Origin of the sequence: Halopseudomonas sp. (genome assembly GCF_041579695.1) — a bacterium.
Classification (GTDB): Bacteria; Pseudomonadota; Gammaproteobacteria; order Pseudomonadales; family Pseudomonadaceae; genus Halopseudomonas.
In genome coordinates this window covers 1-57,671 of the sequence record NZ_JBFGFI010000009.1, presented here as the reverse complement: position 1 = coordinate 57,671, position 57,671 = coordinate 1, and the positions used below count along the sequence as shown (strand labels likewise).

At 58.6% G+C, this 57,671-nt stretch carries 52 protein-coding genes and 2 pseudogenes (1 of these 54 running past the window's edge); 30 read left to right on the top strand and 24 right to left on the bottom strand.

Annotation, left to right across the window (positions count from 1 at the left end; all coding sequences use genetic code 11):
- Positions 1-818: the 5' portion of a patatin-like phospholipase family protein gene (locus ABYA88_RS03940; RefSeq protein WP_373185580.1), read on the bottom strand. Its footprint begins 205 nt before the window's first position; the window shows 818 of its 1,023 coding nt (coding positions 1-818); it begins with the start codon at positions 816-818; its stop codon lies off the left edge, out of view.
- 89 nt (positions 819-907) lie between these two features.
- Between ABYA88_RS03940 and ABYA88_RS03935 the strand changes: the two genes are divergently transcribed.
- Positions 908-3,367 carry a penicillin acylase family protein gene (locus ABYA88_RS03935; protein ID WP_373185579.1) on the top strand — a complete coding sequence of 820 codons (2,460 nt, stop codon included), beginning with the start codon at positions 908-910 and terminating at the stop codon, positions 3,365-3,367.
- Positions 3,368-3,374: 7 nt separating this feature from the next.
- Here ABYA88_RS03935 and ABYA88_RS03930 read toward each other — a convergent pair whose 3' ends face one another.
- The 7 genes from ABYA88_RS03930 to ABYA88_RS03900 form a co-directional block, all read right to left on the bottom strand.
- Positions 3,375-4,223 carry a DUF4892 domain-containing protein gene (locus tag ABYA88_RS03930; protein WP_373185578.1) on the bottom strand — a complete coding sequence of 283 codons (849 nt, stop codon included), beginning with the start codon at positions 4,221-4,223 and terminating at the stop codon, positions 3,375-3,377.
- Between the two features lie 63 nt (positions 4,224-4,286).
- Positions 4,287-5,150 carry an alpha/beta fold hydrolase gene (locus tag ABYA88_RS03925; protein ID WP_373185577.1) on the bottom strand — a complete coding sequence of 288 codons (864 nt, stop codon included), beginning with the start codon at positions 5,148-5,150 and terminating at the stop codon, positions 4,287-4,289.
- A 183-nt stretch (positions 5,151-5,333) separates the two neighbouring features.
- Positions 5,334-5,762, bottom strand: a complete 429-nt coding sequence (locus ABYA88_RS03920) for a hotdog fold thioesterase (RefSeq protein WP_373185576.1) — start codon at positions 5,760-5,762, stop codon at positions 5,334-5,336.
- A gap of 68 nt (positions 5,763-5,830) precedes the next feature.
- On the bottom strand, positions 5,831-7,516 hold the full coding sequence (locus tag ABYA88_RS03915; protein ID WP_373185575.1) for an AMP-binding protein: 1,686 nt from the start codon (positions 7,514-7,516) through the stop codon (positions 5,831-5,833).
- Positions 7,517-7,673: 157 nt separating this feature from the next.
- On the bottom strand, positions 7,674-8,144 hold the full coding sequence (gene sixA, locus ABYA88_RS03910) for a phosphohistidine phosphatase SixA (protein ID WP_373185574.1): 471 nt from the start codon (positions 8,142-8,144) through the stop codon (positions 7,674-7,676).
- Complete coding sequence (locus tag ABYA88_RS03905) at positions 8,141-8,479, bottom strand: DUF4389 domain-containing protein (RefSeq protein ID WP_373185573.1); 339 nt, start codon at positions 8,477-8,479, stop codon at positions 8,141-8,143. Before ABYA88_RS03905 ends, sixA begins: the two co-directional genes overlap by 4 nt.
- Before the next feature lie 3 nt (positions 8,480-8,482).
- A complete protein-coding gene (locus ABYA88_RS03900) occupies positions 8,483-9,526 on the bottom strand; it encodes an NAD(P)H-dependent glycerol-3-phosphate dehydrogenase (protein ID WP_373185572.1) in 1,044 nt (347 codons plus the stop codon).
- Positions 9,527-9,672: 146 nt separating this feature from the next.
- Here ABYA88_RS03900 and ABYA88_RS03895 point away from each other — a divergent pair, with 146 nt between their 5' ends.
- The 11 genes from ABYA88_RS03895 to selB all read left to right on the top strand — a co-directional run bounded on the left by ABYA88_RS03895 (position 9,673) and on the right by selB (position 25,578).
- Positions 9,673-11,862 carry a TonB-dependent receptor plug domain-containing protein gene (locus ABYA88_RS03895; protein WP_373185571.1) on the top strand — a complete coding sequence of 730 codons (2,190 nt, stop codon included), beginning with the start codon at positions 9,673-9,675 and terminating at the stop codon, positions 11,860-11,862.
- Between the two features lie 97 nt (positions 11,863-11,959).
- Positions 11,960-12,853, top strand: coding sequence for an ABC transporter substrate-binding protein (locus ABYA88_RS03890; RefSeq protein WP_373185570.1), 894 nt, complete (start codon positions 11,960-11,962; stop codon positions 12,851-12,853).
- On the top strand, positions 12,850-14,781 hold the full coding sequence (locus tag ABYA88_RS03885; RefSeq protein ID WP_373185569.1) for an ATP-binding protein: 1,932 nt from the start codon (positions 12,850-12,852) through the stop codon (positions 14,779-14,781). The genes ABYA88_RS03890 and ABYA88_RS03885 overlap by 4 nt, the downstream gene beginning before the upstream one ends.
- A gap of 124 nt (positions 14,782-14,905) precedes the next feature.
- Complete coding sequence (locus ABYA88_RS03880) at positions 14,906-16,474, top strand: class I adenylate-forming enzyme family protein (protein WP_373185568.1); 1,569 nt, start codon at positions 14,906-14,908, stop codon at positions 16,472-16,474.
- Between the two features lie 254 nt (positions 16,475-16,728).
- Complete coding sequence (fabA, locus tag ABYA88_RS03875) at positions 16,729-17,244, top strand: 3-hydroxyacyl-[acyl-carrier-protein] dehydratase FabA (protein ID WP_373185567.1); 516 nt, start codon at positions 16,729-16,731, stop codon at positions 17,242-17,244.
- 11 nt (positions 17,245-17,255) lie between these two features.
- Positions 17,256-18,473, top strand: coding sequence for a beta-ketoacyl-ACP synthase I (gene fabB / locus ABYA88_RS03870; RefSeq protein ID WP_373185566.1), 1,218 nt, complete (start codon positions 17,256-17,258; stop codon positions 18,471-18,473).
- A gap of 256 nt (positions 18,474-18,729) precedes the next feature.
- The gene (locus ABYA88_RS03865) at positions 18,730-20,166 is read left to right on the top strand and encodes a methyl-accepting chemotaxis protein (RefSeq protein WP_373185565.1); all 1,437 of its coding nucleotides are present in this window, start codon (positions 18,730-18,732) and stop codon (positions 20,164-20,166) included.
- Between the two features lie 104 nt (positions 20,167-20,270).
- The gene (locus ABYA88_RS03860) at positions 20,271-21,707 is read left to right on the top strand and encodes a hypothetical protein (RefSeq protein WP_373185564.1); all 1,437 of its coding nucleotides are present in this window, start codon (positions 20,271-20,273) and stop codon (positions 21,705-21,707) included.
- Entirely contained in the window at positions 21,704-22,234 is a 531-nt protein-coding gene (locus tag ABYA88_RS03855; protein ID WP_373185563.1) for a UGSC family (seleno)protein, read from the top strand. The genes ABYA88_RS03860 and ABYA88_RS03855 overlap by 4 nt, the downstream gene beginning before the upstream one ends.
- A 99-nt stretch (positions 22,235-22,333) precedes the next feature.
- Positions 22,334-23,731, top strand: a complete 1,398-nt coding sequence (selA, locus tag ABYA88_RS03850; RefSeq protein ID WP_373185562.1) for an L-seryl-tRNA(Sec) selenium transferase — start codon at positions 22,334-22,336, stop codon at positions 23,729-23,731.
- Positions 23,728-25,578: a selenocysteine-specific translation elongation factor gene (gene selB / locus ABYA88_RS03845; protein WP_373185561.1), complete on the top strand. Its 1,851-nt coding sequence runs from the start codon at positions 23,728-23,730 to the stop codon at positions 25,576-25,578. Before selA ends, selB begins: the two co-directional genes overlap by 4 nt.
- Here the strand turns inward: selB and ABYA88_RS03840 are convergent.
- Positions 25,575-26,753 (bottom strand): multidrug effflux MFS transporter, encoded by a 1,179-nt coding sequence (locus ABYA88_RS03840; RefSeq protein WP_373185560.1) that lies wholly within the window; start codon positions 26,751-26,753, stop codon positions 25,575-25,577. The genes selB and ABYA88_RS03840 overlap by 4 nt on opposite strands.
- 157 nt (positions 26,754-26,910) lie before the next feature.
- A complete protein-coding gene (locus tag ABYA88_RS03835; protein ID WP_373185559.1) occupies positions 26,911-28,344 on the bottom strand; it encodes a sodium-dependent transporter in 1,434 nt (477 codons plus the stop codon).
- A gap of 86 nt (positions 28,345-28,430) precedes the next feature.
- Here ABYA88_RS03835 and ABYA88_RS03830 point away from each other — a divergent pair, with 86 nt between their 5' ends.
- On the top strand, positions 28,431-30,200 hold the full coding sequence (locus tag ABYA88_RS03830; RefSeq protein ID WP_373185558.1) for an ABC transporter transmembrane domain-containing protein: 1,770 nt from the start codon (positions 28,431-28,433) through the stop codon (positions 30,198-30,200).
- Positions 30,201-30,215: 15 nt separating this feature from the next.
- On the opposite strand, the gene ABYA88_RS03825 is transcribed toward ABYA88_RS03830, so the two are convergent.
- From ABYA88_RS03825 to ABYA88_RS03815, 3 genes are all read right to left on the bottom strand, one after another.
- Positions 30,216-31,394 carry a MalY/PatB family protein gene (locus ABYA88_RS03825; protein ID WP_373185557.1) on the bottom strand — a complete coding sequence of 393 codons (1,179 nt, stop codon included), beginning with the start codon at positions 31,392-31,394 and terminating at the stop codon, positions 30,216-30,218.
- A gap of 53 nt (positions 31,395-31,447) precedes the next feature.
- On the bottom strand, positions 31,448-33,583 hold the full coding sequence (gene ovoA / locus ABYA88_RS03820; protein WP_373185556.1) for a 5-histidylcysteine sulfoxide synthase: 2,136 nt from the start codon (positions 33,581-33,583) through the stop codon (positions 31,448-31,450).
- A gap of 159 nt (positions 33,584-33,742) precedes the next feature.
- A complete protein-coding gene (locus ABYA88_RS03815; protein WP_373185555.1) occupies positions 33,743-33,988 on the bottom strand; it encodes a DUF2789 domain-containing protein in 246 nt (81 codons plus the stop codon).
- A 214-nt stretch (positions 33,989-34,202) separates the two neighbouring features.
- Between ABYA88_RS03815 and ABYA88_RS03810 the strand changes: the two genes are divergently transcribed.
- The 4 genes from ABYA88_RS03810 to bfr all read left to right on the top strand — a co-directional run bounded on the left by ABYA88_RS03810 (position 34,203) and on the right by bfr (position 39,359).
- Positions 34,203-35,327: an efflux RND transporter periplasmic adaptor subunit gene (locus tag ABYA88_RS03810; RefSeq protein ID WP_373185554.1), complete on the top strand. Its 1,125-nt coding sequence runs from the start codon at positions 34,203-34,205 to the stop codon at positions 35,325-35,327.
- 4 nt (positions 35,328-35,331) lie between these two features.
- Positions 35,332-38,478, top strand: a complete 3,147-nt coding sequence (locus tag ABYA88_RS03805; protein WP_373185553.1) for an efflux RND transporter permease subunit — start codon at positions 35,332-35,334, stop codon at positions 38,476-38,478.
- 34 nt (positions 38,479-38,512) lie between these two features.
- Positions 38,513-38,758, top strand: a complete 246-nt coding sequence (locus tag ABYA88_RS03800) for a bacterioferritin-associated ferredoxin (protein ID WP_373185552.1) — start codon at positions 38,513-38,515, stop codon at positions 38,756-38,758.
- 136 nt (positions 38,759-38,894) lie between these two features.
- On the top strand, positions 38,895-39,359 hold the full coding sequence (gene bfr, locus ABYA88_RS03795) for a bacterioferritin (protein ID WP_373185551.1): 465 nt from the start codon (positions 38,895-38,897) through the stop codon (positions 39,357-39,359).
- A gap of 437 nt (positions 39,360-39,796) precedes the next feature.
- Here the strand turns inward: bfr and ABYA88_RS03790 are convergent, their stop codons facing one another.
- Positions 39,797-40,429: a LysE family transporter gene (locus ABYA88_RS03790; RefSeq protein WP_373185550.1), complete on the bottom strand. Its 633-nt coding sequence runs from the start codon at positions 40,427-40,429 to the stop codon at positions 39,797-39,799.
- Positions 40,430-40,665: 236 nt separating this feature from the next.
- Between ABYA88_RS03790 and pyp the strand changes: the two genes are divergently transcribed.
- The 4 genes from pyp to ABYA88_RS03770 all read left to right on the top strand — a co-directional run bounded on the left by pyp (position 40,666) and on the right by ABYA88_RS03770 (position 43,653).
- The gene (pyp, locus tag ABYA88_RS03785) at positions 40,666-41,043 is read left to right on the top strand and encodes a photoactive yellow protein (protein WP_373185549.1); all 378 of its coding nucleotides are present in this window, start codon (positions 40,666-40,668) and stop codon (positions 41,041-41,043) included.
- A 37-nt stretch (positions 41,044-41,080) separates the two neighbouring features.
- On the top strand, positions 41,081-42,388 hold the full coding sequence (locus ABYA88_RS03780; protein ID WP_373185548.1) for an AMP-binding protein: 1,308 nt from the start codon (positions 41,081-41,083) through the stop codon (positions 42,386-42,388).
- A gap of 165 nt (positions 42,389-42,553) precedes the next feature.
- Entirely contained in the window at positions 42,554-43,210 is a 657-nt protein-coding gene (locus ABYA88_RS03775; RefSeq protein WP_373185547.1) for a hypothetical protein, read from the top strand.
- 116 nt (positions 43,211-43,326) lie between these two features.
- Entirely contained in the window at positions 43,327-43,653 is a 327-nt protein-coding gene (locus ABYA88_RS03770) for a hypothetical protein (protein ID WP_373185546.1), read from the top strand.
- 65 nt (positions 43,654-43,718) lie between these two features.
- Here ABYA88_RS03770 and ABYA88_RS03765 read toward each other — a convergent pair whose 3' ends face one another.
- Positions 43,719-44,939: a permease gene (locus tag ABYA88_RS03765; protein WP_373185545.1), complete on the bottom strand. Its 1,221-nt coding sequence runs from the start codon at positions 44,937-44,939 to the stop codon at positions 43,719-43,721.
- Positions 44,940-45,134: 195 nt separating this feature from the next.
- Between ABYA88_RS03765 and ABYA88_RS03760 the strand changes: the two genes are divergently transcribed.
- From ABYA88_RS03760 to ABYA88_RS03740, 5 genes are all read left to right on the top strand, one after another.
- A complete protein-coding gene (locus tag ABYA88_RS03760; protein WP_373185589.1) occupies positions 45,135-45,884 on the top strand; it encodes an NAD-dependent deacetylase in 750 nt (249 codons plus the stop codon).
- Between the two features lie 152 nt (positions 45,885-46,036).
- Positions 46,037-46,807, top strand: a complete 771-nt coding sequence (locus tag ABYA88_RS03755; RefSeq protein ID WP_373185544.1) for an SDR family NAD(P)-dependent oxidoreductase — start codon at positions 46,037-46,039, stop codon at positions 46,805-46,807.
- A gap of 140 nt (positions 46,808-46,947) precedes the next feature.
- Positions 46,948-47,367: an HPF/RaiA family ribosome-associated protein gene (locus tag ABYA88_RS03750; RefSeq protein WP_373185588.1), complete on the top strand. Its 420-nt coding sequence runs from the start codon at positions 46,948-46,950 to the stop codon at positions 47,365-47,367.
- A gap of 253 nt (positions 47,368-47,620) precedes the next feature.
- Complete coding sequence (locus ABYA88_RS03745; RefSeq protein ID WP_373185543.1) at positions 47,621-48,796, top strand: trans-acting enoyl reductase family protein; 1,176 nt, start codon at positions 47,621-47,623, stop codon at positions 48,794-48,796.
- Between the two features lie 46 nt (positions 48,797-48,842).
- Positions 48,843-49,172, top strand: coding sequence for a hypothetical protein (locus tag ABYA88_RS03740; protein WP_373185542.1), 330 nt, complete (start codon positions 48,843-48,845; stop codon positions 49,170-49,172).
- On the opposite strand, the gene ABYA88_RS03735 is transcribed toward ABYA88_RS03740, so the two are convergent.
- From ABYA88_RS03735 to ABYA88_RS03700, 8 genes are all read right to left on the bottom strand, one after another.
- A complete protein-coding gene (locus ABYA88_RS03735; protein WP_373185541.1) occupies positions 49,169-49,918 on the bottom strand; it encodes a DnaJ domain-containing protein in 750 nt (249 codons plus the stop codon). The two genes, ABYA88_RS03740 and ABYA88_RS03735, sit on opposite strands and share 4 nt — an antisense overlap.
- A gap of 220 nt (positions 49,919-50,138) precedes the next feature.
- Positions 50,139-50,426: a hypothetical protein gene (locus tag ABYA88_RS03730; protein ID WP_373185540.1), complete on the bottom strand. Its 288-nt coding sequence runs from the start codon at positions 50,424-50,426 to the stop codon at positions 50,139-50,141.
- Between the two features lie 132 nt (positions 50,427-50,558).
- The gene (locus tag ABYA88_RS03725) at positions 50,559-51,254 is read right to left on the bottom strand and encodes a VWA domain-containing protein (protein ID WP_373185539.1); all 696 of its coding nucleotides are present in this window, start codon (positions 51,252-51,254) and stop codon (positions 50,559-50,561) included.
- 65 nt (positions 51,255-51,319) lie between these two features.
- The gene (locus ABYA88_RS03720; protein WP_373185538.1) at positions 51,320-52,051 is read right to left on the bottom strand and encodes a DsbA family protein; all 732 of its coding nucleotides are present in this window, start codon (positions 52,049-52,051) and stop codon (positions 51,320-51,322) included.
- Between the two features lie 44 nt (positions 52,052-52,095).
- On the bottom strand, positions 52,096-52,797 hold the full coding sequence (locus ABYA88_RS03715) for a competence/damage-inducible protein A (RefSeq protein WP_373185587.1): 702 nt from the start codon (positions 52,795-52,797) through the stop codon (positions 52,096-52,098).
- A gap of 26 nt (positions 52,798-52,823) precedes the next feature.
- Complete coding sequence (locus tag ABYA88_RS03710) at positions 52,824-53,441, bottom strand: TPM domain-containing protein (protein WP_373185537.1); 618 nt, start codon at positions 53,439-53,441, stop codon at positions 52,824-52,826.
- A 19-nt stretch (positions 53,442-53,460) separates the two neighbouring features.
- Positions 53,461-54,225, bottom strand: a complete 765-nt coding sequence (locus ABYA88_RS03705; protein ID WP_373185536.1) for a YgcG family protein — start codon at positions 54,223-54,225, stop codon at positions 53,461-53,463.
- 2 nt (positions 54,226-54,227) lie between these two features.
- Positions 54,228-54,836 carry a LemA family protein gene (locus ABYA88_RS03700; protein ID WP_373185535.1) on the bottom strand — a complete coding sequence of 203 codons (609 nt, stop codon included), beginning with the start codon at positions 54,834-54,836 and terminating at the stop codon, positions 54,228-54,230.
- Positions 54,837-55,180: 344 nt separating this feature from the next.
- On the opposite strand from ABYA88_RS03700, the gene ABYA88_RS03695 reads away from it, so the two are divergent.
- The 4 genes and pseudogenes from ABYA88_RS03695 to ABYA88_RS03680 all read left to right on the top strand — a co-directional run bounded on the left by ABYA88_RS03695 (position 55,181) and on the right by ABYA88_RS03680 (position 57,394).
- The gene (locus ABYA88_RS03695; protein WP_373185534.1) at positions 55,181-56,443 is read left to right on the top strand and encodes a DEAD/DEAH box helicase; all 1,263 of its coding nucleotides are present in this window, start codon (positions 55,181-55,183) and stop codon (positions 56,441-56,443) included.
- Entirely contained in the window at positions 56,440-56,802 is a 363-nt protein-coding gene (locus ABYA88_RS03690; RefSeq protein WP_373185586.1) for a 1-acyl-sn-glycerol-3-phosphate acyltransferase, read from the top strand. Before ABYA88_RS03695 ends, ABYA88_RS03690 begins: the two co-directional genes overlap by 4 nt.
- A gap of 44 nt (positions 56,803-56,846) precedes the next feature.
- A pseudogene (locus ABYA88_RS03685) lies at positions 56,847-57,119 on the top strand (DUF305 domain-containing protein); the annotation flags it as partial.
- Positions 57,120-57,157: 38 nt separating this feature from the next.
- Entirely contained in the window at positions 57,158-57,394 is a 237-nt protein-coding gene (locus tag ABYA88_RS03680) for a hypothetical protein (RefSeq protein WP_373185533.1), read from the top strand.
- 21 nt (positions 57,395-57,415) lie between these two features.
- On the opposite strand, the pseudogene ABYA88_RS03675 reads toward ABYA88_RS03680, so the two are convergent.
- Positions 57,416-57,671, bottom strand: a pseudogene (locus ABYA88_RS03675) (glutathione S-transferase); the annotation flags it as partial.

The window sequence follows — 57,671 nt, the reverse complement described above, 5'->3', positions numbered from 1 at the left end:
AGGCTGGCAGGGCCCGCCGGGGCTACCGGTGTGAGTGTCGCTGGCTGGGCCTTGTCCTGTGCCGGCTCTGGCCCACCCTGCTCCGGCTCGTCAACCACCACTTCATGCTCTAGCTGTTCGGCAAAATCGAGGTCCTCGATCATGCCCTTGTCGCTCAGCGCGTCGCGACGCATCCGCCAGTTGCGCATACTCAGAGTCTCCATCCAAAGATCCCACTGCTGGCGCATGGGTGCCGGTCGCTCGATAACCGGCAGCGTATAGCCGTTATTGCGGGTGCTGTTGAGGTTAACCGCAATGATCAGATCGCAATGCGAAGACACCACCGGCACGATCGGCAGAGGGTTGAGCAGTCCACCGTCAACCAGCACGCGCCCGCCTTGGCGAACCGGGGAAAACAGGCTGGGAATAGCCGCGGAAGCGCGCATTGCCTGGTGCAGGCAGCCCTGCTGAAACCAGACTTCCTGCTGGTTGGTCAGATCGGTTGCCACCGCGGTGAAGTCGATAGCCAGATCCTCGATGCGCTGTTCTCCGACGATCTCGCGAATGCGGCCAAATACCCGCTCACCGCGAATTGCGCCCATGTTGCCAAAGCCAATGTCGAGCAGCCGCAGTACATCGAGATAATCCAGCCCGGACACCCATTCGCGATATTCACCCAGCTTGCCAGCTGCGTACATCCCACCCACCACCGCGCCCATCGAGCACCCGGCGATACAATCGATCACGTATCCGCGGCGTTCGATTTCTTCGATAACACCAATGTGGGCATAACCCCGCGCTCCACCACTGCCCAGTACCAGCGCTACTCTTTGCGTCATGGGGTCTCCTGTTGTATTCCGATGCCGATTGACGGCGAAAGCCGGTCTGAGCATGATGCCCGGATGTCTTCCGGCGCATAAGGCCCTCCGTGCTATATCCCAGTGTATTGCGTTACCTCAAAATCACCCTGTTTCTACTGCTGCTCCTGGCGGCTGTCGGCACACTCGTGGGCTGGGCGCTGCATAGCGCAGAGCCCAAACGCAACGGGCAACTGGACCTGCCGGGGCTGCACGAACCGGTCTCAGTATTCTACGATGCGTGGGGCGTGCCGCACATCGACGCGCAAAACGATGCGGACGCTTATCGTGCTTTGGGCTACATCCATGCCCAGGAACGGCTGTTCCAGATGGATATGTTACGCCGTATCGGCGCAGGAAGGCTTTCGGAAATCTTCGGGATCGAGTCCCTGGATACCGACCGGTTCTTCCGTTCGCTGGGGATCAACCGTTTCGCCCGGGGCTACGCCGCCTATCTGGAAACCCAGGCCGATGAGCCCCATGTACAACTGATCCATGCCTACCAGGACGGCATAAATCAGTACATCGATCATGGCGGCCAGCCGCTGGAGTACAGCATGCTGCTGACTCGCCCGGATTACTTCTCCACCGAAGACATCGCCCATGTGATGGGTTACATGGCCTACTCCTTTGCCGAAGCCTTCAAGACCGACGCCTTGCTCGACCAGGTACGCGGCAAACTGGGGCAGCGACATGTCCAGGATCTGGTTCCCGGCTGGCCGGACAGCATGCCTCCGCGCAGCGCTCCGGCCGAGCCTGTTAGCGGGACCAAAAATACTGTCTGGGCTGCAGAGTTGCTGCGTCAGATTGCCAGCGTGGAGCATCAGTTGCCCGCCGGCCAGTTTCTCGGCAGCAACGCCTGGGCGGTCAACAGCAGTCGCAGCGACAGCGGAGCACCCATGCTGGCGAATGACCCGCATATCGGTTTTTCGGCCCCGGCGGTCTGGTTCGAGGCGCATATTCGCACCCCTGAACATGAAGTGTATGGTCATTTTCTCGGCGGCATTCCTTTCCCGCTGCTTGGCCAGACACGACACCACGCCTGGGGTTTGACGATGCTGATGAATGATGAAATCGACTTCTATCGCGAGCGCACAAACCCCAAGGATGCCGGTCAGATCTGGGAGGCAGACAAGGGCTGGCAGGATATGAGGATTCATGAGGAAGTGATCAAGATACGCGGCCACGAGGACCGTCTCATCCGTTTGCGCAGCTCTCATCACGGCCCGATCATCAATGATCTGCCAGCCCAGTCGGCCAGTGGTCTCGAGAGCGACCGTCCTCCTGTGAGCCTGTTCTGGACATTCCTCGATCCCGCAAACGATTCGGCCAAGACGTTTTACGGTCTGTCCCGCGCAACCAGTATGGAAGAATTCGAACAGGCCGCCTCGCTACATAGCTCACCGGGTCTCAACCTGATCTATGCCGACACTGACGATAACATCGCGATGTGGGCAATCGGTCTGATCAAACGCTGGCCGAAGAGCAACAATGGCTTCAGCTTGCTCAACGGCAGCACCAGCGATGATGCGTTTCGCGGTTACCAGCCGTTTGCGTCAAACCCGCGTACAATCAATCCCCGGCGAGGCCACGTCTACAGCGCCAACCACCCCTATGCCGAGAGCAACCCGAGGCGCCGCTTACCCGGTTATTACGCCCCCACGGAACGGTCGGAACGGCTCGGGGAACTGCTCGACAACGACAACACCTTTGATCTCTCTCAGTTCAAGGCGATGCAGCTGGATACGCGGCGCCCCCAGGCCCTGGCGATGTTGAAGGATGCACTGCCCCTGCTCCAGGACAGCTTGCTGAGTGCCGATCTGCGTGCGCCGGCCGCGCGGGCTGCTACGATTCTTGCCGAGTGGGACGGCAGTTTTAACCGTGATCAGGTTGGCGCTGCGCTATTTCAGCGCTGGCAAGACCACCTGCTCGAGGCGCTCTTTGCGGATGAACTACAGGACAATTTCGCGGTATTCCGCAATACCCTCATGGCAGAAAAAAGCCTGTTCAGCCTGTACTGGAAACCCGCCTCACCCTGGTGGGACAACCGACAGCAACCGATCATGGACGGGCGGCAAGCAGCGATCGAACAGGCCTGGATACGCGCCATCGAGAGCCTCTCCGCGGACCTGGGTATAGAACCGGAGAAGTGGAACTGGGGCCGATTGGCCCTGCTGCAGCACAAGCATGCGCTGAGCGACCGACTACCCTTTGCCGGATTTCTCGATAGTCAGACCACCGCTGTGGACGGCGGACGAGAAAGTCTCAACAGTATGTCGTTCGACAGCGGCGGGCCGACCTATCAGATCAAGGCGGGCCCCTCCACACGACGATTGATTGATCTGGCAGACCTCAATGGTACGCTGGGCATCAGCCCTCTGGGGCAATCAGGTAACCCCCTGGATTCTCATTACACCGATCAGGCAGAGCTATATAACGAGGGCCGTTACCGCAGTCAGCTGTTTGATTGGCTGGCGATAAAGGCCCTGCCGGATCATCTGCTTATCGAGCCGGCCAAACGACAACGCTGACAGGACATCAGAGTTTCTCAAGAACCACACCGGTTTCCGGATAGGGCTCGCCAATTTCCAGGCGCGAGGCCCGGATATCCAGATCGATCAATCGCTGCATCACCGCAGGGGCCTTTTCACCGCTAATGGCAACCCTTACCCGCGTGTCCGAACGCAACATGCGGTTGACCAGATTCAACCACACCTCTGGCTCCTCGGCTCTGGGGTTATCTGAGCCGCTCCCCGGCTCCAGGGCGGGCAATGCCAGACGTCCGTTAGCATGCAGAAGCTTCAGAAGGGTTGCCGGTGTAGGGTACAACGGCTCGCTTATCGCCTCATCGGGCGTGAACTGATCAACGTGTAGATAGACACGACGGTTACCCCGGGTAATGGCATAGAGACTGATCAGCTTCTGCGGATCTTCGTCGAGACTCAGCGCAAGATAGGCCTGATTCTCCTCCGGCCCGTAAAGCCTGGAATTATCAAGCACCTCGTTGGCCCATAAACTGCTCGCTCCGCATTCCCTGCCCTCGCAGTAGTACAACATGCTGTGCGGCCGCGCCAGCAGCTGTTCCTTGGCGTGGTCGAACGCTTCTACACTCGAGTGAGCACGGGGTATTTCGAATGTCACCCTGATCAATTCCCCGATGGCTCGAACCTCCCGCTCCGCGCGCAGCCGGTTGTTGACCTTGCGCACCAGGCCAATCACCACACCATGATCGGTATCGAGTCGCACCTCCGACTGTGTTACCTCAGCACCGGGAAATGGCTCGATTACCAGGCCCTCCGGAACGGACTCTTCTGCCATGGCGACCTGAGCGAGAAGCAAAAATCCCAGACCAAGTGGGGCATGCCGGGAAAAAGCTGTGAATGACATCGATACTCCTGAGGCTGTTATTCGCTCCAGCGTACCGTGACACCACTTGAGTGGCATCGACAATCACGCCAGATCGGCAAAAAAACTGTCAAATATCGTTGCTACCGCCTCGGCCTGCTCCTCAAGGTGCAGGTGATGACCGCCATCCATATCGTGGCGCGTAATGTGCGCAAACCGTTCGATACGCTCAACGACCTGAGGATGCTGGTGCATAACTCCTTGATTAGCCAATATCAAGCAAACAGGCGACTTTATGGCTTCGATAAAGGCAGCGGCGTGCTCGCTGGTCAGTCGCATCGGCGAGGGTAGCATCAATTGTGGATCGGTTCGCCATGTCCAGCCGCCGTGCTCGGGCATCAGACCACGCTCCACCAGCAGCGCGGCCGCGTCATGGCTGAGCGCCGTATTGCCGCCCCTTGCACGCGCTTGAACTGCTTTTGCCACGCTGTCGTAGACTGGCTTGCGTTTGTCGGCCAGCGCCAGACTGGCATCAAAGAAGCGTGCCATCTGCTTGGGCGCCTCTTCGGCTTCGGAGGTAAAAGGCAGCAGACCATCGACCAGGCAGGCGCCCATGATGCGGTCCGGCAGGCTACCGGCAAGGATGCCGCTGATAATCGCCCCCATGGAGTGGCCAAGCAGGGCGAAACGCTTCCAGCCCAGGCTCTCTGCCACCTGCAGCACGGTGGCTGCCTGCTGCCACAGACTATAGCCGGCTGCGGGCATATGGCCGGAAAGTCCATGACCGGGCAGATCCAGTGCGACCAGATGGATGCCGGGCAGGTGGGGTGCCAACCGGTCAAAGGTAGCAGCGTTGTCTAGCCAGCCATGCAAACCGATGACCGGCAAACCGTCAGAATCACCCCAGACCTTGGCCGCCACCTCCAGTGATGGCAGAGAAAAACGCACTTCGTGACTGCTTGCTTGCATAAGAGACTATCCTGTTCGGCGAACCGGTGACGCATCAGAACTGGCAGGGACGAGACTGAGCGAACCGAATTTGAAGAGCGCCAATCTATGTCGCCTGCCACACGGGAGCAAGCAACGGTGACCGCCATGAATAGCCGAACATAATCAGGAACCTGTGTAAGTCGTGAGGCCCCGGCGCTGCTCTCAGTCGGCACTCTTTACCGGCACAACAGCGATCGTGAGCCGGGAAATGCAGGTCGGTTCGCCGGCGTCGTTGTGTAGGCGGATGTCCCACACATGGGTGGTCCGGCCTAGATGAACCGGGCGCGCTGTTGCGGTCACCCTGCCACTGCGCACCGCCCGCAGGTGGTTGGCATTGACTTCGAGGCCCACGCAATAGAATTTGTCTTTATCTATACACAGATAGGACGCCGTGCTTCCGAGCGTTTCGGCCAGCACTACCGACGCCCCGCCATGCAGTATTCCGTAGGGTTGATGGGTGCGGTGGTCCACCGGGATGCTCGCACTGATCCAGTCGTCGCCGTAATCCTCGAAACGGATATCCAGCAAAGTGTTGATGTTCTGTCCGCCGTGTAACTGATCGAAATCCACCTTCTGTTTCCAGATCGCCACCGCACTCTCCTCCTGCTATCCGAATAGGACGCGCCAGTGACGCCCCCCGTGACTGCTTGGCCGGGGGATCAATCCTCGCCCTGCCAGACCACATGTTTGCCACTCACCGACCAGCTTTCGAACTGGTCCTGATACGTGGCTTCCACCACGTTGCGCTTGATCTTCAGGGTCGGCGTCATGAACCCGTTCTCGACGGCCCAGGCATCCTTGACCACGACCAGACAACTCAACTGCTCATGCTTTGCCAGACCAGCATTGACCTCTTCAAGCAAATGCGCGAGGCCCTGGGTAACCTGTTGGCGATTTTCCTGCGCCTCGCGACTGCCTGCCTCGGATAGCTGAACCAGAGCCAGCGGCTGGGGCAGATTATTGCCGACTACGCACACCTGCTCTACCTGACCATGCGAGGACAAGAGATTTTCAATCGGAGCCGGCGCCACATACTTTCCCTTGGAGGTCTTGAAAATGTCCTTGATCCTGCCCGTCAATCGCAGAAAGCCTTCGTTATCGATTTCGCCGATGTCTCCGGTGCGCAGAAAGCCTTCCGACGTTATCGTTTCGGCGGTTTTCTCGGGCTCCTTGTAATAACCCTGCATCGTTCCGTTGCTGCGTACCAGCAGCTCACCCTCATCCGACAGCCGACACTCCACGCCGGGGTTGGGTAAACCGATCCAGCCCTTCTTGTACCGCTTGGGGCGGCCTAGATGCGAGTACCCACAGTTCTCGGTCATCCCGTAGACTTCAGCTATGTTCAGCCCCAGACTCTGGTACCAGGCCATGGTGCTGTCTGCCACTGGCGCCGCCCCACACACCGCATAGCGAATCTGGTCCAGTCCCAGGCCGTTTAATACCTTGCGGCTCATGACAGAACCGACAAAAGGCACCTTGAGCAGGATGTCGAGCATGCGGGGATTTATCTTGCTGATTACACCCAGATGGAACTTGACCCAGATCCGCGGCACGCCGAAAAACACCGTGGGTCGCGCACGCTGCATGTCTCGCTGGAAGGTTTCCAGCGTGTCGGCAAAATAGATTGTCTCGCCTGCCAGCAAGGATGCGATCTCGACAAACTGGCGCTCGGCCACATGGCACAGTGGCAGATACGACAACAGACGGTCTTCATCGGTGATATTGAACAGGCGCAGACAGTTGTTGGCCGAAAAGTACATATTCTGGAAGCTGAGCATGACACCTTTGGGCATGCCGGTTGTTCCGGAGGTATAGATGATGGTTGCCAGTTGCTCGGGCTCCGGCAAAGGGGTGCCCTGCATGGGCTCATTGCTCTCAAGCACACTTTGCCAGGAAAGCAGATCCGGATCTTCCGGCGCCAGCGGCAGTGCGACACGTGGCAGCTCCGGCGGCACTCCCGGGCGCATGCTGTCCCACTCATCGAGCTTGCCGATGAAGACGGCTCGGGCTTCGGAATGTTCGAGTATCTGCCGGACTGAATCAGCGGTCAGGTTGGGGTATAGGGGCACCGAGACATGACCCGCCATCCAGATCGCCAGATCAGCCATGATCCATTGCGCGCAGTTCTTGGAAATCAGGGCGATATGGCTTTGTGCTGGCAAGTTCAGGCTGTGCAGATAGCTTGCCACACGGCGTGCCTGCTCACCGACCTCGCGCCAGGTAAACTCCTGCACCTGGCCATCAGCCAGTGGCTGAACCAGGTAAGTCTTTTCCGGGTGCAACTGCTCTCGTCGGTAGAAAGCTGCCAACGCGGTCGCATCGGTCGATTTGGCCTGCTCTTCCATTCCAACACCTCGGTATGTCTTGTTTTTGTTATGAATATGCCTGTGGCTACCAGATCATCACCTGTCCGGGGGATCACTATCCCATGCTGTTCCGGTCCTGCCAAGACGATCGGCCTTGGAGGAAGATGGCATAGACGCCAGTCTCGAGACAGCGCTGTCAGGAGGAAAGTTCGCCCGGGCTGGTCAACAGCTGCAAGTGGCCGATGCCTGCAGCCGGAAAATCAACTTCTACGCAGGCCAGTCCTGCAGTGGGCATCGGATAGTGGCCACCTTCGTGGCCCTCGATAAGCAAACTGATCAACCGGCCGACCAGCGGTTGATGGCTTACCAGCAACAGGCTGCGTTCGTTGCGCTCGGCAAGGAAACCAAGCACCTGATGCGGATCATCATCGGGCGTCAACCAGGCAGCGGTGGAAATACCCCGCGGATAAGCCACAGTGCTCGACACCAGCTCTGCGGTCTGCTGTGCACGCAGATAGGGACTCGCAAGGATATTGTCCAGCGGCTCCCCGTCGAGCAGTTTGGCGACGACACTTGCTTCACGACGACCATACTCTGTCAGCGCCCGCTCCGGATCGCTGGCAGCCATCGATTCGGCCTGACCATGGCGCAGGATCCAGATCTTCATTTGCCCTCGGAGCTATTGCTGTCGGGGTCGGCCTGCACTGGAGCCACGGGCTGCCACTCGGCGCGGGCATCGGGCCACTCCATGAATGGCCAGGGTTTCTGTTCGCTGGCAAAGGTGACGAAACGCCCGATCTGCCAGGCATACTGCGACAGGCTGTTGCCGAACCCGGTCAAACGGGATTTGGCTTCACCGGTAAACAGCTTGAAGGCCAGCTGCAGCAGCGTGACCGCGATCAACAGGAGCTCGGTGATCTGCCAAGCCAGCGCCAGGAGCAGTGTATAGACCACCCTCAACCAGAAATCGGGGGATAAAACCGTGCGTTTGAATGCGTCCATCGATTATTCCTTTTCCAGCGGTGTGCAGGCCATGAACGCAGAAAACTCCACGTCATCCTTCTGTTCAGCACTCATCAGACGTCCGATCACTGCATCCAGCGGCTGCTGCTCGAAGAGGATCGCATGCAGACCTGCTACCAGCGGCATGTACACCTTCTCTTCATCAGACTTCTGCTTCAGCACCTTAAGAGTGTTCACACCTTCGGCAACCTGGCCGAGTTGTGCCACGCTCTCCTCGAGCGTCTTGCCCTGCCCCAGCGCATAACCCACCTGATAGTTTCGCGAAAGCGGCGACATGCAGGTAACGATCAAATCGCCCACACCGGCGAGCCCGAGAAACGTCAACGGGCTGGCTCCCATGTGCACAGCGAAACGGCTCATCTCGGCCAGTGACCGGGTAATCAGCATGCTTTTGGTATTCTCGCCCATGCCCAACGCTGCAGCCATGCCGGAAATTATCGCGTAGACGTTTTTCAGCGCGCCGCCCAGTTCGACGCCGTACTTGTCCTGACTGGCGTATACCCGCAAGCGCTGGCTGCCCAGCACCTGCTGAACCCTCCCACACAACGCTTGATCTTCACTGGCCACCACGGTCGCCGTCAGTTCCCCTGCAGCGATCTCCTTGGCCAGGTTGGGTCCTGACAATACCGCCACGCGCGCACCCGGGGCCTCCTGTTCAGCTATCTCGCTCATCATCAGGAAACCCGGTTGCTCGATACCCTTGGTAGTACTGATCACATCCTTGCCCGCAAGTTCAGAACCAATCGCGCTCAGCAGGGAACGAAAGGCACTGCTGGGGATAGCCAGGAACACCATATCGGCAGCAGCCACAGCAGCGTGTACGTCAGTGCTTATCCGCAGCCGCGGATCCAGCCTGAAGCCAGGCATATAGCGCTTGTTTTCGTGCTGCGCCGCGATTTCCGCGGCGACTTTTTCGTCCCGCAGCCACAGCGTTACCGGTACGTCCTGGGCGGCCATCAGGCCTGCCAGGGTGGTTCCGAAGCTGCCGCCACCCAGAACGCAAACGGAAATTTTCTTGTCAGTCATGCCAGATCCTTCAGCCGAGATTTCCAGCCAGTATAATTCACATCGCAAACCGGGCGCGCTTGGACCACAAAATCTGACGAAGTTCACTGGCAAAAGAGTTCATGGCGGTTAATATGGGCGCAAATTACTACCGTGGTTGCACAATAATGGCATCTTGTTCACCAAAACGCTTTCTACCCTTACTGGGCATGGCTATAAGCCTGCCAGCAATCGCCATGGATGACATCATATTGCAGCCGGTGGAGCTGCCTTCCGTTCTGAGCGCAACGCGACTGAAACAATCCCCTGCCGAAGTCCCCGGCAGCATGACAGTGATCGACCGCGAGCTGATCCGCGCCAGCGGTGCTCGCGACATTCCCGAGATCCTGCGCCTGGTGCCGGGGATGATGGTCGGCTACACAGTTGGTCATTTGCCCAACGTGAACTATCACGGCACCAACACCAGCGAAGCCAGGCGCATGCAGGTGCTGGTGGATGGCCGATCAGTTTACCGCCCGGGGCTGGCCACCGTGGACTGGACTGACATCCCGCTGGCAATCGAGGATATTGAGCGCATTGAGGTATTTCGCGGCCCCAATACCGCCGCGTACGGCGCCAACGCCCTTATGGGTGTGATCAACATCGTTTCAACTCCGCCGGAGTTGCGCCAGGGTACTCAGGTAAAGATCACCCAGGGCAACCGTGGCGTGAATGACCTGTATGCCAGCCAAGGCTTCAACCATGGCAATAGCGTTGCTCGGCTGAGCTTGTTCGGCAAGGAAGATGAAGGCTTCGATTTAGATGATGATGGTGATGATTATCGCGACAGCCGGCGGTTGAATGCCTTCAATCTGCTCGGAGAAACAACGCTGAGTCCGACCCAGAGCCTGCACTGGCAACTCGGCGCAAAGGAAGGCAGCAGTCAGTTGGACAATGATTACACGATCATGGCGAGACCATCTGATCTATCTTTCGAGCTTGACCGCACTATTGATCAACACGCTGCCAATTCCGACGTAAAGGCCCGAGACTATTTCGCGCAAATGCATTGGAAGAACGATCTCTCTGCAACCCATCGTCTTGAAATCAAGGCATACGCCCAGCACATGGAGCGCCTGAGCGAATGGCGGGCATGTGATTCACCCATTGTGTTTTCACCTCTTTTACGTGAACTGGCGGAGCTGGGCAATGTGTATCCGCGACGCCTCAACTACATTCTGCGCAACCGCGGCGGTGTCTGGGGCGACCCCGCTTTTTACCGAAATTATCTGGTCCAGTACGATAATCTGCCCGCCGACAAAGTCCCCCTGGTAGATGCGCTGGTCGCTGAACATAACGCCGCGCGCGACGGCCAACCGGCCTGCTGGGATCTGAATGAGAACCTGCGCGAGACCCGCTACGAGGTGGAACTGCAGAACACCATGCAACTCGCCGACTCGCTGCGCACGGTATTCGGCGGTAGCTTGCGCTACGACGAAGCCCGCTCAGACACTTTTTTCGACGGCCGGGTAGACAATCAGATCGGCCAGCTATTCGCCAACTTCGAATATCGGCCGCATGAGCGCTGGCTCTTGCACGCGGGTGCGATGGCCGAGGACGACCAGCTAAGCGGTTTCTCTTTCTCGCCGCGCCTGGCGGTGCATTACTTCCTGCGCCCGACTCACAGCCTGCGCGCAGTTTATTCCGAAGCAGTGCGGTCCCCGGACATGTACGAGAACAACGCGCAATGGACCTATACCGCCAATAACCTCAGCGGCCCGGTCTCGGGAAGCAACAAGTATTACGCCCTGGCAAGCGGCCCCGGCGATCTCGAACAGGAGCAGATGCGTTCGCACGAACTGGGCTATAACGGCTACTTCCAACAGATCGCGTTATCGATCGACATCAAGGCGTTCTATGACGAGATCAGCAACATGATCAGCCAGCCGCTGCAGATTGTTAACTTCGTACCCAACAATGACAGCTTCAGCCGCTTTACCGGCGCGGAGACACAGATCGACTGGCAGGCGACCCAGCGCGACAGACTCCGTGTAACCTATGCCTACATCGATTTTGTCGCGACCAACCGCCTCGATCAGCGTCTGACTCCGCGCAATAGTGGCTCGGCAGCATGGCTACGCGAATGGTCTATGGGTTTTCACAGCAGTCTCATATATTACGGCGCAGACATGTTGAACGAGCGCCGCTTCGAAAGACTCGACGGCCGGCTGGCCAAACGCTTTAGTACGGGCGTACGTAATAGCTTTGAGCTGGCCCTGACATGGCAATACAGACTCGATGATGAAGCTCTGACATGGCCGGAAAACCTGTACGAAAATCGTGACCACTATTACGTCACTGCGGAGCTAAGCTTCTAGGACCTCCATGCATAACTGCATCACTGACAAATGATAGCCAAAGACAAGGAATGTCGCCCGTGAACAGAACGCACCTGCCTGAGCCGGAGCGGCAACAGTGAAAGTCCTTCGCCATATTACGCTGTTATGGCTGGGGTTTTTCGCGCTGCAATGCCATGCAGACACACTGTTGGTAGTCGTGCCCGCGCAGTCAGCTCTTACCGAGGAATTTGTCTTTGCGCTTGAGAGGGCGCGAACCGATGATGAAGTGGTAGTGCACAGCCTCGAAGATCCAGCGGCGCCTGAGGTTAAACCCCAGTTGATCATCACCATGGGGGTTGCCAGCCTGGAATGGCGGTTGCGAAGCACAGACAAGACCCCAACGCTGGCGACCTATGTGAGCCGCAGCGGCCTGGGAAGCGCAGAGCTGGATGCTGCTGCCATACCATCTCACATTCGCTTTCTTCTATCCGATCCCAAGCCGGTGCGCCAGTTGCGTCTGGCCAGGCTGCTCATGCCGCGCCTGCGCACAGCTAGCCTACTATACAGTCCTGCCCTATCCGACCAGTTGACCCATTGGCAGAGTGCGGCCGAAGCAGCTGAAATCAAGCTCAATACCGCCGAACTAGGCGACATTACCGATCTTGCCCGCACGCTGGTCAGCTTGCTTGATCGCAGCGATGTGCTTATCGGCACCGATGATCCACGCATCTACAACGCTGACAATCTGAAAACGATTCTACTCACCAGCTACACGCGCAACCGAGTATTGATAGGTCCCAGCGCGCCATTTATCGCTGCGGGAAGCCTGAGCACCACTTTCAGCTCGCCGGCAGAAATGGCACTCAGCGTGAATTATCTCCTAGATAGCCGGGGTATGACGTTGGTAACCAGCTATCCCCGATTCTTTTCCGTACTGAGCAACCAGCAGGTCGCACGCTCGATGGGCTTTGCCCCACCGGACGATGCCGAGCTGGCCGCCGAACTTGCCCGCATGGAGGGCATTGAATGAACCTCTGGCAGAGCGGCAGCATTCACAATCGTCTGATCGGCATTGCGCTTTTTCCCGCATTGCTGCTGGCGCTGGTGGTGTTTGCCTATTTTCTTGCAGAACGGCTGGACGACGTCGATCGGCAGTTGGTGGAAACCGGCGAACTGATCGCCGAGCAACTGGCCCCGACCGCCGAGTACGGGGTTATCAGCGGCAATGTAAGCACGCTGGAAAGTCTGATAAGCGGCGTGCTGGATACGCCCCATGTACTGAGCGTCGAAGTGTTCGACGACAACGGCAACAGACTCATCGCCCTGCCGGCCAACCTCGAGGGTCCCGAAGACCAGCCCGTACGCTATTTTTCTGCAGCTATCCGACGTCAACAGATACCTCTAGCGAACGATCTGTTTCTGATCGATAACACACCAAATGCCAGCGACAGCTTCCGCTATCTCGGCCAGGTCCGGGTCGGCTTGAGCGAAAGAGCCTTCAGCAGCAGGCAGCAGGAAATCCTCCTGCGCGCACTGATTCTGGCCGCACTGGTGATGGTCGGGGCGCTGATTCTTGCCCTGCGTCTGGCCAAGTCCCTGTCCGAGCCGCTCGCCCGCATGACCTCGACGGTACGGCGCCTGAAGGAAGGTAACCTCCAGGTTCGGCTTGAAGAGCAGGAGCGAAACGAGATCGGTCAGTTGATGCACAACATCAATTCTCTGGCCAGCACCCTGGAAAGTTCAGCCAACGAGCAACAGCAGACCATGGCCCAGATGGCTGCAGCACGCGAAGAAGCAGAAACTGCCAATAATGCGAAATCCGATTTCCTGGCGATGATGAGCCATGAGCTCCGCACTCCCATGAACGGCGTGCTGGGCATGCTCCAGTTGCTGGAAACAACCAGGCTCAGCGACGAACAAGCCGAATACGTGCAGATCGCTGGCGAGTCCACCGACCACTTGCTGCGTGTGATCAATGACATTCTCGACTTCTCGCGCATAGAGCATGACGCGCTGGAGCTGGAACAGATTCCCTTCGCCCTGGCGGATCTCATCGACCACTCGGCCGCCATTTTCGAACACACCGCCGCCCAGCAAGGGCTGCGTCTAACCGTGCATTGCAGTGGAGAGCCGGCGTATCCAAGGGTTATCGGTGATCCGACCCGCATCCGTCAGGTCCTGGTCAACCTGATCGGCAATGCGCTGAAATTTACCGAACAGGGCAGCATAGAAGTAAATAGTAGTTGGCATCGCGTCTCGCCGGAGAGCCTGCTGCTGAAGTGCGAAGTCCGTGATACCGGCATAGGTATCGCGCAAGATACGCTGGAAAGCATGTTCGACGCCTTTCGCCAGGCGGACAGCAGCACATCCCGACGTTTCGGTGGCACGGGGCTCGGACTGTCCATAGCGCGAACCTTTGCCGAAAAAATGGGCGGAGAGCTCCAGGCAACGAGTGTCGAGGGCGAAGGCTCGTGTTTCACCCTGGCCATTCCACTGACTCTTGCCGCGGAAAATGACGGCAATCAGCCGAGCGACCACCCATCACAGGAAATCATGCACAGCCCCCGGCCTGTGTTGCTGGTCGAGGATAACCCGGTGAACCAGATGGTTATCGAGGGAATGTTGCGTACGCTGGAGCACAGCGTAGTCACCGTGGACAATGGCCAGCAAGCGCTGGACATCCTGACCGACAGGGATCGTGAGTTTTCCGTCATCCTGATGGATCTCAATCTGCCGGATATCGACGGGCCGAGCGTTTTTCGCCGTTACCTGGCAGATTGTCAGTCCCGCGGAGTCAGCCCGGTGCCCTGCGTGGCACTTACCGCCAGTGCCTTCGAGAGGGACCGCCAGCTCTGTATCGACGCAGGCATGCAGGACTTTCTCAGCAAACCTGTATCTCGCCTGGCCCTGCAACGCAGCCTTGATACCTGGTTGAGCGTCGATCTGGAGAATCATTGATGTACCTGATTGCCTGACATTTCGTCCCTGTCAAAGTGTTTACGGAGAAGCGATACTAGGCGGCTAGAGCTATAACCAAACCTGCATACATCCATATCTGTCTCCGACACAGGGCCGACCGTCAATGAGCGCTAAAGCAATTACGCCTGTTACCCTTGAAACTCCCTTCTGCCTGCTGCCTGAACTCATCGCGCGCCATGCGCTGGAATGCGGTGACCATCCGGCCCTTGTCCAGGGTGAGCGGCAACTTAATTTCCACGAACTCGACCAGCAGGCAGATCGCGTGGCTGCGGCGCTGCAACGCGACGGCCTGGTTGCCGGCGACAGTATCGCCATCTGCGGCAGCAATTCCATCCCCTACGCCCTGCTGTATCTTGGGGCCCTGCGAGCCGGTGTCGTGGTCGCGCCGCTTGCCCCCTCCTCTACTGCCGAAAGCCTGATGACGATGATTCGCGACTCGGCAGCCAGACTGGTATTCGTTGATCAATCGGTTGATCAGGCACTGGCCACGATCAATGCCGCCGAACAGGTACGCCTGCTTAGCATGGACGACAGCCGCGTCGACCAGGGTTTCAGCGCCTGGCTGGATGACGGCACGCCGCAACCCGTGAATATCGCACCGGACATGCCGTTCAACATCATCTATTCATCGGGTACCACCGGCGATCCCAAGGGTATCGTGCAGTCCCACGGCATGCGCTGGTCGCACATCCAGCGCGGCCTGGTATTCGGTTACGGTCCCGATTGCGTCACTCTCATTTCCACCCCCCTGTACTCAAACACGACACTCGTCTCCTTCCTCCCCACACTGGGCCTGGGTGGCACCGTGGTGCTGATGGCCAAGTTCGATGGCGCGGCCTATCTGAAGCTTGCCGAGCAGCATCAGGTGACCCATACCATGCTGGTACCGGTGCAGTATCAGCGCCTGATGGCCAGGGACGACTTCGATAGCTACGACCTGTCGAGCTTCAAGATGAAGTTCAGCACCAGCGCCCCGTTTCATGCGGAACTCAAGGCCGACATCCTCGCCCGCTGGCCAGGCGGCCTGATCGAGTTCTATGGCATGACCGAAGGCGGCGGCTCCTGCATGCTCGCAGCGCACCAGTTTCCAGACAAGCTGCACACCGTCGGCAAGCCTCTGGAGAACCACGACATCCGGGTGATAGACGAGGAAGGCCGCGAATTGCCGCCCGGCTCGGTTGGCGAAGTAGTCGGGCATTCCCCGGCGATGATGACCGGTTATCTGAACAAGCCCGAGAAGACCGCCGAAGCCGAATGGTACGACGCCGAAGGCAAGCGCTTTATCCGCACCGGCGATGTCGGTCGCTTTGATGATGACGGTTTTCTCACCCTGATGGATCGCCGCAAGGACATGATCATCACCGGCGGGTTCAACATCTACCCCAGCGACCTGGAACTGGAATTGCGCAAGCATCCCGACCTGCAGGATGTCACCGTGATAGGCGTGCAGTCGCGCAGCTGGGGCGAGACGCCTGTAGGTTATGCCGTGCTCAAGCCCGGCGCATCGACCGATGCCGAGGCTATTCGCGACTGGTTCAACCAGCGCGTGGGCAAGACCCAGCGACTCAACCGCCTTATCCTGACCGACGACTTGCCACGCAGTGCCATCGGCAAAGTGCTCAAGCGCGAACTACGTGACCAGTTTCAGGCGCAGTTCGGCGAGCTGGAGTAAATAATTGCAACGATCGGACCCGACCTGGCACAGCTCCAGCGAGTTGATCCAGGTCAGTCACACTGGGACAGGCGAGACAGAAACTTTGTTCTCCGCGGTCATCGCAGGTATCCTCAACGGCTGAACTGCCGGCGTAGTGCCTTTTTGTGACTTTCCAGTCGGGCGGGCAGTCTAGCTTACGCTGACGAGGAACTACCGAGTTCGTCATGCAGAAACCATATCGCCCCGCCGAACGGGGATGAGCAGGAGCCAATATGTCAAAACAGAATGCGTATAACCGGGAAGAGTTGCTTCAATGCAGCCGTGGCGAACTGTTCGGGCCCGGAAACGCACAATTGCCCGCCCCCAACATGCTGATGATGGATCGCATCACGCATATCAGCGAAACCGGTGGTCGCTATGGCAAGGGCGAAATTGTCGCCGAGCTGGATATCCATCCTGATCTCTGGTTTTTCGCCTGCCACTTCGAGGGCGATCCGGTCATGCCGGGTTGTCTCGGGCTGGACGCAATGTGGCAGTTGGTGGGTTTTCACCTGGGCTGGCTGGGCTTTGCCGGCAAGGGTCGGGCGCTGGGCTCGGGGGAAGTCAAATTCTTCGGCCAGGTGCTGCCTACCGCCAAAAAGGTGACCTACACCATTCATATCAAGCGGACCATCAACCGCTCGCTGACGCTCGGCATAGCCGATGGCAGCATGGCCGTTGATGGTCGCGAGATCTATACCGCAGAAGGTCTGCGTGTGGGTCTGTTCACTTCTACCGATAGCTTCTGAGGAATCTCACCATGCGTCGCGTCGTTATTACTGGTATGGGCATCGTTTCATGCCTCGGCCAGGACCTGGAAAGCGTTGCCGAGAGCCTGAAGACAGGCAAATCCGGCATCCGCCATAATCCCTCCTATGCAGAAATGGGCCTGCGCAGTCATGTATCCGGCACCGTCGATATCGACCTGGACGCCGTGATCGACCGCAAGGTCAAGCGTTTCATGGGTGACGCCGCGGGCTTTGCCTACGTGTCCATGCAGCAGGCAATTGCCGATGCGGGCCTGACCGAAGAGCAGATCAGCGATCCGCGCACCGGCCTGATCGCTGGCAGCGGCGGCGCATCAACGCTGAACCAGATGGAAGCGATCGATATCATGCGCGAGAAAGGCGTGAAGAAGATCGGACCGTATCGCGTACCGCGCACTATGGGTAGCACCGTTTCGGCCTGTCTGGCAACGCCGTTCAAGATCAAGGGCATCAACTACTCGATCTCCTCGGCGTGCGCCACCAGCGCGCACTGCATCGGTAGTGCGATGGAACAGATACAACTGGGCAAGCAGGATGTCGTATTTGCTGGCGGCGGTGAAGAGGAACATTGGTCCCAGTCCATGTTGTTCGATGCCATGGGCGCCCTGTCTACCCAATACAACGACACCCCCGATAAAGCATCACGTGCTTATGACTCCAAGCGCGACGGCTTCGTTATTGCCGGTGGTGGTGGCATGGTCGTGGTCGAGGAGCTCGAGCACGCGCTGGCCCGCGGCGCGAAGATCTATGCCGAAATCGTCGGTTACGGTGCCACTTCCGACGGGTACGACATGGTTGCACCCAGCGGTGAAGGCGCGGTGCGCTGCATGCAGCAGGCCCTGGCGACCGTGGATGGCGAGATCGACTATCTGAACACTCACGGCACTTCCACTCCGGTGGGTGACGTCGCGGAACTGAAGGCGATCCGCGAAGTGTTCGGTGACAAGCCACCGAAAATCAGCTCCACCAAGAGCCTGACCGGCCACTCGCTCGGTGCCGCCGGCGTACAGGAAGCGATCTACTGCCTGTTGATGATGCGTGATAACTTCCTCACCGCTTCGGCCAACATCGAAGAACTGGATGAAAATGTCGGCAGCCTGCCCATTCTGCGGGAAAAAGCCGACCAGGCAGCCAACCTGATGATGTCCAACAGCTTCGGTTTCGGTGGCACCAACGCCACCCTGGTGCTCAAGCGCTGGACCGGCGCCTGATCAGTCACTGACTGTGTCCGGCAACAGACCTTCGGGCGGCTTCGGCCGCCCGAAGTCGTTCTGACTCCTCACCGCGCTTTCCCCGTCTCGCTCCGCGCCCTATTACAGCGCGACCCGCCCGAAGATGTAGCAGTGGTCGTCACTCTGGTCTGCAATATCCCATGCTACAGCGCCCATAATACGACTATGGCCAATTGGCATTTTACTTGCTAGCAACTGCCTGATAGCAATGTGATACCACATGCAAGGAGCAGCCATGAGCATTTTCAAACTGAATCGCACCGGCAAGGACGACGTCCGGCAGCTGGACCGCCTGTTTCAGAACCTCGACCTGAGCGTTGACATACCCAGCCAGCCAGGACTGATCGGAAAAATCGGCCAGTTAACCGTAAAGCTACAGCAACGTATCACCTTGAGCCTGCAGGCAGCCGTCGGAATCGCCGGCCATGCTCCGCAGTTGGCCAGCATCGCCCTAGAAACCGAGCGCCATGGTGAACAATTAGCGCAGTCGTCCGAACTGATCGCCAGCGCAGTCGAAGAGATAAGCGCCAGCCTGGAAGCGGAGCTTGTGCCGGGTGCCACCGCCGTGGCGGATCTGGCAAGGGATGTCACCAGCCAGCTCAAGGGCTGTGAAAGCGACAGCAGGCTGGTTCTCGACCAGGTAGATACTATCCAGAACACCGAGCAGCAGCTGGCAACGGAAATACAGAAGCTGGGCAAACAGATCGAAGAGGTCAACCAGGTCATTAGCATGATCGCCACCATCTCCCAGCAAACCAACCTCCTGGCACTCAATGCAGCAATTGAAGCAGCACGCGCGGGCGAGCTTGGCCGGGGATTTGCGGTGGTTGCCGACGAGGTCCGACGTTTGGCTGGCAATACGACCGAGGCCACTGATCAGGTCAGCCAGATCATCGACGGTTTCCGCTCCAGCATGCAGCGCCTCCATGATGCCGGCCACAGCATGCACCAGGCCATTGCCGACGGGCGCGACGGCATCCAGCGCGTGGACCGAGGCCTGGTAAAGGCGAGTACGGCTATGGAGTCCCTGGACCAGCGTGTGGCGGGCATGGCAAGCGGCACCGAGCAGATTGGCGCCGCGGTGCGCTCCGTCAGCCAGGATGTGCAGAACGTCGCCGATGTGGCAGCCGGACTCAAGGACGGAGCCACCACGGTGCGAGAACACAGCGACGCGGTGCGCAGCGAAAGTGACAGGCTGCTTGAGGGCCTTGGTGGGTTCCAACTGGACATACACCAGCAAATTCGGCAGCGGGTCATGACTCTGGCTGCCGAACCTGCCATGGGCGGCGGTATTCGCGAAGCGGAGCAGGCAATGCAACGCTGTATCGGCCAGGACCACCGCCTGGAGCTGCTCTACCTGGTAGGCGCGGACGGCGTTCAGGTCAGCGAAAATATTCTCGCTGCGGATCTGACGCCACCCAGGGAAACTGTACGGGGAAAAAACTGGTCAAGTCGACCATGGTTCAGAGCGGCCAAGGAAAAGCTGGAACCGCATATCAGCCCGGTATACAGGTCTGCGGCAACCGATGCTTTCTGCTTCACCCTGTCTGCTCCGGTCTTTGATCGTGATGGCAGGTTACGCTACGTACTGGGTGCAGACGTGCGCTTGTCTGCGCTACTGGCCAGCAAAACCGGCGCACATTCTTCGCGGCAAACAGATATCGCAGTTTAATAAACACGACTCAGCCCATGCGTCTCGATTTGCGACAGAGGACCTACACCATCAAACCCGATGATAGTGCTTGCCTGCCGGCCACAAGCTGCTAAAACTCATGTATGCAAATACTACCTGATGGACTCATTGTCATTCTCAAGCGCGCCTGCCCTACCTGCGCATTGATCGAGCCTGTGCTCGCCCAGTTGGCCAGCGGCTCGAAGCCCCTGACCGTCATCGTGCAGGACACTGCCGATTTCGAAGTGGGCAAGGGTCGGCAAATAGCCGATGACAGCCTGGAGCTTTCCTGGCAACTGGACTGCGAGATAGTCCCCACGCTGATTCACCGCGAAGACGGGGCCGAGGTCGACCGCACCTACGGCTGGTTCCGCGAGGACTGGGAAAAGCTCAGTGGGCTCTCGGGTCTCGGTGTCGAGTTGCCTGCTTCGCGCCCCGGTTGCGGCTCGAAAACCCAGGACCCGGGCGTCGCTGACCGCCTGGCAATCCGTTTTGGCACGGTAAAGTTTGAGTCGCGCGAGGTCGAGATCGGCGACAACGAAGACCCCATAGAAGCCTGTTACGAACGCGGTTGGAGCGACGGCCTACCGGTCGTGCCACCTACCCCGGAGCGGGTATACCGCATGCTCCAGGGCACCTCGCGCAAACCCGATGAAGTACTGGGTCTGATGCCGCCTGACCTGGTGCCCTGCACTGTGGAAAAGGTCGCGATCAACGCCGTTATGGCCGGCTGTAAACCCGAATACATGCCAGTAGTGCTGGCTGCCGTCGAGGCCGCACTGATCGACGAGTTCGGCATGCACGGTCTGCTCTGCACCACGATGTTTGCCGGCCCACTGGTGCTGGTAAACGGTCCGGCGGCCAAGCGTGTCGGGATGAATTCCGGCGTGAATTGCCTGGGCCAGGGCAACCGCGCCAACGCCAGCATCGGCCGAGCATTGCAGCTGGTGGTGCGCAACGTCGGTGGTGGACGGCCCGGGGAGATCGACAGGGCCACCATGGGCACCCCCGGCAAATACACCTTCTGCTTCGCCGAAGCCGAAGACAGCGAGTGGGACTCCCTCGCGGTCGAGCGTGGCTTCAAAGCAGATCAGTCAGTGGTGACGCTGTTCGCCGCAGAAGGCGTACAGGCGATCGTCGACCAGAAATCTCGCACACCCGAATCGCTGGCCCGCAGCTTTGCGCTGTCACTGCGTTCAGTCGATCACCACAAACTGGTAATGCACGGCGATGCGATGCTAGTCGTCTCACCAGAGCACTGCCGCGTCTTTACCGATGCAGGCTGGACCAAGGCCCGCCTGCATGAGGAACTGGGCAAGTTGTTGACCCTGCCAGGCAAGGACCTGGTAATGGGCGCCCAGGACATAACCGAAGGCATGCCGGTAAACTTTGCCGGTGCCGATCTACCCAAGTTTCGCCCCGGTGGATTGCTGATTGTTCGGGCCGGTGGCCCGGCCGGTCTGTTTTCCGCCGTCATCGCTGGCTGGGCCGCCTCTGGCCCCACTGGCTCCATCCCGGTTAGCAAGGAGGTATTGGCATGACATCGCCAACCGTACTGCTCGACCCGACCGCCGAGCGTTCCGCGGCCAGCCGAAGTCTCACGACCCGGCCTGCCAGTCTCGACGGGCTGACTGTCGGCTTGCTGGACATATCCAAAGCACGCGGCAACGTATTGCTGGATCGTCTGGACGAGCTGCTCAGTGAGCGCGGCATCGAAGTAAAACGCTATCGCAAGCCCACCTTTGCCCGCATCGCACCCACGGATCTGAAACAGCAGATCGCCAGTGAATGTGATCTGGTCGTTGAAGGGCTGGCCGACTGAGGCTCCTGTACCTCGTGCTGTATGCATGATATAGGCGACCTTGAAGGCAGACAGATCCCCGGTGTGGGCATCGCCTCGACCGAGTTCATCGACGCTGCAAAAATGCAGTCCCGAGCTTTGGGTATGGAACCGAAGATGGTTTTCGTCCAGCACCCGATTCAGGACCGGACCGATGATGAGCTCAGAGCGCTGGCGGACGACGCATTAGACGACATTCTGCAAGCACTGACTTTGCAAGGCGCGTGATCGAGACGGGCCCTGCCCGTCCGGAGACTCAGCTGGCTGGCACCCCTAGGGGTGCGGCCAGTCGAATTTCCCGCTTTTGATCACGAGGCCCACCCTACCGTGCCAGACACTCCGATTGACCCCCGACGCACCCTCCCCTCCATGGATCAGATCCTGGGCTGGCCTGCCATCAGCAGCCTCGTGGAGCAATTTGGTCTTACCCTGGTCAAGAGTCGAGCCAACCAGCAGCTGGATGCGCTCCGCCATGCACAACAGGCGTGCGAGCCCGACCTGTTCGTAGTCAGCGTCGAACAACAGCTACACGCACTTCTGGCTCCGTCCCTGCGCAAGGTCTTCAACCTCACCGGCACGGTACTGCATACCAATCTCGGCCGCGCTCCGCTGCCCGAGGAGGCGATACGGGCGATGTGTGACGTGGCGCGCGGGGCCAGCAACCTGGAGTTTGACCTGGCCATCGGCAAGCGTGGTGACCGCGACAGCCATGTCGAAACCTGGCTATGTCGCCTGACCGGCGCCGAAGCGGCAACAGTGGTCAACAACAATGCCGCCGCGGTATTGCTGACCCTGAATACCCTGGCCAAAGGCAAGGAAGTGCTGGTCTCGCGCGGCGAGCTGGTGGAAATTGGCGGCGCCTTTCGCGTGCCCGACATCATGCGTCGCGCCCAGGCAAAACTGCACGAGGTCGGCACCACCAACCGCACGCACCGGCGCGACTACGATGAAGCCATCAGCAAGCGCACCGGCATGCTGATGACCATCCATACCAGCAATTACGTGATACAGGGCTTCACTGCGAGCGTCGCGGAGTCGGAGCTCGCCGCCAGCGCCCATGCCCACGGCCTGCCCTACGCAGTGGACCTGGGCAGCGGTAGCCTGATCGACATGCGCCAGTGGGGCCTGCCCTATGAGCCGACACCGATGGACAGCCTGCGAAACGGTGCAGACCTGGTGACCTTCAGCGGGGACAAGTTGCTCGGCGGACCCCAGGCCGGCATTATCGTCGGCAAGCGTGAGCTAATCGAGAAGGTGAAAAAAAATCCGCTGAAGCGGGCGCTACGCTGCGACAAGCTCACCCTGGCGGCGCTGGAAGCGGTACTGGGTCTTTACGCCAGTCCGGAAACCCTGAGCCAGCGCCTGCCGGCGCTGCGCTGGCTGAGTCGCCCGCAGGCGAACATCGCCGCCCAGGCACAGCGCCTGTCGCCGGCGTTACAGCGCTGGGTCGGGGATGCAGCTCAGGTTCAGAGCGTCGAAGTGATGGGCCAGATCGGCAGTGGTTCCCTGCCCATCGAAAGACTCCCCAGCCAGGCCATCGCGCTCTCACCGACAGGGCCGGCACGCTCTGCCAATCGCCGTTTGCTGGCGATACAGCGCGCCTTGCTGGATATGCCGGTGCCGGTAATCGGGCGCATCCATGATGGGCGATTGCTGCTCGACCTGCGTTGTCTGGACGAGGAACAGAACTTTGCCGATCAACTGAAAGGCTGCTTTGCGGCATGATTATCGCCACTGCCGGCCATGTCGATCATGGCAAGACTGCGCTGATAAAAGCCCTGACCGGCCAGCACACCGACCGCACCGCAGAAGAGCGGCGCCGGGGTATGAGCATTGAGCTGGGCTACGCGTTCCTGGCCGGCGAAAGCGGCCACAACATCGACTTTGTCGACGTGCCCGGCCATGAAAAATTCATGCGCACCCTGCTTGCCGGTGTTGCCTGCGTCGATGCGCTGATGCTGGTGGTCGCCGCCGACGACGGCGTGATGCCGCAAACCCTGGAACATCTGGCACTGGCCGGTCTGCTAGGCGTTCAGCAGATGGTGGTAGTGATCAGCAAAAGTTCGCTGGCATCGATCGAACAGCTGCAGGCGCTGGAGCTGGATCTCATCGCCCGGGTGCAGCAGGCGGGCTGCCCGCCGCCGAAGTGCTTCGCGGTCGATAGCCTTGCCGGTACCGGCATCGATGTCTTGCGTGCCCAACTGCAGCAATGGGCTTGCCAGGCCGAACAGCCGGATGCCAGCGGACCTGCGCGCATGACCATCGATCGACACTTCAGTCAGCCGGGGCTTGGCTCGATTGTGACCGGCACGTTGCTATCCGGCCGGATCACCACCGGCGACTCGCTCCAGCTCTCGGATACCGGTACCAGCCTGCGCATCCGCGGCATCCAGATTCACCGACAGGCAGCCCAGCAAGCCCTGGCCGGTCAGCGCTGTGCGATCAACCTCAGCGGTGACCTGGCCGGAGCCTCCATCGGGCGCGGCAGCCAGCTACTTGCCAGCGACACCCGGTCCCTCACCAACCGCTTCGATGCAAGTCTGCAACTGACCGGTGACAATCCACGTGGCCCGGTACAGCTGCACATCGGCGGCGCCGTGGTGAATGCCCGGCTGGTGCCGCTTAAGGGGTTGATGGCGGCGGCGGGTGAAAGCTATGGGCAATGGATTCTGGAACAGCCGCTGTGCTGCTTCCAGAGCGACCGCTTCATTATTCGCGATCCTGCAGCGCGGCGCCTGCTGGGCAGTGGACGGGTGGTGGACCCCTTCGCACCCAGCCGCGGTCGACAGAAACCCGAACGCCTGGCGGTGCTCCGTGCAATGGATCACGGCGAACCCGTTCGAGCCCTGGATCAGTTGCTCGATGCACTGCCCGACGGCGTCGACCTGCAACGTTTCATGCTTGCCCGGCGCATGGATAGGCTTCCACAGCTCCCGGAGGACACATGCCAGGTCGGACATTGGCTCTGTCGCCGCTCAAGTCTGGAGCTCCTGAGCCAGAGCGCTGTCGCCGCGGTTGGACAGCACCACCAGTCGCACCCTGACAGGAGGGGCCCGAGCCGACCACAACTGACCCGCCAGCTGGGCCTGACGCCTGACAGCCGGATGCTCGCAGTAGCGGTGCGCGGCTGTCTGGATGCGGGCTTGTTGCAACAGACCGGCGCATGCCTGCACCTGCCAGCCCACGAAGCGAAACCCGACGCGCAAACAGTGGCCTTTCTGGATCGGGTAAAAGCGCATTTCGCCGCCTGTAGCCCGCGCCCCCCAGTGATCGGCGAACTGACCGCCCAGCTGCAGATAGACAAGCAGGAGCTGCTGAAATGGCTGGATCGGCTCTGCAGCGCGGGGCTGCTGGTATTCGTCGCGCGCAACCGCTACCTGTTGCCGGAGGCTGCAGATCAGTTGCTGGAATACGCCCGATCTCTGGCCGCCACTAAACCGGACGGGCAGTTCAGTACCGCAGATTTTCGTGACTGTAGCGGCATCGGCCGCAACCACAGTGTCGCGGTACTGGAATATTTCGATCGCGCCGGCCTGACCCGCGAGGTGGGCGCATTGCGCATGTTGCGCTAGAACTCCAGCCCGCCGGCACGGCGCGCCTGGCGTGCCATCAGCACCACGAGGAAGCCACAACCGGCCATGATGCCTGCCATTGGCACCGCCGTACCGTCATGCAGCAGACCCACCAGCGCCGAGGTTATCCCGGCAATGACGAACTGCATTGTGCCCATCAGCGCCGAGGCCACGCCGGCCTGGTGCCCGTGGCCGGCCATCGCGCAGGCAGACGAGTTGGGCAACACCAGCGCAACCACCGCCACGCTGCCAAACAACGGCAGCAGCAGCGGCCACAGGGACTCGGGCTGCCACAGCGCGGTGCCCAGCAACCACAGGGTGCAAATCAGATAGATCAGCGTCGTACGCTGCAGCAACTTCACCGGCGGACGCCTGCGCAGCATGCGGCTGTTGAACTGGGCGAAGAGAATGAAACCTGCAGCAATCGCACCAAAGAACCAGCCAAAATGCTCGGCCGGCACGCCATACAATTCAATGATAACGAAGGGTGAACCGGCGATGTAGGCAAACATGCCGGATATCGCAATACCGCCGGTCAGCGCGTGGAACATGAACACAGGCTCACGCAACAACCGCAGGTAACGACCGAAAGCGCTGGATAAGGGTGCTGGCGGCTGAAGGTTGGACAGCGTCTCACGCAGCCCAAAGAACACCGCGAATGCGAACAGCGACGAAAAAACCGTGAGAAACAGGAAGATCAGCGGCCATCCGCCCAGTTTGAGCAGTAAGCCACCCCCTAGCGGCGCGAGTATGGGTGCCACACCCATCACCAGCATCAACTGCGAAAACGCCTTGGCGGCGTCGATCGGCTTGCACAGGTCACGCACTACCGCACGCGTCACCACCATACCGGCACAGCCTCCCAGCGCCTGGGCAAAACGTGCCGCCAGCAGCCATTCCAATGTGGGCGCCAGCGCGCAAGCCAGCGAAGCCAGGGCAAACAGTCCGATCCCGAACAGCAGCGGTTTGCGGCGACCGAAGCGGTCCGCCAACGGCCCATAAAAGATCTGGCCCGAAGCCAGCCCGAGAAAGTACACCGACATACTCAGCTGGATATGTTCGATATCTGTACCGAATGAGTCGGCCATTGCCGGAAACGCTGGCAGGTAAAGGTCAATCGCCAGGGGACCGAAGGCGCTGAGCCCGCCGAGGATCAGCAGTATATTGAAAGGCATGACATGTTCCGATTAGCGACATACGGAGTAGATCCGTCTGGCCCATCATGATGACAGAAATCGGCTGGAACTGCCGGCAACAGAGTGTTGCAGCAAAGGTCTTAGAGACCGCGGACTGATGAATCCGGACAGGCATTGCGCCTGCCCGGAACCTGGCTTAGCGCTTGACCAAGAAGGTCCGACCGGCAGTAAAGGTGCCAATCATCAGTAACGCGATCACCGCCGGTACCACATTGCCTTCGATCTGCGGAATGGTACGCAGGAATACGAATGCCACCGCAGTAGGTGCCACGAAGCGGACCAGAAACTGCCATACGGCGAACCAGGTGGCATTAGTCGCCATCTGCTCCATCACCTGCTCGCGGGTCAGCGCCCAGCCGGCAAACAACGCAATCAACAGGCCGCCCAACGGCATCAGAATGTTAGTAATGAATTCCAGCACATCGAAGGGCGAGCGACCGAACAGATCGTGGGAAAGCGTACCCTCGGACCAGATGTTGAAGCTGAATACCGTGATCAGGCCCAGCAGCCAGCAGCTGCCTACCATCAGCAACACGGCCAGCGGGCGGCTGAAGCCAAAGCGCTCAACCAGCCAGGCGGCAACCGGCTCGACCAGCGATATTGCCGAGGTCAACGCAGCACCTATCACCAGTACGAAGAACACGCCACCCAGGAGCGAGCCACCGGGCAGTTCCGCGAAAGCGATCGGCAGGGTGACGAACATAAGCCCCGGACCCTGCCCTGCTTCCAGCCCGCTGCCGAACACCAGCGCGAAGATCGCAACACCGGCCATCAACGCAATCAACGTATCAACCAGCGCAATGAAGATAGCTGTGCGAGTCAGCGAGGCCTCGCCGGACATGTAGGCGCCATAAGCCATGATCGCGCCCATCCCCAGACTCAGGGTAAAGAACGATTGCCCCATCGCTTGCAGCCAGCCTTCCAGACTCAGATCAGCCAGGTTGAAGGTAAACAGAAAGCTCATGGCCGCACCGGCGTCGCCAACCATCACTGCATAGCCCAACACCACCAAAAGGATCAGGAATAGTGCCGGCATCATGAAGCGCAAGCTTCCCTCTATACCCTTGTGAACCCCCATACCGACAATCAGACCCGACGCAGCAATGAAGATCGTGTGGTAGATGATCAACAGATTGGGCGAGGCCAGCAGCGTATCGAATGAAGCACCGATTTCAGCCGCATCAGCCCCCGCCAGTGACCCCGAGAACATCTGCAGAGTGTAGTGAATCGCCCAGCCAGCGATAACCGAATAGAAACTCAGGATGATAAATGCCGCCGCCGCACCCATCCAGCCAATTGCCCGCCAACCGTTGCTGGTGCCATGGGTTTCGGTCAGATGCTTTATGCCCAAGATCGGGCTCATGCGGCTGGAACGGCCGAGCAGCGTTTCGGCGATCAGAATCGGGATACCGACCATCGCAATGGTGACCGCATAGACCAGAATGAAGGCACCGCCGCCGTTCTCGCCGGCCAGATACGGAAAGCGCCAGAGGTTGCCCAGGCCGACGGCAGAGCCGACCGCTGCCAGCAGAAAGGTGCCTTTGTGGGTCCAGATATTGCTTGAGCTCATCAGAAAGGTTTCCAGAGGCTGATTATTCAGGAAAAAAACGCCGGCAAGGGTACCATAGCCAATTCACCAGCTCGACTGGACATATCATGAAAACGACCAATGCCCCAACCCGCAAGGCCCTCTCGCTGGCGAGATGGTTTATCGCGCCCTATCGCTGGCAAGTCGCAGGAGCAATGGTCGCGTTGACCTTTACCGCGGCGATCACCCTGTCGCTGGGTCAGGGCCTGCGTATGCTGGTTGATCAGGGCTTCGCCACCGGCTCGCCGGAATTGCTCAACCAGTCCGTGGCGCTATTCGCAGTAATGATCCTGGCGCTGGCCATAGGCACCTTCGCGCGCTTCTACCTGGTCTCATGGATTGGCGAGCGCGTCGTCGCAGACATCCGCAGCCAGGTGTTCGATCATCTGATCGATCTGCACCCCGGCTTCTATGAAAGCAACCGTGGCCTGGAAATCCAGTCACGCCTGACCGCTGATACCACGGTGCTGCAGTCGGTCATCGGTTCCACGGTTTCCATCGCGCTGCGTAACGCGCTGATGCTGCTGGGCGGTGTGATTCTGCTGTTCATAACCAACCCCAAGCTCACCAGTATCGTCATGCTGGCGATTCCGCTGGTCATTGCTCCGATCCTGTTTTTTGGCCGCCGCGTGCGCAAGCTGTCGCGGCTCAGCCAGGACCGGGTAGCCGATGTCGGCACCTACGTCGGCGAAATACTCGGCCAGATCAAGACAGTCCAGGCCTACAACCATCAGCCGCAGGACAAGGCACGCTTCTCGGGCATTGTCGAAGACGCCTTCCAGGTCGCCCGCCACCGCATTCGGCAGCGCGCCTGGCTGACCTTTGTCGTCATCCTGCTGGTGCTCGGCGCCATCGGCGTGATGCTGTGGGTCGGCGGCATGGACGTGATTGCCGGGCGCATCTCCGGTGGCGAGCTGGCCGCATTCGTTTTCTACAGCCTGATCGTAGGGGTCTCGGCGGGTGCGCTCAGCGAAGTGATTGGCGAGCTCCAGCGCGCTGCAGGCGCGGGCGCACGGATTGCCGAGCTGCTGCGCACCGAGCAGGAGATCACCGCACCGCCGCCCAGCGAACGGTGCCAGTTACCGACCAGCATCGCGGGTAACCTGGCCTTCGAGAATCTGAGTTTCGCCTATCCGGGTCGACCGGAGGTGAATGCAGTCGAGGGATTCAGTCTGCAGGTCAATCCGGGGGAAACACTGGCACTGGTAGGGCCATCCGGTGCCGGCAAGTCCACCCTGCTGGATCTTTTGCTGCGTTTTTTCGATCCTTCCAGCGGGCGCATCATCCTCGAGGGCTGCGATATTAGGCAGCTTGACCCGTTCGACTTGCGGAGCTGTTTCGCACTGGTGTCGCAGAATCCGGCGTTGTTCCACGGTAGCGTTGCCGACAACATCCGTTATGGCCGGCCGCAAGCGGACATGGGCGAAGTAATCGCCGCCTCCCAGGCGGCCTACGCCGACGAGTTCATTCAGCAGATGCCGCAGGGCTACGAAACCTTGCTGGGCGACGCCGGGCTGGGCTTGTCCGGCGGACAGAAACAGCGCCTGGCGATTGCCCGCGCCCTGCTCACCGACGCGCCGATATTACTGCTCGACGAGGCCACGAGCGCGCTGGATGCCCAGAGCGAGCACCTCATTCAACAGGCCCTGCCAAAGCTGATGCAAGGACGCACCACCCTGGTGATAGCCCATCGACTGGCCACGGTTCAGCACGCCGATCGCATTGCAGTGATCGACGGCGGCAAACTCGCCGCATTGGGCACACATACCGAACTGGTCCGCAGCAACCCATTGTATGCGCGGCTGGCGCAACTGCAGTTCGCCGGAGCGGATTCCTAACAGGACTGAAAACGTCTAACGGGCGCTTTTCAGTCGCTTTACCGCCCGCGCAATCCGCTCCAGTGCCTCCTGCACCACCGCTCGCCGGGTGCCTATATTCAGCCGCATATAGCCATTGCCCTGCTCGCCGAAGCTCGCGCCCGGGTTCATGCCGACGCGGGCTTCACGAATAAAGAATGCCTTCAGCTCCGCATCACTCATGCCCAGGCGAGTGCAATCGAGCCACAGCAGATAGGTACCCTCGGGACGATCCATCCGTATTTGCGGTATATGCTCGCGGAGATAACGGTCGACCAGCTGGACGTTACCCCACAGATAGATGAGTAATTCATCCAGCCATTGCTCACCCTGGCGATAGGCTGCCTCGAAGGCAGTAATACTGAACGGATTGGTTGGCTCCATATGCACAGCGTCGAATACCTGTTTCAGCGCTCGACGATGAACCGGATTCGGCACGACCAGCGCAGAAAGTCCCATGCCGGCAATATTGAACGTCTTGCTGGGTGCCACCGCAGTGATGATCTGATCTTCCTCGCTGGCCAGATTGGCCAGCATGGTATGGGGGTGACCGGCAAAGGTCAGGTCACAATGGATGTCGTCAGACAGGATCACCAGGCTGTGACGCCGGGCAATGGCCAGCACCGCTTCAAGTTCCTCGGCGCGCCATACCCGTCCTACCGGATTATGCGGCGAACACAGGGCTAGAATGCGGGCATCAGAGGCGCAGCGATCCAGATGCTCCAGGTCCATTTGGTATTCGCCATCGCGGCGCACAAGCGGATTGGCGACCAGCCGGCGGCCGGTCTTGGAGGCGGCGGAAAAGAATGGCGGGTAAACCGGCGGCTGCACAATTATGCCCTCGCCTTCTTCGGCGAAAGCCATGGCGACCGCATGCAAAGAGGGCACGACTCCCGGGGCGAGTACAATCCATTCGCGCTCGATCTGCCAGCTATGCCTTTGGGCAAACCAATCGATCACCGCCTGAAAGAGACTCTCAGGGAACAGCGAATAACCGTAAAGCGGATGCCGAGCCCGGTCTATCAGCGCCTCGGTCACCGCCTGCGGCGCAGCGAAATCGGTATCGGCCACCCACATCGGCAGCACGTCTTCGCTGCCGAAGACGGCCTGCAAAGCATCGAATTTCACCGACTGAGTATTGCGCCTTTCGATCTCCTGATCAAAATCGGTTGTCACCTTCATTCTCCCCCGCGTTGCCTTTTACCGCCGCCAAGCAGCGGTCAGGCAACTCAGCGGGTGCGTTCCCAGACAGTAACCTCGGACAGGCTGTGCTGGAATTTGTGCTGCGTTTCGCGAATCACGAACGGCAGTTTGCGCGGCTCCCCGATCTGAACAAAATGCTCGCCGAGTATGTCGCGCAAGCCGTCCAGTGTCGTATAGCTTTCGCCGTCTTTCTTGTAGCCACCGATCCACAGCTCCTTCGGGGTATGCTCCTCCAGCCAGGTATAGGGCGAGGCTACAACCAACAAGCCGCCGACGTTCAGACGCTGGTGAACCTGCTCAAGAAACTGTCCCGGATTGTACAGACGATCGATCAGGTTTACCGCCATGATCAGATCGTAGCCGGTGAACTTCGGCTTGAGGTTACAGGCATCGCCCTGGAAGAAGGCAACCCGGTCAGTCGTAACGTCGAGGCCATGCTGCTGCAGCGTAGCTGTACGATAGGAGACCAGATCACCTTCCTCGGTAAGGGTATAGCGCAGAACACCCTGCTCGGCCATTTCCACGCCCTGACCGACGAACCGGGCGGAAAAATCGACGCCGGTCACATGCCCGAAGTGCCGTGCCAGTTCGAAGGTTCCCCGGCCGGACGCGCAGCCCAGATCAAGTGCCGTGCGCGCCGGCTTGTCACCCATGGCCTCAATGCACAACCGTGCCATGGCGGCGGGAAAATTCGCCACGTGGAACCAGGTATCGCCGTAATGGAATTCGGCGTACTCGGACATCTGTCGATCGCTTTCGTAGTAGGCATTTGGCTCTTTCGCTTCGGCATGACTGGACACGTAACGGAACCCCGCGTGTTGGAAGAAGTGTCGACGGAAGGCATAACGGGCACTGCGCCGTGTTTCGTTGCCGCAGGAAACCCAGGATCCGCCCTTGATCAGATTGTGCTGGTTATCGAAGGTCGGCGTGGTGAAATCGTCATACAGCGGATGCACCTCGAAACCGTCAAACGGATACATGGGTGTCTCGGTCCACTGCCATACGTTACCGACCACATCGAAGAATTCGCCGTGAGCGAAGCGGTTGACCGGACAGGGGGATGCGCCATGGTCGAGCTGCAGGTTAGCCGCAGCAGGAGCATGGGCCTGAATTTCGCCCACGCCAGCGACATCGTACAGGCGATACCACTCATCCTCGGTGGGCAGGCGAATCGGCTCGCCACTGTGTTCGGCCTTCCAGTTACAGAACGCCTTGGCCTCGTGATAATTGACTTCCGCCGGCCAGTCCCACCGCATCTCGACCTCTTCGGTCATCAGTCGCAGGCGCCAGCCGGAGCCGGGTATCCAGAAGGTCGGATGGGTCGCTTGGGCGAACTGTCGCCATTGCAGGCCCTCCTCATCCCAGAGCGCGTCAGCACGATAGCCGCCGGCTTCGACAAATTCGAGAAATTCGCCGTTGGAGACCAGATAACGACTCGCCTTGAACTCCTCAACTGCAACTGTCCGTGAGCCGTACTCATTATCCCAACCGTATTGCATCGCTTCTTTGCGCTTGCCCAGTTGCACCGTGCCCTCCGACACCGTCACCAATTCGTTGTGAGGAGCCGCGCCATGCCCGGTCGATGGCGCCCAGTCGGGCCGGGGCTGCAGATAATCCAGGCGGTGCTGGCGTATCAGTACCGTGGAGGTCTCCAGATGAATGAGTTCGTGCTCGATACCCATGATTATCGGCCACCAGTCGCTGCTCCAGGTAATCGGCAGCTGCAAAGACAAGGTATCAATCAACTGCAACACGGCAGCCCGCACCTTGTCGCGGTAGGCTTTTACCTCCGCCACGCTGGGCCAGTCGTAATGGGTTTCGTCCAGATCATCCCAGCTCATCTCGTCCACCCCGACAGCGAAGATCGATTCCAGCCGCGGGTCGATGCGCTCCGGCAACAGCTTGGCAAGCACTAGCTTGTTGACGAAGAACGTGGCGGTATGGCCGTAGTAGAAGATCAGTGGGTGGCGCAGGGGTATGGCCTTCTCGTAGAAAGCCTGGTCGCTGGCCAAGGTCTGGAACAGTGACTCGTAACGATCGGAAACCGCAACAAGATAGGCTGCAATCTCCGCACGTTTGCTTTCCGGATCGCCACCGTCGAGATCGGGGGTTCGCTGCAAAAGGGCAGTTCCGGAGGCATGGAATTGTTCGGCGATAGTCATTGGCAAGGTCCTTGGGCGGTGGGTCCGCTGCTCTTGAGTGCGTACACTGATTATGCCACCGGCCCTGCTTCGCGCTTTTTAAAAATCGTGTGCATTCGTTTCTTCAGGAATGCGACATGCCGGCGGAACAGATACCCGCCGGGCCTCGGGATGCTATTGCTAAGTAGGAATATTGGCATGCAGGCGAACGTTGAGCTCGTCGACCACTGGTGCCCATTCGGCGTCCTCGACTATTTCTTCCTTGAGAAAAGCGGGCTGCCCCGGACTCCAGAAAGGGGCCTCGGAAAGCTTCACGTCGTCGGGTAGGGGATAGTGATCCGCGATAAAAGCTTCGATGCTGGCTTCACCGCCGTCCAGCCCCAACTGTTCGAACAGCGTCTGCATGTTCTTGTGCTGTGTATCCATATCTTTCTCCTGTGGGTATCTGTGGGTCGGACAAATGCACGACCTATTGCTATGAGAGTAGCAAAAACCTTCGGTTGCGCAGCCTTGAGAAAGCTGCAACAGCAAACCGGGTTGAATAAAGGTACTACACAACGTGTCTGCCAGGACCCGCGCAGTTGCGCGTCATGAGTGCTTGTGTATCCTGAAAAACCTCGTCTGCAACGGGCTTTCCCCCATGACATCATCAGTAAACGCGAGGCCCGGGGCCTGGGTTTGCATCGTTACTCTTCTTTCAGTATCAATGATCGGCTCGATTTCAGCCGCCCATGCGAAGCAGGGCGAAAGCGCCGTACGGGTCGAAGTCGAACAGGCGAGCAACACCGAACTGGTCAATGAAGTTCCGCTTACCGGCAGCTTGTCCGCAGCCCGTGTGGCGACATTGTCCGCCGAGGTGTCTGGACTGGTGAGCGAGCTGGATGTGGATATCGGCGACCGGCTGGATGCAGGCGACACCTTGCTCAGGCTCAATGACGAACTGGCCGGGATTGCCCTGCAGCGTGCCCGGGCAAGCGCAACCAGCGCCCGTGAGCGGCTCGAGGATAGCGAGCGGCGTCTTGCCGAGGCACAAACCCTGGGGGCGAGCAACAACATCGCAGCCAGCGAGGTGCGTTCGAGGCAGTCCCAGGTCGAGGTTGACCGCGCCGAGCTTGCCGTTGCCCGGGCCGAAGTGCAGCAGCGCGAAGCCGAGTTGCGCCGCCACCATGTCACCGTCCCCTTCTCCGGCACACTGAGCCGCAAGCTGGTCGAGATCGGCGAGTGGGTCAATCCCGGAACCGGCCTGCTTGAAATCATATCGTCGCAGGCGCTGCGTGCGGACTTCCAGGTGCCCCAACGGTTCTATCCGATGATCGAAGACGACAGCCGCCTGACATTGCGCTTTGATGCCTACCCCGGGAAAAACTTTACCGGTCAGGTCGTGCACAAGGTGCCGCAAAGCAGGGAACGGGCTCGCACCTTTCTTCTTCGTGTCGCATTGGATGAAGAAGACCGCCCGCCCATGCTGATTGCCGGCATGTCCGTGGATGCCACCCTCAGACTGGCCCGCGGAGAGAAAGGTGTTGCGGTCAACCGCGACGCGCTGCTGCGCTATCCCGACGGCCGGGTCACGGTATGGATCGTCGAGCGCGGCGAAAACGAAAACCAGGCCAGGGTCACCGAGCAACAGGTGGAACCAGGCCTCAGTTTCGCCGGCAAGGTGGAAATCGTTTCCGGTCTGGAGGCCGGCGAGGAAGTCGTTGTCCGCGGTAACGAGGCACTACGTGAAGACCAGCAGGTGCACATAATCGATTCGGAGAGCTAGGCGCATGTTCGAGCAGATCGTCCGCCACGGCATCCTTGTTACTGTCAGCGTGCTTATCATCTGCGTGCTTGGAGTGATCGCCGCCCTGCGCATCCCGGTGCAGATGATCCCGGACCTGGAGACGCGGACCATCACGGTGCAGACCAGCTGGCCCGGCGCCACTCCGCAGGATATCGAAAAGGAAATTCTTATCGAGCAGGAAGAGTTCTTGCGCAATATTCCCTATCTGGAGGAGATCACCTCGAGCGCAAATACCGGTTCGGCAGAAATCGAGCTGGATTTTCCGTTCGCAGTCGACATCACCGAGACCCTGATACGGGTCAATAATGCACTGACCCAGGTGCCCTCCTACCCCGAAAATGTCGACGAGCCGCGCGTAACGGCTACTTCATTTTCAGCCAATGCCTTCATGTATTTCTATGTGGCGCCGCTGCCGGGCAACCCGCGCAACCTTGATATGGACATGATACGCGACTACATCGAAGACAATGTCCGCACCCGCATGTCCAGCGTCCCGGACGTCGCCCAGATCGAAGTTCGCGGGGGCGCCCAGAGACAGATACAGATCCGCCTCGACCCAGAACGGCTCTCGGCACACGATATCACGCTGGGTGAGATCCGCTCGGCGATCGCCGAGCGCAACCTCGACGTCTCGGCGGGCGAAGTAAGCAGTGGCAAGCGCCTCTACCTGCTGCGTACCGTCGGCCGCTTCGAGGACCTGGACGAAATGCGCGCGATGGTAGTCAAGCGCGAAGGAGACAGCGTCGTGCGCCTGGGCGAGTTAGCCGAAATCAGCCTGGATCATTTTCGTATCCGAGACCGTTCCTTCGTCAACGGTGATCCGGTCATCAGTCTGTCGGTTCGCCGCCAGAGCGGCTCCAACGTCATCCAGATCAAACAGGACATGCTGGAGGAAGTCGAGCGCATCAATGACGAGCTGCTCAACCCTGCCGGAATGCGCCTGGAGCTCTCTGCCGACGATGTAGTCTATGTGGAAGCCTCTATCTTCAATGTCTGGAAAAACCTGATCCTCGGCGCGCTGCTGTCAACGCTGATCATGTATCTATTCCTGCGCTCGTTCCGCGCTACGCTGCTTGGCGTAATGGGCATTCCGATCTGTACCATTGCTGCATTTCTCGGTTTGATGCTGTTCGGGCGCACGGTAAACGTGATTTCGCTGGCCGGGGTTGCCTTTGCCATCGGCATGACACTGGACAACAGTATCGTGGTGCTCGAGAGCATCGAGCTGGAACGCCGCCGCGGGCTTGACCGGCTGCGGGCCGCCATTTCGGGGGTACAGAAAGTCTGGCCGGCGGTGCTCGCCTCCTCGCTCACCACGATCATGGTATTCCTGCCGGTGGTGTTTATCACCGAAGAGGCCGGCCAGCTCTACTCGGATGTGGCCATCGCCATTGCGGCCTCGATCTTTGTCTCGATGCTGGTCGCGGTCACGGTGATTCCGACCCTCAGCGCGCGCCTTGAACTCAATTCTGCCACCCTCGACGAAGGCCGCCGCGAGCGTCTGCGCAAGGGTATCGTCAACAGCCTCGGCTGGTTGATCCAGACCCGTGTTCGGCGCTTCGGCATTATCATCGGCACGCTGGCGACCAGCCTGGCAGTCGTATTGCTGCTGACGCCCCCAGCCGAATACCTGCCGGAAGGGGAAGAACCCAAAACCTTCGCCTCGATGAATGCGCCACCGGGCTACAACCTGGAAACCATGCAGGGCTATGCCGACGAGCTGCAGGCCTACTTTCTGCCCTTCGTCGATGACGACCCGGAAATGTTCGCGCGCGGCGAAACTGAAGTGCCGGCGATGGCCTACATAAACATGAGCGTATCGCCGCAGAGTATTCGCATCATCACCCAATCAAAGGATCCCGGGCAGATACGCGATCTGATGGACGCGCTGGAACGTAAATATGAAACCTATCCCGGCATGCGCGCGTTCGCTGCCCGAGGTTCGATCATAAGCAGTAACGATGGCGGCACCCGCAGCGTCAATCTGGATATTTCCGGGCCCGACCTGGCATCACTCTACGAGGTCGCGCAGGCAGCCTATAGCCGCGCCGAACAGGTTTTCGATGATCCGCGCGTACAATCCCAGCCCTCCAGTCTATCCCTGGCGCAGCCGCTTCTGCAGATAAAACCCAACTTCGATCGCGCGGCAGAAGTCGGAATGACCACCGCAGATATCGGCTTTGCCGTCGCTGCGCTGACCGACGGCGCATTCGTCAACGAGTTCTTTCTCGATGACGACAAGATCGACATGTACCTATACAACCAGCAGGGTCCCAATGCCACGCTGGAAACCCTCGACAATATTGCAGTGCATACACCTGCGGGTGAGACCCTGTTGTTGTCCGAGCTGATGACGCTGGAAGAAACCGTTGATACCAGCACCGTCAGGCGCAAGGATGGCCGGCGAACCATTACCCTCAACATCATTCCGCCTCGTTCGGTGGCACTGGAAACCGGTGTTGCGAAAGTGCGCGAAGACGTCGTGGGTTATCTGCAGGAAACCGCGCAGGTACCGACGAATGTCACTCTTACCATCTCCGGTGCAGCAGACCAGCTGGACGCGACCCGCGATTCGCTGACAGACAACTACCTTGTGGCGCTGGTCATCGTCTACCTGTTGATGGTGGCGATATTCAGCCACTGGGGTTACCCGCTGCTGATCATGCTGACGATCCCGCTGGGGTTCGCCGGGGGAATTGCCGGCCTCGCCCTGCTCAATCTTATCGGTGAGGCGATGCAGGCTCTTGGGCTGGGTACGCTCAGCCAGCCTTTCGACATGATCTCGATGCTCGGCTTCCTGATCCTGATGGGTACCGTCGTCAACAATCCGATCCTGATTGTCGACCGCTCCACGCGCAATGTGCGGGATGAGGGCATGAGTCCAATCGAAGCTGTGCAGGAAGCCGTGGAATCACGCTTGCGCCCGATCGCCATTTCCAGCATCACCACGATCTGCGGCCTGGCTCCGCTGGTATTCCTGCCTGGAGCCGGGAGCGAGCTCTACCGCGGCGTTGGGGTGATTGTGATGGCAGGCATTATCGGTGCCACACTGGTCACTCTGACCATGCTGCCGGCCCTCACAGTCATGGTGCTGCAGTGGCAGGAACGCCACGGCAAAAAAAGTACGTGATACTTTTTTGACAATCATTCTCGTTAGCATTAGCATGCAAAGCATAGTGATTTTCTATGAGATCAATGCCATGTATGTATGTCTTTGCAAGGGTGTCACCGACAAGCAGATCCGGAATGCGATCAACGAAGGCGCGTGCAGTATGCGCGATCTGCGCCAAACCCTGGACGTGGCCAACCAGTGCGGCAAGTGCGGCCGGGACTGCAAGTCCCTGCTCAGTGAATCGACCCTCGCGGGCGCCTCTGGTCCTATGCATACGGCCCTATTTGTCGCCGCCTGATTGCTGATTTTCCTGCCGGGCGCCAGATCCGCCGCCTGATTATACCTGTCTGTTGCAACCTGCTCGCCGACGCACATTTGACAGTCCCATGCCTGCAATCCAAACTCTTGGCCTGAACGCACCCGAGGGCAGAGTCATGAAAGGCGACAAAAAGGTTATCCAGCATCTCAACACCATTCTTGGCTACGAACTGGTCGCCATCAATCAGTACTTTCTGCATGCCCGTATGTTGCAGGACTGGGGTCTGGACAAGATGGGCGATCGGGAATATCACGAATCGATAGACGTAATGAAGCACGCTGACAAGTTGGTTAAACGGATTCTGTTTCTCGAAGGCCTGCCAAATCTGCAGGATCTGGGCAAGCTGCTGATCGGCGAGGATGTGCCCGAGATTCTCCAGTCGGACCTCAAGCTGGAAATGAAAACACTGCCGGATTTGCGTGCTGCAATTGCCTATTGCGAAACGGCCGGCGATTACGGCAGCCGCGAAGTGCTCGAGAGCATTCTTGAGTCCCAGGAAGAGCATGTCGACTGGCTCGAAACTCAACTGAACCTGATCAATCAGGTCGGGCTGGAGAATTTCCTGCAATCTCAGATGTAAACGCTTCCTGATACCTGGTAGCGGCCCGGCATCACCCGTCGGATACCGCTCCCAGGGTCTGCCACCTTGTTCAGATGCATTAGCGCGCCTCCCTCCTCGCCCAAATATTCTGCTTCTTTGGTTGTCTTGCGCATCTGCTCTGCAGCTTCAGCTGTAAGCGCGGCGAAAACACCAAGACGTCTCATCCAGCAAAGCCTTTTTCGTTCCCCCTCGAGCACTGTCCAACGTAAATACATGTCTAAATGCAATGCTGAACTCGACACGAGCGGCCGCGTCACGGGAGCAGGCGGCCGGGCATTCTCCAGCGCCGCAGAACAGCAGCATGAGCCAGGTGACCGGCAGCGATACCCACTCGAGCAAGGGTGTTCCCCAGCAAACCCGAGGCGAGGCCGGGAATCCCGGCCACTGATTCTCCCAGGTGCTATTTCCTCCGGCCACTAGCCTGCGGCGCGGCGCACTGTTGCAAGCAGCGCCGCCGCTCCACCAAACAGGCCGGCGAAAATGCGATTGAGCAAGCGTTGCTGACGTGGAGAGCGCAACAACCGCAAAACCCGCGCGGCGAGCCCTGTGTAGCCGGCCATGACGATGAGATCAACGCCTGTCATGGTCGCCGCCATCACCAGATACTGTTGGGCCATCGGCGCAGCGGGATCCAGAAACTGCGGCAGCACAGCCAGCATGAACACCACGGCCTTCGGGTTACTGGCATTGATCAAAAAGCCGCGAAATACCAGGGCCAGAGGTTTGCCCAGCGGGCGCACATCGGCTTCTGAGGTCATATCGACAGGACGCGAGCGCCATTGCCGCACCGCCAGAAACAGCAGGTAACCCACGCCAAACCACTTGATCAAGCGGAAAGCCATTTCCGAGGTTGCCAGTAGCGCCCCTACTCCTGCTGCCACCACCGCTATCTGCAGCAGCAGACCCAGCTGGAGCCCGATGGCGGTCCAGTAGCCGCGACCGAAACCGTAGCTAAGGCCACTGGAAAGCGACGCAATGGCTCCAGCGCCGGGCGACAGGCTGATGATCCAGCAAGCCACCAGAAAGGCCAGCCAGGTTTCAATGTTCATTTGTTTCTCCTGGGAATATCCGATGCCGGGCCAGGCCCGAGCCCGAGGTACAACCTGCCGCATAGCATAGCGCGAACCGTTGATCGTCAGCTCGAGCGACAGTAGAGGTTTAGGCATTCAATCATGCCACCACAAAATTGACGTCAACACTTGACCAAGAACTATACATCTAATAATGTTTGTACAGGTTGGCAAATCGCCATCACCTGAACATAGGCCTGCACAAAGGAGCTACCATGGAAATTGTCAGTTTTGGATCCAATGATATCGAGAACTCACTTGCAAAAATGTCAGCCGGACAGCTGGATAAAGTTGCTTTCGGCGCCATCCAGCTCGATGCAACCGGCAAGATCATTCAGTACAACGCTGCCGAAGGCGATATCACTGGTCGCAAACCCAGCGAAGTAATAGGCAAGAACTTCTTCCGTGAGGTAGCTCCATGTACCAACCGACCCGAGTTTCAAGGCCGCTTTGCCAGCGGTGTAAAATCAGGCGACCTGAACACCATGTTCGAATACGTGTTTGACTATCAGATGAAGCCCACCAAGGTTAAGGTGCATATGAAGAAGGCGTTGACTGGCGATTCCTACTGGGTGTTCGTGAAGCGTCTCTGATTCCTTCCATCCCTTCAGACAGCCTGCCGAGGCCAGCTTGAACCCATTAGAACTGGATAGAACCAGCCTGCTGGTTGTCATTGTCTCGTTAGTGACTGATGAACTCAAAGCGCTACGCCACCAGTCTTCGCACCAGATTGGTAGCGAGCGGTGGAGTGCATCAACTCTGGTGGGCGAGGTGCAGGACACCAGCCTACTTCAGCCCGGCCAGATGGCTATTGGTGCAGATTCGCTGGAGTTGGTCAGCTTGGCAACGTGCGTTGCCACCTTCTTCAATATCTATGACAGCGGACTGGAAGATTATCTGTTGCGCTTCAAGACGCTTGGCGAATGGTCAGAGCTTGTCGAAGCGGCGCGCGAACGAGGGTCCCGCAATATTACCTTTGCTACCTCAGGCAGCACGGGAACGCCCAAGCAATGTCTGCAGCGATGGGACAGCCTTGCTGGCGAAACCGGTTTCTTTGCCAGCCATTTAGGTCCGGATGCGAAACAGCCAGCGGCCCGTATCATTGCACTCAGCCCGTGCCACCATATCTATGGCTTCATCTTCAGCGTTCTGCTGCCCGCGCACCTCAACCTGCCGGTGATTCGCGGCGCCAAAGCGCTCTCGGTTGTTCAGCGAGGTAAGCTGGAAGCTGGCGATCTGATCATCGGCTTTCCCTTCATCTGGCAGCAACTGAGCAGACAGGGCGCACAGTTTCCACCTGGAGTGACAGGCATCACCTCAACCGGTCCCTGTGACCCGTCGATCATTCGGGAGCTGCGAGACCAGGGACTGGACCGGATGGTCGAGGTCTACGGCTCGAGTGAGACAGCGGGCATAGGTTTCCGCGATGATCCGCAGGCGGCCTTCCGCCTTTTGCCCCGCTGGATACGCTGTCAGAGCCCGCACGCCCTTGCTGACAGTGATAACGGAGAGGAATACCAGCTGAGCGACAATCTGGACTGGGCAGACCAGTTCCATCTTCGCCCCGCCGGCCGCCGCGACGAAGCTGTCCAGGTCGGCGGCATCAACGTCTTTCCGGCCAACATTGCCGAACGCCTGCAGAACCTTCCAGATGTAGCGGCTGCGGCTGTCCGGCTTATGGCCCCCGACGAAGGTGTGCGTCTGAAGGCCTTTATCGTCCCAGATACAAAGCAGCATGATCGTGAGTCATTTGAAGCACGGCTACATGCCTGGTGCGCAAGAAATCTTTCGGCCGCAGAAAGACCCAAGTCATTCACTTTCGGTTCGCAGCTTCCATGCAATGCCATGGGCAAGCAAAGTGACTGGCCAATAGGAACCGAAGCCGCTTCACGCGAACCCTTCGGCGACCACAACGCCGGGCCTGGGCCACTAGCATAGCCTGCGTATCCGGGCATTATCAGCCTGCCTTCCACCGACCAGATCACCGGAACCCTTCCTGAGCGCCTATGTCAACCCTATCAGGATGCGGTGCCCCAGCGCATCGCCGTCGCGTGTTGGCGACCATGGACTTGTACAACCCTCATTTCCATTACGGGAGGCTCCATGAGAACCCCAAACCTGAAATGCACGACCCTGGCGATCAGTTTCATCGCCGCATCGCTGGTTTCTGCAACCGCTGCGGCCCAGACGCCTCGCATTGAACCTGATGGCTCCTGGATCAGCCTCAGTGGCGAGATAGAAAACCCGGGGCTCAACACCTTCGTCCTGAATTACGGCGACGGCTCCATTGTCGTCGAGATGGACGATTGGGATCGTGACGCTGACGCCGCGCCCCTGCTTGATGGTGACAATGTCACCGTTTACGGAAGGGTCGATCAGAACCTGTTCACCGATACTACCATTGAGGCGAGCAGCGTCTACGTGGAAAGCCTGGGCACCTACTTCTACGCCAGCTCCGTCGATGAGGAAGAGTTTGTCGCCTTCGATCTGACGCCAACGGTCCCGATCGTTGTCGGTGCTATTTCATATACCGGTACAGTTTCATCCGTCGATGGCCGCAAGTTCACGCTTAATACCGGCAACCGCAGCATTACAATCGATACCAACCCGATGGATTACAACCCGATGGATGAAGTCGGCTATCAGCAGGTAGAGGAAGGCGATGTGGCCAGCGTATATGGCAGCATGAATACTGGCGTCATCGGCTCGCGCAAGTTAATGGCAAATGCTGTGGTCACGCGGTACGACAATGCCCAATGAGCTACTAAGGAATAAAGTGGGAACTCCAGATGGTAGTACCTGTCGTATGAGCTGCAGGCCAAGCAGCCGAGGTATTTCTCTTTCGGCTGCGTAACCCCAAAAAGGAGATCCTTGTTATGGTCAACATCAAAATGCTTACCGCCGCTGCGGCTCTCGCTTCTCTTGGCATTGCTGCGCCAGCCATCGCAGAAGATACTACTCCGGACACCACTATCCATGAAGAGAGCCCCCGCGCCGGAACCGGTGTCAGCGTAGGTGCTGATCCAAAAGCAGTGAAGCACAACCGCGGTGAGGCGGATGACGCAACCGGTGATGACCGGATGAATCCGCAGGACGATGCCGAGGTGGATGCGTCGGAGACCGGTGAAGACGCTGCAGTACACAGCAGCGCATACAAAAAAACTTACCCTGATGAGCCTGAAGTAAGCGAGCTTGGGGAATAATAATCAGGCAATACTAAAAAGGGCCCCGCTTCGGGCCCTTTTTAGTGGGAGTGCCAAACTCGAAATCATGCCAACCCTGCCAGCAAGCCACCGGCGAGCCAGGCGACCGCGATAACCGAGAGCACGCCAAGCACCTTCTGAACCGTGCTCGCGCCACCACCACCATGATCATGCTCCTTGTGCTTCTGACGCATCTGCCACCAGAACCATGCCATTACAGCGGAAACCGCCAGAAAGATCAGGTTGAGCACAAACCCATAATTGAGTTCGAAATGATCGCGCTCGGCGACGGTTCTCACTGTTTCGTTGTCTGGTAGCAGATCCATCATGGCCAGGCCGTAGTGCATCGCGAGGGCCGCAAACACCAGGCCGCTGAGAAGCAGCGCAAGAATGTACAGCGACATTTTCCAGCCATAATAGGCCGCATTGATTCGCAGTACCGGCAAAACCACCAGGTCGGAGAAGATGAACGCCATCACGCCCGCAAAACTGACGCCATTACTGAACAACACTGCCGCCAGTGGGATATTGCCCATCGAGCCGATGAAGGTGAAGAACGCGGCCACTGGCCCCACCAGCGTCTGCGCCAGCAGCGCGAAGAATCCGGGGTCGCCCTCCTCTCCTGCGCCAATGAACAGACTGTGAAAAAAACTTTCCGGGACAAAGGCGGCGATGATGCCCGCGACCGTGAAGCCGATCAGCACATCCTTCCAGACCATCTGCCATTCCATGACATAGGTCATACCTATTTCCTGCCAACCTTCACGACTCCTGATCTTGGAGCGCCAGTCACCAACCTCGCCGTCGCCATTCTCTTCGTGCTTGTCGGCAAGCCTTTGACGCGCATTTTTGATCAGTTTGTCAGGGCGGGAGATGACAATGAAAGCCCAGGCGAAAAGAATCAGGATCAGGCCACCAACATATTCGGCGACGACGAACTGCCAGCTGAGAAAAATCGCTATGACAATACCCAGCTCGATCACCAGATTGGTCGATGCCAACATGAAGGCCATGGACGGCGCCAGCCCCGCCCCTTTCTGAAAAAGGGCGCGGGTCGTCGCCAGGGCGGCGAAGCTGCAGGAGCTGGAGATGAACCCGAAGAAAGTCCCGAGCAACATGCTTTTCGGGCCGGTTTCACCCATCGCCTGTTGCATACGCTTGCGCGTTACCAGCACCTGGATAAGGCTGCTTATCACGTACCCCAGCATGAAGGCCCACAACGCCATCCAGAAAAAACCCAGGCTGCTCATGGCAGCCTCATTCCACCGCTGCAAGAAGTTGTCCATCAGGCTCCTTTTGCCGACCATCGGTATTGCAAGTGACATTTTCAGGGTAGTCGTCCTGCCTGCCGGCTCAACCCTGGCCCTGTCGGATGCTTCCCATGAGCATGTGCTGAAACTTTAAAGCTTTCGCTACAGTGACTAAGCTGAAAGCAAAGGTGCATAAAGTTTCGGGATCCAAATCAGATGAAAGAAGAGGACATTGCGTTCTGTTTACCCCTGCTCAGACAGGCGAGCCATGTTGTCGTATTTAGCGGTGCAGGGGTGTCTGCCGAAAGCGGCATACCGACTTTTCGTGATGCTTTGACCGGCTTGTGGGCGTTACATGATCCAATGGATCTCGCGACGCCCGATGCTTTCGAGCGTGACCCCGCTCTGGTGTGGGGCTGGTACGAATGGCGTCGCTTGCAGTTGCGGCGAACGCAACCCAATGCTGCCCACATGGCCATAGCAGAACTCGCGTCCCGGGTCCCGCGTTTGACTCTGGTAACCCAGAACGTGGATGACCTGCATGAGCGTGCCGGTAGCACCGATGTGATCCACCTGCATGGCAATTTGCAGTCACCGCGTTGCTCGGTTTGCGCCGCGCTGCATCCCTTCAACATCCAGGCGCAAGAGAGTGCAGAGGAAGGTAGCAGGATCGAGCCGCCCAGCTGCGAGACATGCAACAACCCGGTGCGGCCCGGCGTCGTCTGGTTTGGTGAGTCCCTCCCGGAGCAAGCATTCCAGGACGCTTTTGATGCAGCGGGTGATTGCAATCTGCTTCTGTCTGTTGGCACCTCCGGAGTCGTGCAGCCTGCCGCGCTGATTCCCGAGGTTGCGCTGCAACACGGCGCCCATGTCATGCACGTCAATCCGCAGGCGACAACCCCTCAGCATCCCCGAGAAACCAGCATCAAGGGCCCCGCCGGCGTCGTACTACCGGCTCTTGTAGCAGGCGCGTTTGCCTGAGGTCTGGCTGAACAAAGCTGGTTGTAATTGTTGGCCGCAGGTCTGTCCATCTGCGCACCGTAAAGAAAAGGAGTCTTTTCTTCAGAGCTGCCGTCAAAAGTCTGAGCGCGTCGTCATTCCGGCGATGCGCGCAACCGGCTTGGGAGGTCAATGTGGATAGAGCACGGAATAAAGTAGTCGTTATAACCGGAGCTGCACTGGGCATCGGCAAGGCTGCGGCACTGCTTCTTGCCCGCGAGGGAGCGATAATAGCGGTCACCGACATTAACGACGACGCTGGCAACGAGGTGGTCGAGACAATAACGCAGGCCGGTGGAACCGCGCGTTACTGGTCCCTCGACACCAGCGACGAAAACCGGGTGCGTTCGGTATTCAACGATATCGTCGAACAGTTTGGAACCATCAACGTTCTGATCAACAACGCGGGTATTTCCGGAGTGAACAAGCCAACGCACGAGGTTACTCGGGATGAGTGGGTCAAGGTCATCGATGTGAACGTGAATGGCGTGTTCTATTGTACAAAGCACGTGATTCCTGTCATGCGCCAGGCGGGTGGCGGCAGCATTATCAACCTGTCGTCTATTTACGGCATGATCGGTGCCGCAGATCTGCCGCCATACCATGCCTCCAAGGGCGCTGTAACACTGATGACCAAGAATGATGCGTTGTTCTATGCCGAGGACAGGATACGGGTAAATTCAGTGCATCCCGGCTTCATCTGGACTCCGCTGGTGGAGCAGCTCGGCAAAGAGTCTTCCGAGGGGGTTGAGGCATTCCGCAAGGCGCTCGACAGCCGTCACCCATTGGGGCATGTGGGAGAGCCAGACGACATTGCCTATGGCATTCTTTATCTGGCATCTGACGAATCGCGCTTCATGACGGGCAGTGAGCTGGTTATAGACGGCGGCTATACCGCGAGATAGAAATTGACCAGGCGAAAAATGCGCTTGGGATGACGCGCGTCAAGGTGACGTCGCAGAGCAGTTGCCAATCTACGCTGGCTGCTCTACGGTGAAGATAGCAGCCAAGAAACTTCACAGCGGAAAAATGGAATCACACTATGATGCAAGTACTGATTAACAGTAATCAGATTGAAACCGCCAGCGTCTCGTTTCAGGAATGGGTGACCGCGGCCGTGACAAACGAGCTGGAGCGTTTCGACGACTTCCTGACCCGTGTTGAGGTGCACGTAAGCGATGAAAACGCTCACAAGTCCGGCGCGCGCGACAAGCGGTGCCAGATTGAAATGCGGCCAAGAGGTCATCAGCCGATATCGGTGACCAACCACGACGAGTCCCTTGAACTGGCAGTCAATGGCGCCGCGGAAAAGGCGCGGCACGCACTGGAACATATGATGGGCAAACTGGATGTACGTGGCACCTCACCCAAGATGGTCGAGGCTCCGGAAGATAACGAAGCGGCCCGCGAGAAGCGTGACGCGCTCCTGGAAGAGGATTTTCTCACCCAGGAACAACAACTCTGAAATGTCTTTATTGCCAGCCGGAGAGCAGCCCCCTGCTCTTCGGATTTGCCTGGACTACCCCCTGATTCTCCGGCCGCCGATTCCTGTTATCAATAATTGACGATGGCGCTGAACGATAGTGCTTCAGCAGTCTTGCGGTTGGGCCTATTGTCGATTCAGCGAGGCCACATACCCGCTATCTGTTTTTCCTTGCTCGATACCGGACCTGAGCTAGGATTCAGTCGTACACCCTTTTGCAACAGAGGATCAAATCATGTCCAAGGACAGAGAACTAGATATCATCGTTTACGGCGCCACTGGCTATACCGGCCGTTTGGTCTGCGAATACCTGAACAAGCAATACGGCGTCAATGGCGAAGTCAAATGGGCAATGGCTGGCCGTAGTCAGGACAAGATAGACAGCGTGCGCGACGAGATGGGTATCCCCGCCGACGTGCCGACGATTGTCGCCGATGCCAATGATCTCAACTCCATCAAGACCATGGTCGAGAACACCAGGGTTCTCCTGACCACCGTAGGGCCCTACCAGCTGTACGGCTCGGATGTGGTCGCAGCCTGCGCCAAAGCCGGCACCGATTACGTGGACCTGTGTGGCGAACCTGCCTGGATGCACGAAATGATCGCCAAGCACCATGCAGACGCCAAGTCCAGCGGTGCACGCATCGTATTTTCCTGCGGCTTCGACTCGGTGCCGTTCGATCTGGGCGCCTATTTTCTGCAGGTGAAGGCCAAGGAAAAGTTCGGTGCCCCCATGACCCGCATCAAGGGCCGCGTAAGGGCGATGAAAGGCACTTTCTCCGGCGGCACCCTTGCCAGTTTCAAGGCCACCATGGCGGCTGCCTCGAAGAAACCCGAAATGATGAAAGTGCTTGGCGATCCCTTCGCTCTGACGCCAGGCTTCACCGGTGCGAAGCAGCCCGAAGGTAACAAGCCGAGCTACGATGAAGATCTCAACAGCTGGTCCGCTCCGTTTGTCATGGCCACAATCAATACCAAGAACATCCATCGCTCGAACTTCCTGCTCGGCCATGAGTACGGCAAGGATTTCGTCTATGACGAAATGATGCTCACCGGCCCCGGCGAGAAAGGCGAAGCCACTGCGAATGCCGTTGCGGCGGACAAATCCATGGCCAATGACCCACGCAAGCCGGGTGAGGGACCTTCAAAGGAAGAGCGTGAAAACGGCTATTACGATGTGCTCTTCGCCGGCTCGAATGACAAGGGCGATAGCCTCAAGGTCAGCGTCAAAGGAGACAAGGATCCCGGCTATGGGTCCACCTCGAAAATGATTTCCGAGAGTGCTGTGTGCCTGGTCAAGAATCCCGATGCTGCTTCTGGTGGCATCTGGACACCCGCCTCGGCGCTGGGCTCGCTGCTGATCGATCGGCTGCAAAAAAACGCCGGCCTGACCTTCCAGGTCGAGGACTGAACCATCGCGGCTCCCTCATCAGAGGGAGCCCGGACAGGAGATCGTTTTGCATATAGTTAACGACTACAGCGAAGCTGTACCGGTGGAGCGTGCGCTTTATGCGGTCAGATTGCGCGACGGTGGCTGGAGCATAGCGGACGGCCCCGGAACCCAGTTGCTGTTGCCCGAACAGGTGGCACAAGCCGGCTATCACCTGCCAATACGGTTCGACACTCGCGAAGCAGCCACACAGGCGATCTTGAGCGGGCCGGAGGAGTCCTTCGATATCAACCCCGGATCCGGCTGGGTCGAGCATTGCCTTTCGGTGGGGGCCACCTTCTGCAAGGAGTATCAGCCACAACGCGGCCCCGAAGACAGTTCCAGCCGCTCCGGCTAACCGATAAGAACATCCTTCGCCTCATTGATCAGCGAGGCAAGATAGGTGCTCCCTCCCCGGTCGGGATGCATTTTCTGCATCATCTGCCGATGGGCCTGGACTATCTCCTCATGGCTGGCTCCCGGCTGCAGACCAAGAATTTCCAGGGCCTCCGCTTCGGTAAGCGCCCCGGCACGTGCTGAGCTACCTCGCTGACTCCGATCATCTCCCTGACCTGCCGCTGAATCGTCTTCACGCCAGGAGTCTCCGAAGCGCCGATCCAGATAACTCTCGAGTAAGCGTGCTGAATCGTCGTCATTCTCCCGGCAATATTGCAACAGCTCGATAAACTCCTGCTCACCCAGCTCCTCCAGAGCCCTGCCGGAGAACGACCCCTTGAGAACCTGGCCGGTCATATTCCCGCTGTCATGATCCAGCGTCATTGCCAGTATTTCGCTGGTGACTTTTGACTGATTGCCGGAACTGGCACTGCTGCCTCTTGAGCCCATTCCCGGTATGCCGTAGCCGCGGAAGATTTTCCCCAATAACAGGCCCGGTAATATCCGGCGAAGCAACGGAAACAGGCCGGCGAGTAGTGCCATGACAAGATAGAAGCGACCGGTCAACGCAAGTATGGCGACAACCGCTACGGTGCCCACGACGAGCAACTTGATAATCGAATTCTTGCGCTGAGGTGCCGGCAGGCTGCGTATCCAGATCCAACCGATACCGAAGACCAGAAACCCAATAACCAGCAGTGCCGCCATTTTTATTCCTCTGGAGGGGCAGTCCACGGCAGTCTTCTCGGACTGCTTCAATGCACTGCCAAAACGTATTCATCAGGACCGGCTGGCAGGATAGCTGTTTCCCACTATTATCAAACACCCTTGTCAGATTTGCTGACAAATGCCCAAAACAAAACGACCAGCTCATTGGCCGGTCGTCATTTAGTGCGATAGCAGTTGCGATGCTGATTAACCAGCAAGCTCAACCAAAGCGTGAGGAGGCCCTTTTGACTGCATCTTCAAGGTTATTATAGGCACTATCCAGGCCGCTCTTCACATCTTCCCAGGCCCCTTCGCTAGCGGATTTCACTTCATCGAACTTTTTCCTGACTGCTTTCTGCTTAGCTTGCATGTCGTCAATCTGATCCTGGTACTCGATCTTCGCATCGGCGCTGCTTTTCTTCGCCTTGGCTTTCAACTTGTCGATTTCGGCGTTCAGTTCATCGAGCTGGGCTTCGACTTTCTGCTGATAAGCTTCTTTCTTGCTCATGCGAGCACTCCTAATAAAAATGAATCTAAAACTAGGGACACCCGACCAGCCCAAAATGTTCCGGAAAGCCGACAACCGCCGGCACAGTGCCTCCCGGCGATCAACCATCAACCATCAACGACCGAAACACTTTCATCGGATCTGACTGGTAAGTCGTTTGACCTCGGAAGAGCTTCGATTGGTGTAATCCTTGAGCGCTCTACGACCACCGGAGGCATAGACAGCCACTGCACCTAGCAATTCCTTGAGCATCTGAGGGCTGCTGCGATCAAAGGGCGCATAGGCACCACCTGACAAGGTGCTGACCTGCCTGAATACCGCGCCTGTATGAGGATCACCGCCCTCCTGGAACATGAATACTGGCGTGCGCAACATGCCCAACTCACCGGCGGCATGGCAAATCTCATCGACAGACTCCTCACAGCAGTCACCAATGAATACGACCGCTTTGACCGGCCTGGAACGTGTCTCCTGCACTGCGTGTTGCAGCACGCGGCCTATCTGGGTGATTCCGCCAAGACATTGGACACCATTCATCAGTTTGAGCAGTTGCCGGGGCTGGTCAACGAAGCGGGTGGACTTGAATTCGCGAAAGCCGCGGTAGTAGCACAGTTGAATCGACAGACCGCCCAGATCCTGAGCCGCCAGGAAAAGCTCACTCTGCAGATCACTTGCCTGATCCCAGGTAGCCTCGCGACTGGCGGTGGCATCCAACGCGAAAATCAGTCGGCCCTGACTGTCGGTCGCAACCGGCAAAGACCGCACCTGGTCTATGAAGGCGTCGATCGAACGGGTATCAGAACGCGGCTTGACGGGCTTGTCGGACATACAAAGATTCCTCGGTTACCGGAACAAGGCGGCATTTCCTGGTCGCCTCGTCCCGATCCGGACTATTACTCGCGCTCGAGTTGCCGCTCGATGACGCCAGATAACTGCTCCCAGCTGGAGCGTGCCAGTGGAACGTTATCAACGATAACCGTCGGCGTACTCGACACCCGCAGCTGCCTGGCTACCGCAAGACTGTCCTCGACTTTGGCGCGCGGCTGCTCGCCGGTCAGGCACCGCTCGAAACGCCCCTCATGCAGCCCCAGATCCTCGGCATATGCGATGAACAGGTCTGAAGGATCGCTGGTAGCGCTCCAACTGGCCTGATTGGCAAACAGCGCATCGTGCATGCCCCAGTACGCATCCTGATTGCCTGCACAGCGCGCAGCTATCGCCGCAGGCATGGCGTTGCTGTGCTGCGCCAGTGGCATCTCGAAGAACACCAAGCGTACCTTGCCAGTATCTATGTATTCGCTTTTCAGCTGATCCATTGAGACTGCAAACCTGGCACAGGCTGGGCACTGATAATCGGCAAACTCGCGGACCACAACCGGGGCATCATCTTCACCCAGTTGCACACCGAAACGATCGACCTCGGCCGGAAACGGCGGGGCATCATCCGGTACCGTTGGCAAGGCAGCGGTTGGTCCGGTACCCGGGGTGGCCAGGTAGAACGCCAGTGCCAGAGCACCAGCCACAACCAAAACGACGACTCCCCAGACAAGACCATTGCGGCCGGCACGCTTGCGACGTTGCGGACTCGGCTCACCCGTTGCCTGACGACGCTTTGATTCACCCATCTTTGATTCCTCGGTTAAAAATACATGTACCCGCAGCTTAGCATCTACTTTTTGTGCAGGATCAATAACTCGCGCAACCGGTCCATACCTGCCACAACATCTTCCGGCGTGCCCTTAAGGCTCAGCTCCACCTCATGACGCCCATCGGCATTGGGCAGGCAGGCCAGACGTAGTCGGGGAAATTCGGCAAGCAGCTGTTCCATCAGCGGAATCAGCGGGCCTTCTGATGTATCGGTGAGAACCAGGGTCTGACTGACATACTGTCCGGGCGCCTGCAACCGCGCATAATCGTGGTCCAGCACCCATTCGACCATAGGCCAGGCCATACGCGGAAAACCCGGCACGAAGTGGTGATCACACATCGAAAAGCCGGGGATACGATTAACCGGGTTGGGAATGATCCGGCATCCCTTCGGAAACTCGCCCATACGCAGGTGTTTGGCATTCAGGCGCTCGCCCAGCTGGGCGCGGATCTCCATTTCCGCCTCGGGGTGCAAGGCAATCTCGACACCCAGCGCTGCTGCAGCGCATTGACGAGTAAGATCGTCTGGTGTGGCACCTATGCCGCCGAAACAGAAGACAATATCCCCGCGAGCCAGCGAACCCTCAATCGTCCGGGTAATCAGTGTGGCGTCATCGCCAATCATCTGAACCCAACCGATATCCAGACCGCGCTGGGCGAAGCGCGGGATCATTGCTGGCAGGTGCGCGTCCTGCTTGCGACCATTGAGCAACTCGTCGCCAATCAGGATGAGCCCGATAGTGCGACTGTTCAGGGTAGCACCACCAGGCGGTTGGACAGCTCGTTACGCTCATGTGTGCCCGGCACGTGCTGACTCAATTGCTCACCGCAGGATTCGATACAACCGAGAAAACCCGCCAGTACCTGCCCTTCGCGGACCTTCTGAGTAAAAGTTTCGACGATCGATTCCCAGACCGCATCATCGATACGACTGGAAATACCACGATCTACCAGAATTTCAACATACCGCTCGGCTTCGGATACGAAGATCAGCATGCCCGTGGCGTCACTCGTATGGTGCAGGTTGAGTTCGATAAACTGTCGCCGGGCCAGGTTGCTTGCCCGCCAGTGCCGCACCGAGCGGGGAATAAGCCGGGTAGTGACTGGCGGCAGGCGAAATACCAGGGCCAGCACAACAAAAGTTATCCACTGGGCCAGCAATAGTTCTGCCGCGCCCAGCCAGTCTGTCAGCAGCACCACCAGCCCGGGAATCAGCAACGCAATTACCCCGGCCCAGAGCAAGGGAATGTACTGGTAGTCATCAGCGCGGGCGGCCAGTACCGTCACCACTTCGGCATCGGTGTCGAGTTCGATGCGATCGATCGCATCGGCTACCTGCTGTTGTTCACTTTGCGTAAGAAGAGTCATTTGGAATCCATGATTGAGTTTACCAGCCGCCCGAGGCACCACCGCCACCGAAGCCGCCACCGCCACCACCGAAACCGCCTCCACCACCGCCGCCACGACCCATGCCGCCGAGTAGTGCTCCAGCCAGAATCGCGCTGCCGAAACCTCTGCCGCCGCGACCACCACGTCCACCGAACGCGCCGCGTATAAGTGAAAGCACTACAAACAGCAAAATGATGAACAGGCCACCGGGAGGCTTATCGCCCTCTTCGGCAACCGGTCGACCGCTGGCAGCGAGCAGCGGGTCACCACCGAGAACCTGAACCATCGCTGCGGCGCCTTCGGCGATACCCTGCTCGAAGTTACCTGCTCGAAAAGCCGGTGTGATGATGCTGTTGATGATTGCCGAGGACTGCGCATCAGTCAGGCGTCCTTCCAGTCCGTAGCCTACTTCTATACGAATCTTACGGTCATCGCGTGCCACTATTAGTAGCGCGCCGGTGTCTTCATCCGCCTGCCCTATACCCCAGGCACGGCCGAGTGCAACGCCAAACTCCTCGATGCTGCGGCCCTGAAGATCTGGCAGGGTAACCACCACAACCTGTTCCCCGGTCGCCTGCTCATGGGCGGCGAGCATCTGAGTCAGGCGAGTCTCTGTCGCCGGATCTACCATTTCCGCCTGATCGACCACACGCCCCGTCAGCTCAGGCAGCTCCGCATCGCCCACCGACGGCACCTGGGCAGCAGCTAAACCGCTGAGCAGAAGTAGAGCCACCAAATGCCAGGCTACGAGTAATCTGCGCATATTCATTCGAACTGCACAGCCGGTGCCTGCTCGGCGTCCACGGTGGTGGCTTCGAAGTTTTCGCGCAGCGGCATATCGCTGTACATCAGGCTATGCCAGATACGGCCGGGAAAGGTACGTATCTCAGTGTTGTATTGCTGAACTGCAGCAATGTAGTCGCGCCGTGCAACTGCAATCCGGTTTTCCGTACCTTCGAGCTGCGATTGCAGCGTCAGGAAATTCTGATTCGACTTGAGATCCGGATAGCGCTCCGAGACTGCCATCAGGCGACTCAGAGCTCCGGTCAGCTGCGCCTGAGCCTGTTCGAACTGCTGCATCTTGGCCGGATCATTCAGATCTTCGGCACTGATCTGGATCGACGTTGCCTTGGCCCGCGCCTCGACTACAGCAGTCAGCGTCTCGCGCTCCTGGCGGGCAAAGCCCTTGACCGTTTCTACCAGATTCGGAACCAGGTCCGCGCGGCGTTGGTACTGATTTTCCACCTGCGACCAGGCCGACTTTACCTGCTCGTCGTAGGTGGGAATGTTATTGATACCACATCCGGCGAGCAGGCTGCCGAGCAGAAGAACAAACGTAAGTCGCCAGGTAAAAAGATAATGGTGCTTGGACATGTTGTGCTTTCCATTTCATTGGCTTTCGCCCATTAGGGGGCATACCGACAACGATAATCGATGTCACGGTATGAAGAGCAGAACATAAAACAGCATCAGTTGAAAGCCAGCTGTTAGCGCTGTACCGGTGCCCGAATGCAATTCATGCTGAACTCATGAGGCCCTGAGGACGTCCCAATGAAACCCGATGACGCACCTTTCTTTCAACAATGTCCCTTGGCAGCGCTGGCCTCGCCATGACGCCCCTGCTTGCCCGCGCGCAAGGCGAGAACTCGACGCCCTGTATTGGCTTTCCGCAAACAGGCACAGGTAAACTGGAGCCTAACTTTCTGTTGGTTAGCCCCATGTCCTTCACCTCCCTCGGCTTGCTCGATCCACTCCTGCGCACGCTCGAACGCCTGAACTACCTTACGCCCACCCCAATTCAGGATGAGGCCATTCCGATCATTCTCAAAGGCCGTGATCTAATGGCAGCGGCTCAGACCGGTACCGGCAAGACTGCCGGCTTTGCCTTGCCCCTTTTGCACAAGCTGTTACAGGAAGGGCCGCGCGTCTCCGACAATCGCACCCGCGCGCTGGTACTTGTACCCACTCGCGAGCTTGCCGAGCAGGTTCTGCAGAGCTTCATTATGTACGGACAGGATGTACCGCTGCGCAGCTATGCTGTCTATGGCGGAGTCTCGATCAATCCGCAGATGATGGCGCTGCGCAAAGGCGTAGATGTACTAGTAGCGACGCCTGGACGACTGCTGGACCTCTACCGGCAGAACGCAGTGACCTTCGGTCAATTGCAGATGCTGGTGTTGGATGAGGCCGACCGCATGCTGGACCTGGGTTTCGCCGAGGAACTGGATCAGATATTCAGCGCACTACCGCGCAAGCGCCAGACGTTGCTTTTTTCTGCAACATTTTCAGAGGCGATTCGCACGCTGGGCAAGGAGCTGTTACGTGATCCACTAATGATCGACATCAGCCCGCGCAACGCGGCAGCGGTCACTGTCAAGCAGTATGCTTTGCCGGTGGACAAGAAGCGCAAGACAGAACTGTTCCTGCATCTGCTTGCACAGCGTGGCTGGGGACAGGTCCTGGTGTTCGCCAGGACACGCAATGCCGTGGACCAACTGGTCGAGGCATTGCAGAAGAAAGGCATCACCGCCGATGCGATCCACGGTGAAAGACCGCAGCCAGCGCGCTTGCGAGCGCTCGCCCGTTTCAAGGCGGCCGAGGTGCAGGTGCTGGTAGCCACCGATGTTGCGGCTCGCGGCCTGGACATCGACGCCCTGCCCCATGTGGTCAATCTCGATCTGCCAGTAGCGGCAGAGGACTATGTTCACCGCATCGGTCGCACCGGACGAGCGGGTGCAAGCGGCGAGGCAATTTCGCTGGTCAGCGCCGATGAAGTAGCCCAACTCGCCGCCATCGAAGCGCTAATGGGTCAGACCCTGCCACGCCAGGAAGAACCCGACTTTGTGCCCACACATCGCGTACCTGTTACTACGCTCGGCGGGCATATCGTCAAGAAACCGAAAAAGCCGAAGAAGCCTAAAATCGCCCCCGGCAAAGGCAAATCGAAGATACATCTGGGCAACTGGTTTGATGAGAGCTGACTGACAGCTTCGCACGGCTGAAAAACCAGCGAGGCGGCATACCGGTAGATCGCAGCAAAGCTTGCGGAGTGGTGCGGCAAGCCGCGCGGCAATTCGTCGACCACCAGCGAGTCATTGTCGTGGTCACGCCAGAAGGCACCCGCAGCAATGCTGACCGCTGGAAAACCGGATTCCATCATATTGCCCGTGCTGCCGGAGTACCGATTGTGCTGGCCACCGCTGACTATCAGCGCAAGGAACTGACCTATTCCCTGATCCTGCATCCCGGCGAGGATCTGGCAGCCGACATGCACCGCATCTATCAGTGCTTCGCCAACGTCCCCCCCGCCGGCATCCACAGCGGTTGTCCAGACCGGTAAAAATACTCTGGAATGAAAGAAACTCCGTCAAATAAAAGCGAAACCTAATGGCCATCATCATGCTCAGTTACATGCTGAATATGTACACAAACAAGAAAATCGACATCGCAATCTATTGCGGCAGCATCCTGGTGTTCGCAGCCACCCTGTGGCTGGTACGCAGCCAGAGCACGGTAGACGATGTCGACTACATGAAGGCCATGATTCCGCACCACTCCATCGCCATCATGACCAGCGAAAGAGCGCAGATTTCAGACCCGCGGGTACACAAGCTCGCCGAAGAAATAATTGAAGCGCAGCAGCGCGAAATCGCATAGATGCAATACCTGATCAACGATCTCGAGGGGAGAGAATGATGCGCGGCAAGCTTGTTCTGCTCGAGATGCAGGAAGCATTCGAACCCGCAAGGCTGTCCCAGCCAGCAGTACTGCTCGCCTACGGCGCCAGGATCGAACTGACCATGGCTCCCGCTGACGAGGGAGGTGACACCGAGGCGGAGCCTGAGCGTGCTGCGGATGTGGTGTTCTCACTGAATGAAGGCCTACGGGTCGGCTACCGCGGCTGGTACGACTGCCGCAGCACCAGCCAGTAACGCGGCGCGGCGCAGCGCGGCTCAGACAATAGCCCAGACCTCGATATTGTTGCGACGATCCACACTGTACTTGAGCCCCCGCGGTAGAGCCCCCGCCAGACCGAAACACTGCAGGTAATCGTCGACCCGCCCGACTTCTGCATCAGTAAGTCCCTGCAACGCATTGACCGCCCGCTGGAGCAGAAAAAGCAGATACGGCTCCACACCCACCTCGAGCGAAACGCCCTTGAAGGTCGTGCTGACCATACCCAATTGACGCTGTTGCGGCTTCTCGGTC

Bases quoted from the DNA above. Each gene is read 5' to 3' on its own strand.
- ABYA88_RS03800 (WP_373185552.1), top strand. From the start codon at position 38,513: ATGCAAAGCATAGTGATTTTCTATGAGATCAATGCCATGTATGTATGT.
- ABYA88_RS03835 (WP_373185559.1), bottom strand. From the start codon at position 28,344: ATGAGCTCAAGCAATATCTGGACCCACAAAGGCACCTTTCTGCTGGCA.
- ABYA88_RS03720 (WP_373185538.1), bottom strand. From the start codon at position 52,051: ATGGGTGAATCAAAGCGTCGTCAGGCAACGGGTGAGCCGAGTCCGCAA.
- ABYA88_RS03700 (WP_373185535.1), bottom strand. From the start codon at position 54,836: ATGTCCAAGCACCATTATCTTTTTACCTGGCGACTTACGTTTGTTCTT.
- ABYA88_RS03770 (WP_373185546.1), top strand. From the start codon at position 43,327: ATGGTCAACATCAAAATGCTTACCGCCGCTGCGGCTCTCGCTTCTCTT.
- ABYA88_RS03710 (WP_373185537.1), bottom strand. From the start codon at position 53,441: ATGACTCTTCTTACGCAAAGTGAACAACAGCAGGTAGCCGATGCGATC.
- ABYA88_RS03830 (WP_373185558.1), top strand. From the start codon at position 28,431: ATGAAAACGACCAATGCCCCAACCCGCAAGGCCCTCTCGCTGGCGAGA.
- ABYA88_RS03805 (WP_373185553.1), top strand. From the start codon at position 35,332: ATGTTCGAGCAGATCGTCCGCCACGGCATCCTTGTTACTGTCAGCGTG.
- bfr (WP_373185551.1), top strand. From the start codon at position 38,895: ATGAAAGGCGACAAAAAGGTTATCCAGCATCTCAACACCATTCTTGGC.
- ABYA88_RS03725 (WP_373185539.1), bottom strand. From the start codon at position 51,254: ATGTCCGACAAGCCCGTCAAGCCGCGTTCTGATACCCGTTCGATCGAC.
- ABYA88_RS03695 (WP_373185534.1), top strand. From the start codon at position 55,181: ATGTCCTTCACCTCCCTCGGCTTGCTCGATCCACTCCTGCGCACGCTC.
- ABYA88_RS03750 (WP_373185588.1), top strand. From the start codon at position 46,948: ATGCAAGTACTGATTAACAGTAATCAGATTGAAACCGCCAGCGTCTCG.
- ABYA88_RS03790 (WP_373185550.1), bottom strand. From the start codon at position 40,429: ATGAACATTGAAACCTGGCTGGCCTTTCTGGTGGCTTGCTGGATCATC.
- ABYA88_RS03705 (WP_373185536.1), bottom strand. From the start codon at position 54,225: ATGCGCAGATTACTCGTAGCCTGGCATTTGGTGGCTCTACTTCTGCTC.
- ovoA (WP_373185556.1), bottom strand. From the start codon at position 33,583: ATGACTATCGCCGAACAATTCCATGCCTCCGGAACTGCCCTTTTGCAG.
- fabA (WP_373185567.1), top strand. From the start codon at position 16,729: ATGTCAAAACAGAATGCGTATAACCGGGAAGAGTTGCTTCAATGCAGC.
- ABYA88_RS03745 (WP_373185543.1), top strand. From the start codon at position 47,621: ATGTCCAAGGACAGAGAACTAGATATCATCGTTTACGGCGCCACTGGC.
- ABYA88_RS03730 (WP_373185540.1), bottom strand. From the start codon at position 50,426: ATGAGCAAGAAAGAAGCTTATCAGCAGAAAGTCGAAGCCCAGCTCGAT.
- ABYA88_RS03915 (WP_373185575.1), bottom strand. From the start codon at position 7,516: ATGGAAGAGCAGGCCAAATCGACCGATGCGACCGCGTTGGCAGCTTTC.
- ABYA88_RS03815 (WP_373185555.1), bottom strand. From the start codon at position 33,988: ATGGATACACAGCACAAGAACATGCAGACGCTGTTCGAACAGTTGGGG.
- ABYA88_RS03680 (WP_373185533.1), top strand. From the start codon at position 57,158: ATGCGCGGCAAGCTTGTTCTGCTCGAGATGCAGGAAGCATTCGAACCC.
- ABYA88_RS03905 (WP_373185573.1), bottom strand. From the start codon at position 8,479: ATGGACGCATTCAAACGCACGGTTTTATCCCCCGATTTCTGGTTGAGG.
- ABYA88_RS03810 (WP_373185554.1), top strand. From the start codon at position 34,203: ATGACATCATCAGTAAACGCGAGGCCCGGGGCCTGGGTTTGCATCGTT.
- sixA (WP_373185574.1), bottom strand. From the start codon at position 8,144: ATGAAGATCTGGATCCTGCGCCATGGTCAGGCCGAATCGATGGCTGCC.
- ABYA88_RS03840 (WP_373185560.1), bottom strand. From the start codon at position 26,753: ATGCCTTTCAATATACTGCTGATCCTCGGCGGGCTCAGCGCCTTCGGT.
- ABYA88_RS03885 (WP_373185569.1), top strand. From the start codon at position 12,850: ATGAACCTCTGGCAGAGCGGCAGCATTCACAATCGTCTGATCGGCATT.
- ABYA88_RS03860 (WP_373185564.1), top strand. From the start codon at position 20,271: ATGCAAATACTACCTGATGGACTCATTGTCATTCTCAAGCGCGCCTGC.
- ABYA88_RS03895 (WP_373185571.1), top strand. From the start codon at position 9,673: ATGGCATCTTGTTCACCAAAACGCTTTCTACCCTTACTGGGCATGGCT.
- ABYA88_RS03925 (WP_373185577.1), bottom strand. From the start codon at position 5,150: ATGCAAGCAAGCAGTCACGAAGTGCGTTTTTCTCTGCCATCACTGGAG.
- selB (WP_373185561.1), top strand. From the start codon at position 23,728: ATGATTATCGCCACTGCCGGCCATGTCGATCATGGCAAGACTGCGCTG.
- ABYA88_RS03775 (WP_373185547.1), top strand. From the start codon at position 42,554: ATGAGAACCCCAAACCTGAAATGCACGACCCTGGCGATCAGTTTCATC.
- ABYA88_RS03900 (WP_373185572.1), bottom strand. From the start codon at position 9,526: ATGACTGACAAGAAAATTTCCGTTTGCGTTCTGGGTGGCGGCAGCTTC.
- pyp (WP_373185549.1), top strand. From the start codon at position 40,666: ATGGAAATTGTCAGTTTTGGATCCAATGATATCGAGAACTCACTTGCA.
- fabB (WP_373185566.1), top strand. From the start codon at position 17,256: ATGCGTCGCGTCGTTATTACTGGTATGGGCATCGTTTCATGCCTCGGC.
- ABYA88_RS03865 (WP_373185565.1), top strand. From the start codon at position 18,730: ATGAGCATTTTCAAACTGAATCGCACCGGCAAGGACGACGTCCGGCAG.
- ABYA88_RS03735 (WP_373185541.1), bottom strand. From the start codon at position 49,918: ATGGCGGCACTGCTGGTTATTGGGTTTCTGGTCTTCGGTATCGGTTGG.
- ABYA88_RS03880 (WP_373185568.1), top strand. From the start codon at position 14,906: ATGAGCGCTAAAGCAATTACGCCTGTTACCCTTGAAACTCCCTTCTGC.
- ABYA88_RS03930 (WP_373185578.1), bottom strand. From the start codon at position 4,223: ATGTCATTCACAGCTTTTTCCCGGCATGCCCCACTTGGTCTGGGATTT.
- ABYA88_RS03765 (WP_373185545.1), bottom strand. From the start codon at position 44,939: ATGGACAACTTCTTGCAGCGGTGGAATGAGGCTGCCATGAGCAGCCTG.